Raw genomic sequence first — 56,772 nt, 5'->3', positions numbered from 1 at the left:
ACATGCGAGGCGCGCGCCCTCGACCTGCCGTTCACCGCATTCGCCGCGCAGTTGCCGAACCGCCTCGACCATCAGGAACATTCCGCGCATCCCGGGATGACACGACGCCAGCCCGCCGCCGTCGGTGTTGGTGGGCAGCGCGCCGCCCGGACGGAGCGCTCCGGAGCCGATGAACGGACCACCCTCACCCTTGGCGCAGAACCCGAGATCTTCGACGGTCAGCAGGACGGTCGAGGTGAACGAGTCGTAAAGCTGACAGACGTCGATGTCCGCCGGGGCCACCCCAGCTCGCGCGAACGCGCGCGGACCCGATTGTGCGGCAGCCGATGTCGTGAAATCGGGCCACTCGCTCATGCTCACGTGCGATGCGGCGTCTGCAGCGCCGAGTATCCAGATCGGCTCCTTCGCACAGCTTTTCGCCACCCTCTCGCTGGCGAGCACGACCGCGCCGCCGCCGTCGGTTCGCAGACATACGTGCTTCGACGTGAACGGCTCGGCGAGCATCGGCGCGGCGGCGACATCTTCGGCGGTGATCCGGTCGCGCTCGAAGGCGTTCTCGTTCATTGCCGCCCACTCGTGAGCGGCGACGGCTACCTCGGCCAGTTGCTCCTCTGTCGTCCCGTACTGGATCATGTGGCGCCTGGCCGCCATGGCGTACTTGGCGATCAGTGTGGCGCCGTAGGGCGCTTCGAACTGCATCGCGCCGCCGGTGCTCAGCGCCGCGGCCGAGGCCCGCACCCGGCGCTTGACGTCCGAGCGTGCGGTCGAACCGTAGGTCAACAGGGCCACGTCGATCTCGCCGGCCGCGATGGCCGCGGCGGCGTGCCGCCCCATGACCTCCCACGAGGATCCGCCGACGTTGGTGGCGTCGACCCAGGTCGGTCGCAGGCCCAGGTACTCGCTCACCTCGATGGGTGGCAACAGTGTCCCGTGCGCGCCGAAGCCGTCGATGTCGTCCTTCGTCAGTCCGGCACCTGCGACGGCTCGCCGCGCGGCCTGCGCCATCAGCGCCATCGCCGTCTTGTTTGGCACCCGCCCGCAATCGGACAGCGCGGCGCCGACCACCGCGACCCGGTTCTCGGACATACGTAATGGTTACCACAGGCGATAATGGCGTTAACGCCATGGTGGAATCATCGTTCTCGCTCGGTTACCGTGGGTGGGTGCCGGGACCTCTGCGAGATGCCTTGAGGGGCGACCGCCTGGTGTTGTGTCTCGCATTGCTGAATGCCCGTACGCCCGACGTGCCGGCAATTGCGGCCGCCAGCGGATACGACGCCGTCTATGTCGATCTCGAACACACCTCGTGCTCGCTCGAAACGGCGGGAATGCTCTGTGTGGCCGCTCTCGGCACCGGTATCTCCGGCCTCGTCCGAGTACCGTCGTACGATCCCACCGTGATCGCGCGCGTACTCGACGCGGGTGCGGTCGGAGTGATTGTGCCGCACGTGAACTCGGCGCGGGAAGCGCAGGCTGTCGTCGACGCGGCCCGCTTCCCGCCCGTCGGCCATCGGTCCATCTCCGGACCGAACGCGGTGAGCGGTTACGCACCTCGTCCGGCCGCCGAACTCACGGTCGAACTCGAGCGTCACACGGTGGTGGCGGTGATGATCGAAACGCCCGAGGCGGTGGCGGCATCCGACGAGATCGCGGCCGTCGAGGGGGTGGACATGGTCTTGCTGGGGCCCAGCGACCTGACGGCCGAGATGGGTATCCACGGCCAATATGAGAATGAGCATTTCCACCGTGCAGTAGACTCTGTCGCAGCGGCCTGTCGTGCACACGGCGTGGCACTGGGAGTGGCTGGGATCAAGTCTCTTGACCTGCTGGAACGCTTTGCGGGGCTGGGACTGCGATTCATCTCGGCGGGAACCGACGTCGGGATGATGACCGAGGCCGCCACCGCCCGTGCGCATGCCCTGCGGGAGCTCGAGAGGCGCGCGGCGAGCCGATAACCGAGAGCCTCGTCACGACAACAGGAGGACGGATGCCCACCGCGATCTACACCGAGCAAGTCACCGACCCCATGGCATGGACCGGCGCGGACTTCAGCAGCAAAGAGGACTTCACCTTCGACCTGTCGTCACGCAATGTCGCGGCGCTGGAATCCATTCTGGCCAAGACCGCCCACAAGGATCGCGACGACATCACGCCTGAGGATGCCCGGCATCCGGATCTCGACGAGGACCTCGCGCGGCTGTACCGGGAGCTGATGTTCGGACGGGGCCTGGCGTGCGTCCGCGGTTTCCCCGTCGAGCAGCATTCGATCGAGGACCTGGAACGCATCTACTGGGCGTTCTGCACACACCTCGGCTACCTGGTGTCGAACAACTCCTTCGGCCACCGCATGGTGCGCGTGCAGGAGGAAGTGCTGCCCAACGGCGTGCAACCGGCGCGTGGCACCAAGTCCAGGGCCGAGCTTGCGATGCACAACGATGCGGCCGACATCCTGTCGCTGCTTTGCGTGTACCCCGCGGCCGAGGGTGGTGAAAGCCAGTTCGCCAGCGGTCCGGCCGCACACAACCGGATCCTCAACGAGCGTCCCGACCTGCTCCCCGTGCTCTACCAAGGCTTCCCGCATCACCGGCGCAGCGAGCAACCCGACGATCAACCGGACGTGACCCCCTACGACGTGCCGGTCTTCTCGCAGATCGACGGTCGCATCTGCATCAACTTCACCTACAGCAGCATCTTGCCCGCCATGCACACCCTCGGCCGCGAGTTCACCCCCGAACAGAACGAGGCCATCGAGTTGTTGCGCAACATCCTGGTCGAACAGCAGGTGGAGTTCCGGTTGGAGTCCGGTGAGGCCGCCGTCGCCAACAACTTCGCGATGTGCCACTCCCGCTCGGACTTCGTCAGCAGCACCGACCCCAAGAAGGCACGCTGCTTTCTGCGGGCCTGGATGGAGGTTCCGCGCGAGGATCGCCGCCTCCCCGTCGGGCGGGAGTACTTCCACATGGAGAACAAAGACCTGCGCCTCGGTTATGACCCCGTTCCGGGACGCGACGGCACGATCGCACGCAATGACTACAAGAACGTCGACCCCGCTCTGGCCGACATGTTCAAGGCGGCTCAAGCGAAGCCAAAAATCAAGCGATGACAATCCGTCCGCGACTGGTCTACGAGAGGTGGACCGATCAGGTCGCAGGAGACATCCTGGCGGGGGCCGACATCGAGCTCGTCAAGCTCGACCTCCAAGCCTCTGATGAACAAGGCTGGGCGGCACTGCAATCCGCGCACGGATATCAGGTCGCCACCAGAACGGATGTCGCCTCGATCGACGACGGCGCGCAGTGGCTGGTCGGGCAGCCTCTGGTGGATCGCTGCCCACAGTTGCTTGCCGTGTGTTCGGCGGGGGCGGGCTACGACGTGATCGACGTCGCGGCGTGCACCCGCGCGGGGATCGCGGTGTGCAACAACTCCGGTCCCGGCGCCGAGGCGGTCGCCGAACATGCGCTCGGTCTCATGCTCGATCTGGCCAAGAAGATCACCGCCGCCGACCGGGCGCTGCGCAGCGGTCCGCTCGGCGATCGATTGGCGTTGCGGGGCACACAGTTGTTCGGAAAGACGCTCGGAGTCGTCGGATTGGGCGCCATCGGAGGACGGCTCGTTCAGTTGTGCGCTCCATTCGGAATGGAGGTCCTGGTCTTCGATCCCTACGTCGACGACGCGACCGCCCACTCGAGGGGCGCGGTTCGAGTGGACCTTTCCGAGTTGGTCGAAAGATCCGACTTCGTTCAGGTCACGTGTCCGCTGACCGCCGAGACGCGAGGGTTGCTCGGGCGAACGCAATTCGCCGCGATGAAGCCGACCGCGTACTTCATCACCACCGCACGCGGCCCGGTACACGACGAAGCGGCCCTCTATGACGCCCTCGTCGCCGGTGACATCGCCGGGGCGGGGCTCGACGTATTCCACGAGGAACCGCCGAGGCACGACAACCCGCTGCTGCGGCTCGACAACGTCGTCGCGACACCACATGTCGCGGGCATTACCGTCGAGGCGGCTCGTGATATCGCGGTCGCCACCGCCAGTCAGTGGCAGACGATCTTCTCCGGGGACATGCCACCGCGGCTACTCAACCCGGAGGTGTGGCCCCGCTATTGCGACCGGTTCGAAGAGATCCTGGGCGTCCGGCCGACCGCCCGCGACACGGCAGCTGTGGAGTGAGATGAGCAATTACGACACCGTCACGTTCGAGGTCTCCGGTCACACCGCGTGTGTGACGTTGAACCGGCCCGAGGTGCTGAACGCGATCAACGACGAGATGATCGCCGAACTCGCCGAGGTGTACGCCGAAATCGAACGTTCGCAAGACATCTGGACCGTCATCATCACCGGTGCCGGCCGTGCGCTGTGCGTTGGGGCCGACGTCAACAAGGCGGCCGACCACGACATGGAGAACGCCGCGGGCATCGACAACCAGGGCGAGCCCATTCTCAGCTCCATGCGCCAGTGGGATGCACCGCAGGAGGCGACACCCCCGTGGCTGCAGATGACCAAGCCGATCATCTGTGCCGTCAACGGGATTGCGTGCGGAGCCGGTATTGACCTCGTTACGACCGCCGACATCACGATCGCGTCCGAACGCGCGACGTTGATGGACCCGCATGTGAGCATCGGTGTGACCTCCGGGCGCGAAGGAGTCCGGCTGGCCCGGATTCTGCCGCTGCCGGTCGCCATGCGGTTGATCCTGATGGGCAAACACGAGCAACTCGACGCCCAGCGCGCCTACGACCTCGGTGTGTTCACCGAGGTGGTGGCCCATGAGACGCTCATGGAACGGGCGTGGGAGATCGCCGAGATCGTGAATTTCAATGCGCCCCTTGCGGTGCGAGGTTCCCGAATGGCCGTGCGCAAGGGCTTGACACTGCCCATATACGAAGCGGAACTGCTCGCCGAGAACTACCGCATGAAGGTGGCCCTGACCAAGGATGCGATCGAGGGCCCGCGCGCCTTCCTGGAGAAGCGCAAACCCGACTGGCAAGCGCGGTAAAGTGTTCTTTCGCGAGCAGACGTAAAACTGCCGCTTTTCGCGCGAAAATGGGCAGGTTTGCGACTGCTCGCGGAGAAAAAGCTAGGCCAGACCGAAGAAGTTCTTCGCGTTGGTGGACAACACCTTCCGCTTTGTCTCCTCGTCGAGGCCCTCGGTCGCCTTGTTGGCGACGTCCATGCTGTTGGGCCAGTTCGTGTCGTTGTGCGGGTAGTCGGTCTCGAACATCAGCTGGTCGGGTCCAACGAGATCGAGGATGCGGAACGCGACCGGGTCGCCGAAGGTGGAGAACCACACCCGGCCGGGCACCTGGGTGCTCGGCGGTTCGGTCAGCAGCGGGTGAATTCCACCCCAGGCGCGGCGGTCCTCCCAAACCTCGTCGACGCGTTGCAGGTAGTACGGGATCCACCCGGCCTGCGCCTCGGCGAATGCGAGCTTGAGTTTCGGGAACTGCCGCAGCTTGCCCGAGAACAGCCAGTCGACCAGGGCGATGGTGCAGTTGACCGCCATCAGGGCACTGGTGACGACGTGCGGTGAGTCGGGTGAGGACTTGGTCAGCGACGAACTCGAGCCGATGTGCAGCATGATGCCGACGTTGTTGCTCTCGCACGCGGCGAAGAACGGGTCCCAGTAACCGCTGTGGATGGACGGCAGGTCCAGTCGCGTGGGCAGTTCCGAGAAGCACACCGCGGGCATGCCTTTGGCCGCTACCCGTTCGACCTCCTTGACCGCGAGCTCGACGTCCCACAGTGGGATGATGCCCAGCGGGATGAGCCGGCCGTTCGAGCCGCCGCCCCACTCGTCGATCTGGAAGTCGTTGTAGGCCTGCACACAGAGCAACGCGAGCTCTTTGTCCTTGGCGTAGAGAAATCGCTGTCCGCAGAACCGGACCAGAGTGTTGGGGAAGCAGGCGGAGGCCTCGATGCCTGCGACGTCCATGTCCGCGATCCGGTCGGCGGGTCGATAGCAGCCGGGCCGCATCTCGTCGTAGGTGATCGGGTCGGTGGAGAGCTCGTCGAGTTCGTAACCGGCGGCGGCGCTGATGAGCGGAATCGGGATGATCGAATCTTCGTAGTGCCAGATGTCGGCGTCGCGACCGTCCTCATCCTCGATGAACGCGACGTCGGAGGTGACCGACGGGTCCATGCGCCCCCGATGCCGGACGATCCGCGGTCCGACGTCCCGATAACGTTCGGGCAACCGGCTGGTCCACAGGTCGGCCGGTTCCACCAGATGGTCGTCCGGCGACACGATCAGAATGTCTGCGGTCAACGCTGCACTCCTTCGGGAACGGCCTGCGGCACAATCGCGAAACTGTTGTTTCCGCAATCGAGAATCGATGTTTCCACGATAGCGTACAGCCACCCACCGGCACGAGGAGAACGCCGGGGAGCCCGACGGGGAACCGAAGTCCGCCGGGTTGGCGCCGATCCCGTCAAGGTGCGCGTGTAGGTAGGTGAGCAGAATCGAATGGGTAACGCGTATTCTCAGAGGATCATGACTGCTAAGAAGCGGAGCGCTCGCGACTCGGAAGCCGATCTCGAACTCGTCGAGGCAGAGGTCGAGATGCCGGGCAGCTGGCAGGAACGGACGATCGAGCGGCGGCTCAGTCAGGCGCGTGCCCGCGCTCTCGCACGCAGTTCGAGGTTCTTGGCCACGGCCCTCGAACTCGTCGAGGAGTCCGGTCGCGCCGACTTCACGATCCAGACCCTCATCGACCGCTCGAACCTCAGCCTGCGCGCGTTCTATCAGCACTTCGCGGGCAAGGAAGAGTTGTTGCTAGCGCTCTATGAGAACGCGACCAGTCAGTTCATCGAGGCGATCCGTCATGAGGTGGCGGCCGCGGACGGTCCGATGGAACAGCTCGAGGCGTTCTGCCGCGGATTCCTCTCGCGTGCCGAGTCGTCGGAGGCCATCGGTGGCCGAGTGATGACGATCTACAACCTGAGCCTGGAAATCGAGCGGCCCGCGGATTTCGCGAAGATCTGGGAGCCGCATCAAAAACTGCTCACCAAGATCCTCACCTCCTGCTCCCGTGCTGGGCTGGTCCGCAAGGACCTGACTCCCGACCAGCTCACGACGCTACTGAACTCGACGCTCATCGCGCTTGCCCAGATCGGCGTCTTCCACCTGGGCGTCAAGGGTGCCGAACTCACGGAGGATCAGCTGTGGGCATGGTGCCTGCAGGCGCTGACGCCGCCCGCGAACGCTCCCAAGAAGGCGCTGACGGCCAAGGCGACGCCGCGCAAGCGGGCCGCCCGCAAGCCCAAGGATCTAACGGGGTAGGCCGAGCCCCCGTTGCGCGATGATCGTGCGCTGCACCTCGCTGGTGCCCGCATAGATCGTCGTTCCGAGCGAGAAGCGCATGAGATGTTCGAAGCGTCCGCGCTCCGGCGCCGTCGGCTCGAAGTGTGACCGCATCGCGTCCGGCCCGACGAGTTCGACGATGTCCTGGCTCGCACGCACGAGCGCCTCGGTGGAGAACACTTTCGACATCGGCCCCTCGGCGACCGGTGCTTGACCGTTCTCGGCCATCCACACGCATCGCCGCTGAAGCAGCGTTGCCACTTCCAGCTCCATCGCCACCCGCGCGATCCGCCGTCGCACATCGGTTTTCGTGATCTGAAGCGAGCCGTCGCCCGCGCGTGTGGTCGAGGCCCACTGTTCGGCATGGTGCAGGAGGCGGGCGATGTGCGGTCCCCATCCGGACGCGTGCTCGTCCTGCAGCGACAGGCCCAACACCTGCCAACCGGCGTCCACCTCGCCGATGCGCCATTCGTCGCCGATGCGGACGTCGCTGTAGAAGGTGATGTTGGTTCGCTCGCCGGACAGCGTCCACACCGCTTGCGCCTCGAAGCCGTCGGAGCAGGTCGGTACGAGAAACATCGTGAGCCCCTTGTGCTTCGGCTTCTCGGGGCTGGTCCGGGCCAGCAGAAAGACGTAATCGGCGATGTGTCCGTTCGTGGTGAACATCTTGGAGCCGTTGATGACCCAGTCGTCGCCATCTCGTATCGCCCTGGTCGCCGCGGCCGCGACGTCCGAACCGCATTCCGGTTCGGTGAAACCCAGAGCGATGGTGATATCTCCGCCCAAGGCACCGGGGAGGATGCGCTTCTTCATCGCGGGTGTGCCGATCTGCCGGATGATCGACGCCACCATCCGGGTGGTCTCGGACAGGTAAACCGGCGCGTCCGTCCGCATCAGCTCCTCGTTGAGCGCCTGCTCTTCCCACGCGTTGCGGTTCTGCCCGCCGAGTTCGGTCGGCCAGCCGGGAGCGAAGTAGCCCTTTTCGACAAGCCCTTTCGCGAAATCGTTGTCGTGCGCGACACCGCTGCGGTAGATCCGTTCCTCGAAAGCCGGGCTCAGCACGCCGTCGAGATGCTCGCGCACACCGTCGCGGAAGGCTTCGGTTGCAGCGTCTGATTGAAAGTGCATGAGCGGTAACCAATCTGTCGCGAAGCCCGCGCGGCCGGCGTGGGCGATAATGTTACTCTCAAAAGTGAGAGTAACCATATTCGCATGTGAGGGAACATTAGGTGGACTTGAGTCTGTCCGACGAGCAGCGACAACTCGTCGACTCCTTCGCGGCGATGTATGCCCGCGAATCGACGTCGCAGCGTGTGCGGGCGGCCGAACCTCTGGGTTTCGACCCAAAGCTGTGGGAGGCGCTGGTCCAGACCGGCGTCATCGAGATGGCTGTCGGCGAATCCGACGGTGGCTGGGGAGCTTCCGAGCTGGAGCTGGCTCTGATCGCCGAGCAGTACGGCCGGGCGGTCGCATCTGCACCGGTCATCGAGGCGCAGATCGCGGCCCGGCTACTGGCGGCCTGCGGGCGGAAACAACTGTTGGGCTCGGCCCTGTCGGGCGACAAGCTGGTCAGCTTCACGCCGCGGGCCTTCAGCGGCGATGTGTTGACGCTCGTGCCCGGCGGCGCGGTGGTCGACGCCGTTGTCGCGTTGGCCGGCGGACGTCTCGTCGCGTCGTCTGCCACCGACCGAAAGCCCATCCAGAACCACGGGTCGCTACCGCTGGCGGATGTGAATCTGCGAAACGACGCCATCGTTCTCGCCGAAGGCGAGCGGGCCCGCCGGCTGTTCTCGGACGCGGTCGACCTGTGGCTCGCGCTCACCGCCGCGGCCCTGGTGGGCGCCGCCGCCAAGGCCGTCGAGATGGGTGTCGAATACGCCAAACAACGCCATGCGTTCGGCACGCCGATCGGCGCCTTTCAAGCCGTGTCGCACCCGCTTGCCGACAGCGCCACGGCGACCGACGGTGCGCGATTGCTGGCCCTCGAGGCGGCGTGCGCGTTCGCCGATGAACCGCGCCGCGCGACCGAGCTGGCCGCGATGGCGTTCGCGTTCGCATACGAGACCGCGCGTGATGCGACGTACCGCAGTCTGCACGTCCACGGCGGCTATGGCTTCGGTATGGAAGGCGACATCCAGCTCTACTACCGGCGGGTCCGCGGCTGGGCGATGGCGTACGGTGAGCCGGCGGTCGCGCTGGACCGCGTCGCGGACTCCCGCTACGGAGCGGTGAGCGGCTGAACCGCGTCAAGCTTCGGCGCGCACCTGGTCTTTGACCGACAACACGATCGGGGGAGCGGTCCGCCAGTTCGGCACACCCTGTTCCTCGCCGGCGGTCGCCCGCTTGTCGTCGCGCACGCCGACCCAGTGCGAATGGTTCAGCTGATGCAACGTGAAGCATGACTGTAGGGCGTTGTAGAAGCCCATGTTGTCGACCGACTGATTGACCGACTCCTTGATGAGCAGGGCCGCCATCGTCGGTACGGTGGCGATGCGCCGCGCCATTTCCAGTGTGCGCTCGGCCAATTCGTCGCGCTTGAAGATCTTGCTCACCATCCCGAGGCGGCAGGCCTCCTCGATGTCGATGGCGTCGCCGGTCAGCATCAGCTCCTTGGTGCGTCGCGGGCCGAACTCCCACGGATGACCGAAGTACTCCATGCCACACATTCCCAGGCGGGTGCCGACGACGTCGGCGAAACGCACCTCTTCGCTGCCCACGATCAGGTCACACGCCCAGATCAGCATCAGGCCCGCCGAGAACACGTCACCGTGCACCTGCGCGATCGTGATCTTGCGCAGATTTCGCCACCGCAGGTTGTTCTGGAAGAAGTAGTGCCACTCCTGCAGCATGATCTTCTCCGCACCCTCTCGGGTCCCGCCGTTGATGGCGGCCGTGGGGTGCTGCCCCGGTCCCGGCGTGAATTCGGCGCGAGCCTGCTTGGACCCGATGTCGTGGCCGGAGGAGAACATCGGTCCCTCGCCGGCGAGGATGACCACGCGGACGTTGTCGTCGGCCTCGGCGCGCCCGAACGCCTCGTCGAGTTCGACGAGCATCCCGCGGTTCTGCGCATTGCGCTGCTCCGGACGGTTCAGCGAAATCCGCACTATCTGGCCGTCGTCGAACGTGTCCCATTTCAGAAACTCGTAATCGCTCATCGTGTCCTCCGGTTCTTCCAGCATGGCAATGGTGATATCAATATTTGAGAAGCTATGTTCTCACGGGTCACAGGGACCGGTGGAGAAGGGTGACATGTCGGACTGCCAACGTAACCCGCGGGTGATCCTCTGGGGGCCAGGTCAGGTCGGTGTCGGCGCGTTGCGCGCACTGATCGCGCATCCGGGCCTGGACCTGGTCGGCGTGGTCGTACACGCCGAGGCCAAGGACGGCATGGACGCGGGCGCGCTGTGCGGCATGCCCGCGACCGGCGTCGTTGCCACCCGCGACATCGACGCCGCGCTGTCGCTGGACGCGGACGTAGTCGCCTACTTCGCGTCCGGTGACTATCGGTACGCGGAGGCCGCGGACGACATCGCTCGCTGCCTGCGGGCGGGCAAGAACGTCGTGTGCACGTCGCTCGTCCCGATGTGCTATCCGCCGGCTGCGGACCAAGAGACCGCTGAACTCATCGCCGCCGCGTGCGAGGCCGGCGGCACCAGCTTCTTCAACAGCGGCGTGGACCCGGGGTGGGCCAACGACGTGATCGCGTTGACCATGACCGGGTTCAGCAGCCGGGTCGACACGATCACCATGCAGGAGTTACTCGACTACGGCCCGATCAACCAGCCCGAGATCATGTTCGATTTCATGGGATTCGGCCACCCGCCCGACCATCCGGCGCCGTTGTTCGACACCGAGCGGCTCGCCGCGCTGTGGGCGCCCACCGTTCACCTGGTGGCCGACGGTGTCGGTCTACCGTTGGATCGCGTCGTGACAACGATCGAGAAGTGGCTGGCCACCGAGCGGTACGAAGTGGCCTCCGGCATCATCGAGCCGGGCACCATGGGCGGGATGCGGTTCAAGCTCGCGGGCATGGTCGACGGCGAGGAGCGGGTCGTGCTCGAGCACATCACGCGCATGGGCGAGGGTTCGGCGCCGGACTGGCCGCGCCACCCGTCCCCGCACGGCGGTTACCGCGTCATCGTCGACGGCCTTCCGACGTACACCGTCGACATCGAAATGCACGGGCGCGGCAACAACATGCGCGGCCTGACATACGCCACCGTGATGCGGGAACTGAACGCGATCCCGGCCGTGATGGCCGCTGCGCCGGGGGTGTTGTCGACGCTGGACCTCCCGTTGATCACCGGACCGGTTCGCGGCGGGACATGGCGGGGCGTCCTGCCCGGCACTGCATCATGAGCCGAGCAGAGGCGAACGACGTCTGGACCGTGATGCAGACGGCGTCCGCGGTGCGGCGGTATCGCGACGAACCCGTCGACGACGAGACTCTCGGGAAATGCCTGCGCGCGGCCAGTTGGGCCCCGTCGGGTGGCAACCAGCAGCCGTGGCGGTTCGTGGTCTTGCGCTCCGAGCGGGCGCGCGCGATCGTCACCGACGCCGCGCACCGGACTTGGGACGAACTGCAGCAGTTTTACGAAGTGTCGGCGCCCAAAGACGGGGCGGACGATCCGAAATCACGCGTGCTGCGGTCGATGGCCGAACACATGCGGATCGGCGGCGCCGCACCGGGTCTCATTCTGTTCTGTGTCCGTCCACAGGCCGGAGCGTCCGAGCTGCAGCAGGGCGGATCGATCTTCCCCGCGGTGCAGAATTTTCTGCTGGCGGCTCGAGCGCAGGGGCTCGGGGCGGCGATCACATTGTGGCACAGCAGTTGTGAGACGCAGTTGCGCTCACTGGTCGGCATCCCCGACGACTGGATGTTGGCGGCGCTGGTGACGGTCGGGTGGCCCGCGGGCCGACACCACACCGTTCGTCGTAAGCCGTTGCCGGAGGTCGCGGCGGTCGACCGTTGGGATCAGCCCTGGCCCTCCCACGGTCCGCGCTGATCCAGTGACGCGTCACGGTTGACGTCGAAACGCACGCTGACCTTCTGAAAGCCTTTTGCCCGTTCGGCTTTCGCTCGCCGGGTGTAGGTACGGCGGTCGGCGGGCGTCAAGTTCACGTCGTCGGTGAACGGCGTCATCAACGAACGGGGATACAGCTGGTCGACGCGTACGACGTTGACTTCCGCGCACATCACCAACGTCACCGAAATCAGATACAGGAACGCGAGCAGGCCGAGAACCAGTGCGAAGACGCTGTTGGTGGCGCTGGTCGACTTCACCACGTGGGCGACGTAGTTCGCGCCGAACCACTGCAACAGCTGCCAGATCACCGCGGCCGCGAGCGCGCCGGGCAGCACATCGCGATACGTCACCGGCCGGGCGGTGGTGACGCGGAACGCCACCAGGCAGATACCCGCGTTGATCGCGATGGTCACGATCGTGACACCCACCTTGCCGAACCACCCCAGACCGGCGGTTGCGTGGCCGACCGCCGACAACACCGTCGCGGTGATCGCCGCCGAACCGAGCACGAACAACAGCAACAGGCTTCGCAAGCGCGACCGGATCGGGTCCGGCCGATTGTTGCGGGGCACCGCCCACACCGAATCCATCGCGTTCTGCAGCGCCTGCCCGACACCGAGGCCGCCGTAAAGAGCGCCGGCGATACCGACCACGACGGCCGTAGCGCCGCCGCTGAGTTGGTCCGGCCGCTGCAGCTGGCTGCCGATCACCGGGAACTGGCTGAACGTGGACTGCAGCACCTGCTGTTGTAGGTCCGGGTGGCCGACGAGCACCACGCCCAGCGCGGTGGTCAACAACAGCAGCAGCGGGAACAGCGAAACGAACGCGTAGTAGGTGATCAGCGCGGCCAGATAGCCGCCCTGATCATCCACGTACTTGTAGATGACCGCGATGACAAAGCCGACGCGGCGGTTGCGTCGCTGCAGCCGGTCCAGCCAGCCCACCATCTGCGGACCCCCTCGGCCTGGATCCTCGCTGATCAGCTCGGCGATACCCGATTCGGCAGGAGGTCAATCCTTGCCCGCGCGCCGCGCCCGCGCCCGGCGCTTGCCCTCGTGCATCGCGGCAACCCGGGCCACGGGGATGGTTCTGCCGTGTTCGATCAGGTCGGCGGGCAGCGTCTGCGGCGCGGGCATCGCCTCCGCCCACGGGTCGCGGCCCGCCAGGGCGTCGATAGCGGTGTGCACGGTGAAATCCGCGGGCGTGATGCGGTCCAGGTCCGACCAGTCGACCGGAAACGAGACCGGGGTGCCGGGGCGTAGCCGGGGGCTGTAGGCGGCGACGACCGTCGCGCCGCCGGAACGCGTGGAGTCGATGAACACCTTGCCTTCGCGGTCATCGACGATGAAAGCCGTTGTCGCGCAGCTCGGGTCGAGCGACTCGGCTCGAGCTGCGAGCGCACGGGTGGCCGCGGCGACATCCTCGACCGGCGCGTTGTCGTCCACCGGGACGAAGACGTGCACGCCCTTGGCGCCGCTCGTCTTCACCGCTCCACTCAAGCCGCAGTCCGAAAGCGCTTGCCGGACAAGGTGTGCGGCAGCGACGACGGCCGAGAAATCGCTTTCCGCCGGTGGGTCCAGGTCGAGCACCAGATGCGTTGGGCGGTAGATGTCGTCGGCCATGCCCAGGGTTGGGTGGTATTCGACGGCACGCTGGTTGGCCAGCCATAGCAAGGTGCGCCGGTCGTCGCACAGGGCGTAGCGCACGTCGCGGTGCGACGACTCCGCCCACATCGAAACGGTTTTCACCCACTCCGGCGTGTACTTCGGCACGTTCTTCTGCATGAACGGTGCACGCCCGCGCAGCACCCGCAACACCGTCAGCGGTCGCCCCGTGAGACCGGGCAGTATCCGGTCGGACACCGCGTCGAGGTAGTCGATCAGATCGCGCTTTGTGGCACCCGCGTCCGGGGTCAGAGGCTGGTCCAGGTTGGTCAACTCGACCCCGGCGCGCTGTTCCTCGGCGCTCATCTGTTCACCATAGGCGCCGGGCCCGGTCAGATGCTGAGCCGGCGGTAGCGCTGCAGGCGCCGGATACCCGCGGCCGACACCGGACCGTGGTGTGGCGCCAGCGTGGCTTCGACGCGTGTGCGGACCTCCCCGACGTCGAGGTGCGTCCCGATCGCGACGATCACGTTCGTGGATGCCGATGACGGTGCGTTCGCGATGTGGACAGACGTGCCGACCACGTTGACAACATAGCGGCGCGTGCGCTCGCGGTATTTGATCGCGACCGCGCCCTTGAGCCGATACACACCTGCGGGCGGTTGTTCGAGCAGGTCGATCAGCGCCGCGGGATCAACGTGCCCGACGCTGGTGACGGTCACCGAATCGGCGTGGACGTGGAGATGTTCGGGTTCGTCGCCCGTATCTACCAACAGCTCCCGCAGTGACAACTGTTCACCGACCTCGGCGGACGCGGACACGTCATACAGCAGGGCCGGATCGACCCGCCCCGCCGTCGCGCCCACGATGTGGACTTCCGGATTCCGTTCGCGCACACGGCTTTCGATGCGGCCGAGTACCGTCTGGCGGTCATCCTCGGGAATCTGGTCGAGCTTGTTGACCACCACCAGCGAGGCCGCGCCGTACCGGGCGGGCGGGGTGGCATGGTCGTCGATGGTGTCGAAGTGGGTGGCGGCGTCGATGACGTCGACGACGCCGCCCGGCCGTACCCGCTCCACGCCGCTGAACCGGATGATTCGCGAGATCGCGATCGGGTCGGCCAGGCCGCTGGCCTCGATGATGATGGCATCCAGCCCGAGCTTCGGATCAGAGAGCTTGGCCAGCGCGTCGTCGAGGCCTCCGTCGTCGGGAAGGCAGCAGATGCATCCCCCGGCGATCGAGGCGGGTTCGTCGACCTGGCCGGTGACCAGCGCGGCGTCGACGTTGAGCTCGCCGAAATCGTTGATGATGACCCCGACGCGCGCACCCGGCTGGCGCAATACGTGGTTGAGCAGCGTGGTCTTACCCGCGCCGAGGTAGCCGGTCAGGGCGATGGCCGGGATCGTCGTCGCTGTCACGCGACACATGATCGCAGCGCGGTACCTGTGCGTCCGCCCACAGGGTGTTTCGGACCCCCACAGACGTGGAACCTTGACGCGTGAGAGGAGGCCCGAATGACGGACCACGATAAGGCCGGCCAGGCACGAGAAGGGCTGCTCGACTCGGTGAAGGGCAAGGCCAAAGAGATGTTCGGTGCGATCACCGGAAACGACTCGATGACTGCAGAAGGCCAGCTTCAGCAGGCCGAGGCCGAACGCCGCAAGGAAGCAAACACGGTCGAGGCGGTCGCCGACGCGCAGGCACGCGATGCGCGCAACGAGGTTGCGGAGGCCAAGCGGGAAGGTGCCAAGGAACGCGCCGAAGCGAACGCCGAGGCCGTAGCCGAGAAGGGCACGGTGGAGAGCCAGAAGGCCGCCCAGAAGCGCGCCGCCGAGGACGCCGCACACCAGCAGCTCGAGCGGGAGCGCACGCAGGCCGAACTCGAGGCGGATCGCAAGGCGCGCGAGGCGCGGGTCGAGCAGCGCGCGGAGGTGCACGACGCCGACACCCAGCTCGCAGGAGCGCTCGATGAACACCGCGAAGCGGTCGAGGAATCGGCGAGCGCGAAGGCGGAAGCCGCCCGCATCCGGCGCCAGGCCGACAACCTGAACGACAACGCCTGATCAAGGCGTAGAAGGAGCTTGACCATGAGTATCACCGCTATTCCGAAGGCGGTGCTGAGGTTTCAGTACCAGGTGGCCCGTGTGCCGCTGCAACTGATCGACGATCGATTCGTCGCACGGATGAACGACGAGGCACCCGCGCGCCTGTTCTACGAGCGTTCCCTGGGGTTGTTGGACACGGCCGTCGGCACTGCGCTCGGCGACCGCGAGCTCCAGAAGCGGGGCGCCACACTCGTCGAGCGCAGCGACGCCCTGCGCCGTGCCGCCGAGCTCGACGCGGCCGCCGACGAGAACGTCAAGCAGGCGGACCGGGAGCTGAAGGTGACGCGCGAAAAGGCGTTGCAGGACAAGCAGAAGGCATTCGAGGAGACCGAGGCCGAGGCTCGTCAGGCGCGCACCGAGGCTCAGCAGCGTAAGCGCACAGCGGTCGAGAACGCCGAGAAGAAGATCGTCGAGAGCAAGAAGCGGGCCGACGAGATCGCCGAGCAGCGCAAGAAGAACGTGGAGACCGCGAAGCGCCGCGACGAGGAGCAGATCGAGGCGGCCGAGCGTGCTGCGGCCAAGGCGGCCAGCGTCAAGATGGCCGACGCGCAGGACAAGCGCGTGGACGCCACGGTGACGCGGGCGCAGGCCGACAAGATCGAAGACCTCGCCGACGCCGAGAAGGACAAGCGCAAAACCGACGGCTAGATCCCGAGCAGCGACTCGATCCAGCCTCGCGCGAAGTACAACAGGAAGCCCGCGGCGACCACCCACAACAGTGGGCTGATCTCGCGGGCCTTTCCTGCTGCCGAGCGCAGCACCACCCACGCGATGAAGCCGACGCCGATGCCGTTGGCGATCGAGTACGAGAACGGCATCGTCGCCACCGTCAGCACCACGGGCAGCGCGACCGAGAACTCGGAGATGTCGATGTGGCGCAGGTGCGACACCATCATCGCGCCCACGATCACCAGCGCTGCGGCTGCCACCTCCGTCGGCACCACCGACGCGAGTGGCGAGATGAACATCGCCGCCAGGAACAGGACGCCGGTGACGATGTTCGCCAACCCGGTCCGAGCGCCCTCGCCGATTCCCGCGCCCGACTCCACGAACACCGTGTTCGACGATGCCGACGATGCGCCGCCGACCACGGCGCCGGCGCCTTCGACGATCAGGGCCGACCGCAGGCGCGGAAACGTGCCCTTATCGTCGGCCAGCCCGGCCTCCCGCGACAGCCCGGTGAAGGTGCCCATCGCGTCGAAGAAGTTCGCGAACACCAGCGTGAAGACGAACATGGTCGCGGCGATGATCCCGATGCGGCCGAAGCTGTCCATGCTGAACGCGCCGACGAGCGAGAGATCGGGTAGCGCGAACGGTGATCCCGACAGGGTAGGCACCGACAGGCTCCAGCCACCGGGCTTGTCGACGGCGGACCCGAGGTGCCAGATCGCCTCGATCACGACCGCGACGACGGTGCCGGTGATCAGCCCAATGAGGATGCCGCCGCGCACCTTTCGGGCCACGAGGATGCCCGTCAGCAGCAGCGTGAAGGCGAACACCACGGTGGGCACGGTGCTGATCGAACCGCTGCCGTCGCCTCCGAGGCCGACCGGCGGCGACGGTTTCCCGGTCGAACCGATGAACCCCGCGTCGACCAGGCCGATGAACAGGATGAACAACCCGATGCCTGCCGTGATCGCCAACTTCAGCTGCATCGGTACCGCGTCGAACACCAGTCGCCGCAATCCGGTCGCCGCCAGCACCACGATGATGAGGCCGTTGATTACCACCAACCCCATGGCCTCGGCCCAGGTGAGAGAGCCGACGAGCGTCGTCGCGACAAACGAGTTGATGCCGAGGCCGGCGGCGAACGCGAACGGCATACGGGCGATGAGCCCGAACATGATCGTCATCACGCCCGCTGCCAACGCGGTGACCGCTGAGACCTCGGCGAACTGCAGCCTGTTGCCGGACACATCCTCTGAGCTGGACAGGATGATCGGATTCAGCACGATGATGTAGGCCATCGCGATGAACGTGACCAGGCCGCCGCGGGCCTCAGCCGCGACCGTCGTTCCGCGCGCCGAGATCTCGAAGAAGCGGTCGAGGCGGTTCATTCCTCAGACCCTATGGGGTGTCGTCGACACGCGTCATCTCGTGCAGAGCCCGCAGAAAGGCCCGCCGGTCGCCGGGCGACAACACCGAGAGCCACCGTTCCTCGCCGCGTTGGATCTCCGCCTGCACCGAATCCTTCAGTGCGCGGCCGGCTTCGGTGATCGCGAGCAACCGGACGCGCCGGTCGGCGGGATCGGGCCGCCGTTCGATGTAGCCCTTGTCCTGCAGCTCGTCGAGCGTGGGAATGATCCGCGTCTTGTCGGCGCCGATCGCCTCCGCGAGGGCGGCCTGCGTGCGCACCGGGGACTCGTCGAGCGCCAGCAACACGCTGTACCCCCACATCGAGACGCCGTGCTCGGTCAGCACGGGAGTTTCGAGTGCGATGAGTCGACGGAGCAGCGGGGCGAGCATCGCGGCGAGGTCCTGTCGTCGCGGCTTCGGCGGCATGAAGGGATATTAAGCGTTGACCAATCATATGCGTCGGTATATCGTAAGCGTATGCATACTAATATCGATCCGCGACCGGCCCACCGGATCGCGGTCACCACCACAATGGAGATCGTCTCGGGGATCACCGCGGCCGACCTCGACCGCCCTACGCCGTGTGCGGGGTGGAACCTGGCCGATCTGTTGACGCATATGACCGTGCAGCACAAGGGATTTGCCGCTGCTGCACGGGGAGGCGGCGCCGATCTCACGGTATGGGAGCCCGCGACCGTCGCCGAGGCGGTTCGCGCGGACCCCCGCGGCGCATACACGGCGGCGGCCACCGAGGTGCTGGACGCGTTCGCCGCCGACGGCGTGCTGGAAGCGACGTTCGCGCTACCCGAGTTCGGTCCGGACGCGACCGTCCCGGGTGCGATGGCGGTCGGTTTCCATTTCGTCGATTACGTGGTGCACGGCTGGGACGTCGCCCGCAGCATCGGCCTGCCGTTCACGCTGCCCTCCGAGGTGATCGACGCCGTACTGCCACTGGCATTTGCAGTTCCCGACGGCGAATTCCGCGAGATGGACAACTCGCCGTTCGCCCGCGCGGTGGCGCAGCAGGAAGGCGCGGGCGACCTCGACCGGATACTGCGTCACCTGGGCCGATCGCCCGACTGACACCCCGCAGGCGTCACCGCGGGTCGATGAACCCCCGTAGCCTCTCGGCCGGGACGACGGACGCGCCGGCGGCTCGCACCCGTTCGGCGAGCGTTCGGTCGGAAGTCGCCACGCAAATGTCGGACGGTTGATCGTCTGCACCGATCAGGCGGACGATCTCGTCGTCGGCCGAGTTGGCCGCCGCGCGGGGCGCATACGCGACCGTGACGACGGTTGATTCGATGGGCGGCTTCGGGGGTCGTTCGAATACGACGGTGACGTCGTCACCCGCGGGGCGCCACGCCTCCAATCGCTCGACGAGCGTCACCATGGCCCCGTGGCGGTCCCGCCACCAGCCGTCGGGGCGCGAACCGATCACGTTCATCCCGTCGACGATCCAGCGAATCACGCGTCGAGAACGGGCGTCGCTATGTCCGGATCAGTAGGCGTGGCCGGTCTGCTTGGCCGTCGGATGCCGACGGCCAAGCAGGTAACCGAGCCAGCGAATGTCGAGTAGCACCTGGTCGCCTTCCGCTATGCAGTCTTCTGAGTCAGCAGCGGCAGAAGCCGGCGCCGTTTCTCGATGCTCTCCGCGAAGTGGTGAAGCGCATCAGGTAGTGACGCGGCAACCGGGACGCTCACTCCGGAGCCGCGCAGTACTCGTTGAACGTCATCACTGACGATGACGGCCCAATCCACCTCCGCTTGATAGCAGCTCTCATCGACGTCGTACATCAGCGAAATGAGTTGCTCTGCGCATGAACTCACGCCACTCAAATCGAGGACGAACGGCTTCTCGGCCAATACGAATCGGCGAGCGAAGGCGGTGATTCGTTCGATGTTCCGATCGTCGATGACGCCGTCTACCGTCACCACAGTCGCCAGTTGACGGCACACCGCATGAAGCTTGGCACCGGCGCAGTCGAATGTCGGGTTCCCGTACATCACTGCCTCCTCAGGTAGGTCAGCTTCGTCGATGACCCAAACTTAAGTGGTGAGATTAAGGCAACCGGCAACGCCGGCTAATACTTTGGTAAGAAGCACAATTTGCGTTAGGCAGCAAACCGTCAATTATCGCGCAGCCACTGGGGACCCGAATAGTTCTCCCAGGGGCTGTAATCGGCGAGCAGCTCCTCCTGTGCGGGGCGCTGGTCTTCGGGCACGTGCTGCAGGTTGATCCGGATGCGATACCAGATCGAACTGGGTCCGCGCATGCCGTCGACGAGAACGTCTGCGGGCTCCAGCTTTTCGGCCACCGACGGGTGGCGCCGTCGCCACTCGTCCAGCGCCGCCATCGCCTCGTCCTTGGTCTTGGTGCGGGCGATCTCGATCAGCGGTTTGGAGGACACGCGCCGGCCGCCGCCTCCGCCCGAACGCTTGGCTCCGCGCGGCGCCTTCTCCGCCGGGCCGAGCCGGTCGGCGAGATCGAGCAGCGCGTCGAGCGATCCCGCCGCCTCGTCGATGCCCTCCCACGGGTCACCGATTTCGGCGAACCGCTGTGGCACCGTCGCGATCGTGAAGGCCTCGGGGCGGCAATCGGGCACCTCGTCCCAGAGCAGCGGTGTCGACACCCGGGCGTCCGGTGTCGCGCGCACCGAATAAGCCGAGGCGACGGTTCGATCGAACGCGTTCTGGTTGAAATCGACGAAGACGCCTTCGCGCTCCTCCTTCCACCAGCGCGCGGTGGCGATGTCGGGGGCGCGGCGTTCGACCTCCCGGGCCACCGCCTGCGCTGCGAGGCGGACGAACTTGAACGGCCAGCGCCGCTCGATCCGGGCGTAGATGTGGAAGCCCTTCGATCCCGACGTCTTGGGCCACGCCGTCAGCCCGTGGTCCTCGAGCACCTCGCGAGCCACCATCGCGACGTCGATGATCTGCGGCCATTTCACACCCGGCAGAGGGTCGAGGTCGACGCGCAACTCGTCGGGGTGGGCCAGGTCGTCCGCGCGCACCGGGTGCGGGTTGAGATCGACACATCCGAGGTTGACCGCCCAGACGAGGCCGGCCTCGTCGCGCAGCACGGCTTCGGCCGCCGACGTCCCGGACGCGTACTTCAACTCGGCGACATCGACGAAGTCCGGTCGGTTCTTCGGCGCCCGCTTCTGGAACACCGCCTCCTCGGTGATGCCCTTGACGAACCGCTTGAGGATCATCGGCCGGTCGCGAACACCGCGCAGGGCGCCGTCGGCGACGCTGCGGTAGTACTGCATCAGGTCGGCCTTGGTGACGCCGATATCGGGGAAGACGACCTTGTCGGGGTGGCTGACGGGCACCTGGTGACCGTCGACCTCCAGATACCGGGGTACGGCCATAGCGTCATGTTAGTTTCCCGGCCGCAGTGCGACGCGGGTCACATATGGTGGGGTCATGGCCAGACTTCAGGAGCTCCCGCTGCAGGCGTTCGCCAAGGCTCAGCAACTCGTCGAACGCGGGTCGGCCGAGCTGCACTATGCCGCGAAGATGTTCGGCGCCGGTGCGTTCAAGATCGAACCACCGCAGAATGTCGCCGCGATGCTCGCCGACATTCGTCGGTGGGGCGAATTCGGGATGATCCCGGCGCTCAATGCCCGCCGCACCCCCAACGGGATGGCGATCATCGACGACTTCGGCGAAATGACCTTCAAGGAACTCGACGATGCCGCGCATTCGGTGGCCAACGGCCTGCTGGAGAAGGGCGTCAAGGGCGGCGACGGCGTCGCGATCCTGGCCCGCAACCACCGGTGGTTCCTGGTCGCGCTGTACGGCGCCGCCCGCACCGGCGCCCGCATCATCCTGCTCAACAGCGAGTTCTCGGGTCCCCAGGTCAAGGAGGTGTCCGAACGCGAAGGCGCCAAGCTGATCATCTACGACGATGAGTACTGCGAGGCCGTCTCGAAGGCCGACCCGCCGCTGGGCAAGCTGCGCGCGCTTGGTGTGAACCCCGACGCAGATCAATCGTCGGCCTCCGCCTCCGGCGACGAGCCGTCGAAGAGCACCGACGAGACGCTCGAGGACTTCGTCTCGCGTCACACCGGCAAGCCCGCGCCGAAGGCGACCAAGCACTCGTCGGTCATCATCTTGACCAGTGGCACGACGGGAACACCCAAGGGCGCCAACAGAAGTACGCCGCCGACGCTGGCCCCGATCGGTGGTGTGCTGTCGCACGTGCCGTTCAAGGGCGGGGAGGTCACCGCGCTCCCGGCGCCGATGTTCCACGCGCTGGGCTTCCTGCACGCGACGATCGCGATGATGCTGGGCACCACACTGGTGCTGCGCAGGAAGTTCAAGGCCGCCAAGGTGCTCGAGGACATCGAGAAGCACAAGGTGACCGCCATCGTGGTGGTGCCGGTGATGTTGTCGCGCATCCTCGATGCGCTCGACGGCATGGACCGCAAGCCCGACCTGTCCTCGCTGCGGATCGTCTTCGTGTCGGGTTCACAGCTGGGCGCGGAGATGGCGCAGCGTGGGCTCAAGGCGCTCGGACCGGTCATCTACAACCTGTACGGATCGACCGAGATCGCCTTCGCCACCATCGCGCGACCCCAGGATCTGGAGAAGAACCCAGCGACCGTCGGGCCGGTGGTCAAGGGTGTGAAGGTCAAGATCCTCGACGACGACGGCAACGAACTGCCGCAGGGCGAGGTCGGGCGGATATTCGTCGGCAACTTCTTCCCGTTCGAGGGCTATACCGGCGGTGGGCACAAGCAGATCGTCGACGGGCTGATGTCCTCGGGCGACGTCGGCTACTTCGATGAGAACGGCCTGCTGTACGTCAGTGGCCGCGACGACGAGATGATCGTGTCCGGCGGTGAAAACGTGTTCCCGGCCGAGGTGGAGGACCTGATCAGCGGTCATCCGGAGGTCGTGGAGGCCACCGCCGTCGGTGTCGAGGACAAGGAGTGGGGCCATCGGCTGCGGGCCTTCGTGGTCAAGGCCGACGGCGCCTCGATTGGCGAGGACGAGATCAAGCACTACGTCCGCGAGCACCTGGCCCGCTACAAGGTGCCCCGCGAGGTCGTCTTCCTCGACGAGCTGCCGCGTAACCCGACCGGAAAGATCCTGAAGCGCGAGCTGCGGGACATGGACGTCGACGGAGGCGGCGATAAGGCAGAGGCCGACGGAGGCGGCGAGAAAGCAGAAGCCGACGGAGGCGGCGAAAAAGCAGAAGCCGACGGAGGCGGCGAGGAGAAGTCGAGCGAGAAGGCGGACGCCAACCAGTCGGAATAGTCGCGCCGCCGCAGAGGTAGTAGCAGGGCGTGAACATTGATCTGACTGGAAAGACCGCGCTCGTCACCGGGTCGACCCAGGGCATCGGGCTGGCGATCGCCGAGGCCCTGGCGGGCAGTGGCGCACGCGTCGCCGTCAACGGCCGCAGCCGCGAACGTGTCGACGAGGCCGTGGCGAAGCTCGACGGCGACGTGCTCGGCGTCGCGGCCGACGTGGCCGCCGAGGAGGGCGTGGCCGAACTGCTCCAGCGGCTTCCCGACGTCGACATCCTGGTCAACAACCTGGGCATCTTCGGCGCCGTACCGGCCCGCGAGATCACCGACGAGCAGTGGCGCACCTATTTCGAGGTCAACGTGTTGGCCGCGGCCCGGCTCATCCGTGCGTATCTGGCGGCCATGACCGAGCGGGGCTGGGGGCGGGTCATCCAGATCGCCAGCGACTCCGCGCTGGTGATACCCGAGGAGATGATCCATTACGGCGTGTCCAAGACCGCGCTGTTGGCGTTGTCACGAGGCTTCGCCAAGGACGCCGCGGGATCCGGTGTCACGGTCAACTCCGTGATCGCCGGGCCGACGCACACCGCGGGTGTCGAGGACTTCGTCTACCAACTCGTCGACAAGTCGTTGCCGTGGGAGCAGGCGCAACGCGAGTTCATGCGCAAGCATCGGCCACAGTCGTTGTTGCAGCGGCTCATCGAACCGGCCGAAATCGCCAATCTGGTCGCATATCTCGCGTCACCGCTGGCATCGGCGACGACGGGAGCGGCGGTGCGTGTCGACGGCGGCTACGTCGATTCGATCGTGCCCTAGTTGTTCTGACCACAGAGGTTGGTGACGGCGTGGCGTGGTGACATGACGAAGACCTCCGAGTGAAGTGCGAGCTGTCTAAGAAACGCACTCACCACCGGAGGTCTTCGTGGTCCACCGTAATGCCTTTTTGTCCGAAGCCGGCCGCTTGAGGCTGGCGCGTTGTGTTGTCGAGGATGGCTGGCCACTGCGCCGAGCCGCGGAACGATTTCAGGTCTCCTCGACCACTGCGGCCCGCTGGGCCGGGCGCTACCGCGAGCTGGGTGCTGCGGGGATGGCCGATCGCAGCTCACGACCTCACCACAGTCCCAACCAGACACCGACACGCACCGAGCGGCGCATCATCAAAGTCCGGGTGATCCGTCGGTGGGGGCCACACCGCATCGGCTACCTGCTGGGACTGCACCCTTCGACCGTGCATCGGGTTCTCACCCGCTACGGGCTGGCCCGATTGCGCTGGTTGGATCGGTCGACCGGCCGTGTCATTCGGCGCATGGAACCCGCCCGGTGCGGCGATATGGTCCACGTCGACGTCAAGAAACTGGGCAAGATCCCCGCTGGCGGGGGCTGGCGCATGCTGGGCCATCTGGCCGGACGCTCTAATTCCCGGGCCGACAAGAGCTCCGGTGTCAAAGGCAAGAACCGCGATCCACTGCGGGGCTACCACTATCTGCATACCGCCATCGACGGGCACTCACGGCTGGCCTATAGCGAGCTGCTCACCGATGAACGCAAAGACACCGCAGCAGCATTTTGGGACCGCGCCAACGCCTGGTTCACCATATGCGGGATCACCGTTCGGAAAGTCTTGACCGACAACGGCTCCTGTTACCGGTCACGCGAATTCCGTGATGCGTTCGGAACCATCGAGCACCGCCGCACCCGTCCCTATCGACCCCAGACCAACGGCAAGGTGGAGAGGTTTCACCGCACTCTGGCCGACGAGTGGGCCTACGCCCGGCTCTACCGCAGCGATGCCGAACGCTGCGAGCAATTCCCCATCTGGCTACACACCTACAATTACCACCGCGGCCACACCGCACTCGGCGGCCAACCACCCGCCACCCGCGTACCTAACCTCTCAGGGAAGAACACCTAGTCGGCCATCGCGGCCGCGCCGGGAATGGCCAGACACACCAGCATCAGCAGGAGCAGGAACCACCCGGCGCCCTGCCACTGCACCCAGGCGCCCTCGGCCTTCCACTCTCGATAGGTCCTGACGAACGCGCCCACCCCGCCCAGGAACAGGATCGCTGGGACGGTCGAGGCGGCGACGATCGAGGTCTTCGAGACAACCGCGTAGATGACGAAGGCGAGGGCGGCGACCGCGACCACCACCGCCGCGTAGATGGCGGCGGCCCGGAAAGCTCCCGGCCGGTCCCAGCGTTTCTCGACGTCGTTGGTCATGACATCAACATTGCCCCAGGCGCGCTCGTTAAACGCTCACAAGGGGCCGTTGACGAACGCCGACAGACACCCGGGGATGTCGCGGCAGGCGATCACCGCGGTCTGATCGGGCGGACCGCCGCGGACCCTCGGCGGCCGGGGACCGAAGTTGCAGGACGTCGCCCACGGGTTTCCGGGAAGAACGCCGGGATAGCACGGCGCCGCCTGTTCTCGCGGCGCCGGAGCGTCGCCGATGACCGTCGGCGCGACGAACAGCCCCACCATCGCCGCGGCGCCAACCGAGGCGCGGGCGATTCGAATGCCGAAGCTGCTCATCACATCCGCCAACCGTTGGAACGTGACCGTGAATCAAGGCTACGCCCGTTCGGCAAGCGTGTTACGGATCGCGCGGCAATCCCAGCAGGCGCTCGGCGATGATGTTGAGCTGCACTTCGGTGGTCCCGCCGTAGATCGTGGTGGCCCGGCTGCCGAGCAGGTACTCCGCCCACCGGCCGGGCTCCTGCTTCGGATCCCCGATCGCGCCGTCGGTGCCGAACGACGACACCGCGAACTCCGCGTAGCCCTGGCCGGTCTTCATCGACAGCAGCTTGGAAATCGCCGCCGCGGGCATCGGATCACCACCGGCCAGCGTCAGCAGCGTCGAACGCATGTTGAGCACCTTGGCGGCATGGCCTTCGGCGATCAGCCTGCCCGCCGAATTCTGCTCGATCTGGTCGAACTGACCCTCCTGTAGGAACGTGATGAAGTCGGCGAGGCTGGCGAGGAACGGCGGTTCGCTGCTGCCGATTGACACACGTTCGTTGGTCAGCGTGTTCCTGCTGACCTCCCAGCCTCGGTTCACCTCGCCGAGCACCATCTCGTCGGGCACGAATACGTCGTCGATGAACACGGTGTTGAACATCGCGTTACCGGTCAGCTCGCGCAGCGGCTTGACCTCGACGCCTTCGCTGGCCATGTCCAGCAGGAAATAGGTGATGCCGTTGTGCTTGGGCGCATTGGGATCGGTGCGCGCCAGCAGCGCACCCCACTGCGAAAACTGAGCACCCGTGGTCCAGATCTTCTGCCCGGTAATCCGCCAACCGCCGTCGACCTTCGTCGCCTTCGTCGTCAGGCTGGCCAGGTCAGAACCCGCACCGGGCTCGGAAAACAGCTGGCACCAGATCATTTCGCCGCGGAACGTCGGCGGCAGGAAGCGCTGCTGCTGTACGTCCGTGCCGAACGCCACGATCGAAGGAATGATCCACGCCGCGATGCCCATCTGCGGGCGCTTGACCCGGCCCGAGTCGAACTCCTGGGCGATGATGATCTGCTCGACGGGTCCGGCCGCGCGTCCCCACGGCTTGGGCAGGTGCGGTTGCACCCAGCCCCCCTCGGCGATCGCGACGTTGCGCTCTTCACGTGAAATTGCTTTGAGCGCAGTCACTTCCGCGCGGATCTCATCGCGCAGCTTTTCGGTATCGGGATCGAGGTCGATGTTGAGCTTGCGCATCCCCGTGGTGGTCGCCACGTCGACGACCTGCTGCGGGTAGTCGGCGTGCCTGCCGAAGCCGGCCGCCAGCACCAGCGCGCGCCGGTAATAGACGTTGGTGTCATGCTCCCAGGTGAAGCCGATGCCACCGTGCACCTGGATGCAGTCCTGGGCGCAGTGTTGGGCCGCTTCGGGTGCCAAGGTGGCCGCCACAGCCGCGGCGAACTCGAAAGCGGCGTCGTCCGAGCCGGTTTCGCGGAACTCGTCGATGGCCCGGGCGGCATCCCACACGGCTGCGGTGGCGCGCTCGGTGTCGGCGATCATCGAAGCGCACTTGTGCTTGATGGCCTGGAACTGGCCGATGGGCCTGCCGAACTGTTCGCGGATCTTGGCGTATGCGGCGGCGGTGTCGGTGGCCCACCGGGCCACGCCGATGCACTCCGCGGACAGTAACGTCGAGATCAACGCGCGGGCCAGCGGGCGGCTCAGGTTGCTCAGCACCCGGTCGTCGCCCACCTCGACGGCGTTCGCGCGTACGTGCGCGACGGGCCGCAGCGGATCCAGGCTCGTGACGGGTTCGATCTCCAGCTGGTCGGCGTCGAGGACCACCCACTCTTCGCCGCTGTCGATGGCGACGGGCAGCACCAGCAGCGACGCCTGCCCGGCGACGGGCACGGCGCGCACCTCGCCGCGGATGACCAGGCCGGCCGCTTCGCCTTCACCGTGCCGGGTGGCGGTCAGGCTGGAGTCGATGGCGTAGGTCGCGATCGTCGTGCCGGAGGCCAGGTCACCCAGTTGCGGGGCGTTGGGGTCGTGGGCCGCGATCAGCGCGCTGGCGATGGCCGACGGCACGAACGGCCCTGGAACGGCGCCGTAGCCGAATTCGGCGGCGACGATGGCGAGCTCGAGGATTCCGAAACCTTGTCCACCAACGTCTTCGGACAGGTGCACACCCTGCAGGCCCTGCTCGGCCGCGCCCTTCCAGTAGGGCGGCGGGTTCGGGATCGGCGTCTCCAGGGCCTCGTGCAGCACCTCGGACGGCGCCACCCGAGCGACGAAGGACCGCACCGAGTCGGCCAGATCGTTGTGCTCAGGACTGATTGCAATGGGCATACGTGCACCTCACTGTGACGGAGTGTCCCTATTAACCGGTCGGTTGGGAGACACGATACCGTTCACGACGTTGGCCAGTTCACGGCCGTCCCACAGCCGGCGACAGTTGTCGACCGCGTGCTCCAGATACCGCCGCATGGTGTCGGCGGTGTACCAGGTGACGTGCGGGGTGAGCACCACGTTGTCGAGCGACAACAACGGGTTGTCGATCTCGACGGGTTCGGTTGCGAACACGTCGAGACCCGCGCCGGCCAACTTGTTCGAGCGCAGCGCTTCGATGAGGGCGGTCTCGTCGACGATCGCCCCGCGGCTGGTGTTGACCAGCACCGCGCCGGGATTCATGCGGTTGAGCGCCGTGCGGTCGATCATGCCGGCCGTCGCATCGGTCAGCGGGAGATGAAGCGAGACGATGTCGCTGGCGGCCAGCAGGTCGGGTAGCGCTCGCCAGCCGGGATGCCCGTCGTCGCGCGTGCTGGTGTGCAACACCTCGGCGTCCATTGCCTGCACGATGTGCTCGACCTTTTTGGCGACATTGCCGTAGCCGATCAAACCGACCGTGCAGCCGCCGATGTCGCGGACGGTCTCGCCCAGGCTCGGGTCGGAGGGCCAGCCTTGGCCCTCGCGGGTCGCACGGTCGAGTTCGGTCAGCCGGCGTAGCACGGCGAGCATCAGCAGCACGGTGCCCTCGGCGACCGATGGGGCGTTGGCCCCGGGCATGTTGGCGACCGCGATGCCCAGGTCGGTGGCGGTTGCCACGTCGATTGTGTTGACCCCGGCGCCCATCTTGTGCACCAACTGGCAGCGTCGCGCTTCGGCGAGGTCGTCACCGGAGATCGGCCGCAGCACGTGCCAGATGACGTCGGCCTCGGGGAGTTCGCGGTAGAAGGTGGCGTCATCATCCTCCGCGCAGTAGCGGATGTCGAGCCAATCAGACTGCGGCGCAACGAACTCGACCGCCTTGGGGCCGGGAGTGAGATGGGCGAGGACCCTCAGCGGCGAACGTCCGCCGGTCAGCGCCACCGCTTCGCGATCCACTTCGCGATGGTATCGGCCTGCTCGCTGCGCGCTCCGGGAGTCGTGAAGTAGTGGTCGGTGTCGATCGAACACTGCGCCTTGTCCATGCTGGCGAGCGCGTCGAAGATGTGCTGGGCGTCGGACGGGAACACACCGGTGTCCTGCTCGGCGTTGATGACCAGCGCCGGGCAGGTGATCCGGTTGAGGTGCGGTTCAGCGCGGGTCTGCGCGTGACGCAGGCTCCACATGCCGATCCAGTTGCGTAGCGTGCAGGCCGACGCGATTCCGCGCGCAGATCGGTTGGCCTGCACCGGCACTCCGGCGTAGCACATGTTCGCCGGTCGTTTAGTCGGCTCCAGGGTGGGATCCACCATGCGGGGATCCGCCCACGTCCGCAGCACCGTGAACGGACGGTCGGAGAAGCCGGCCCCGCGCACGTATTCGAGTTCGGCCTCGGCCCAATCGGTGATCGCGTGATTCCGCGCGATCTGGGCGGCGCGGTACCGCTCGACGAAGTCGGCTGAGAACGGGGGGCCGTTGCGGTCGTCGAAGATGTCGAGTTCGGGATCGCTTGCCACGGCATCGGTTTCGTCGACGACCGACGCGTCCATCCACGCGGTGAGCACGTCGGGACGACCGGGGTGCGCGGCGGTCGAGACGTAACCGTCGGCAGGTGGCAGGTCGTTGAGTCCGGCTGCGGGTCGCATGCCCTGCAGCGGCGTCACGTGCGGGTCGACGGCCTGCGCCTGGTATGCCGCCATCAGTGAACCGCCACCCGAGTTGCCCAACAACACAACGGTTTCCACCCCCGCAACCTCGCGGAGCCACCGCACGCCGACGCCGATGTCAACCAGAGCATGGTCGAGCAGGAAGCTGCTCTCGAACCCGCGGTATCTGGTGTTCCAGCCCAGAAAGCCGATTCCGCGGGTGGCCATGTAGTCGGCGAGATAGTGCTCGGAGAAGTCGATCTGGTAGTGCGTCGCGATCATCGCGACCTTCGGCTTACCGCCCACGCCTCGGTGATAGAGGCCCTGGCACGGGTGACCGCCCGCACCCGCGCGGCGGGCGGTGGGGGAGTCGAGACCGACGAATTCGCGGGTGACGCCCGGCGTTGCGGTGGTCGACGGCGTTCTGGTCATTCGCGTCCCCCGGGATCCAGCGAAAAGTCAAGGGCTACAGGCTGTTCTACGGTCTTGATGACCGGCGTGATCGACAGCGGGACGCGCGGGGCGATCGTCATAGCGGTGCCGGTCCGTTCGTCATTGCTCGTGATTGCCCCTGATGCTAAATTCGATTTGCGTTTCTGGCCAGAGATTCGCGCTAGGAGGCGCCCATGATCAGGCCCGACAATCCCAACACCGAGTTCGAGCTCGGCGGTATCAACCACGTGGCGTTGGTGTGCTCGGACATGGCGAGAACCGTCGACTTCTACAGCAACGTCCTCGGGATGCCGCTGATCAAGTCGCTCGACCTGCCGGGAGGCATGGGGCAGCACTTCTTCTTCGACGCCGGCAACGGCGACTGCGTCGCATTCTTCTGGTTCGCCGACGCGCCGGACCGGGTTCCCGGTATCTCATCGCCGGAGGCCATTCCGGGCATCGGGGACATCGTCAGTGCCGTCAGCACCATGAACCACCTGGCTTTCCACGTGCCCGCCGAAAAGTTCGACGAGTACCGGCAACGGCTCAAGGCCAAGGGTGTGCGGGTCGGGCCGGTGCTCAACCACGACGACAGTGAGGGTCAGGTTTCTCCGACCGTGCACCCCGGTGTGTATGTCAGGTCGTTCTACTTCCTGGACCCCGACGGCATCACGCTCGAATTCGCGTGCTGGACCAAGGAGTTCACCGAGCATGACGCCAACGCGACACCCAAGACGGAGGAGGACAGGCGTCCGAGGGTGACCGCCTGACGGATCAGTCGTCCGTGGGCGCGCCCGAGACCGCGTCGATGTTCGCCGCAAGCCGGTCGACGAGTTGGTCGGCGTCGAGGTCGAGGTGCCCCGCCAGCCAGGCGCTGATGGTCTGACCGACCCCGCCCACGGCGAAATGCGCCGTCGCCTCGTCGAGTTCGTTGTCATGCGGGACGACGGAGTCCGCGTGTTGCAACAACAACTTCGCGAACAGCGCCGTCGAATCCGCGCGCTTGCGCACGATCACCGTGTTCGACAGTGCGACGCTGAACACCAGTCGTCCCACGCGCTGATCTGCGGCGATGGTGCGCACGATGTTCGCCATCGCCGCACGGGAGCCCTCACGGAGCGGCGCGGCGGCGACCGCAGCCTGCGTGGTCGCCGCGATGTCGGCGATCACCCAGTCGTAGACCGCTGCGGTGAACTCGTCCTTGTCGCTGAACGTCTCGTAGAAGTACCGGACACCCAGCCCGGCCTGCGCGCAGATGGCCCGCACCGTCAACTCGGCGGGGTCCCCACCGGCGCCGAGCAGTTCGAGGCCGGCCTCGAGCAGGCTCTGCCTGCGCTGCGCGAGGCGTTGAGCCGCGTCGACGCCGCGGTAGGGGCGGACCTGTGCCATGGCCGCCATCTTGACACTCGGTACCGACCCGGGGCAATATCAGGAAACAAGCGTTCTCACATTTGCGATAGGGGTTCCCCGATGGTCACCCAGCCGATCGACCACGTCGGACGACCGGTCAACGACGCGCCTCTGCCGGGTCAGAAGCTGCTCCGCGACGTATCGCCGGAGGACGCGATGCTCGGTATCGGGCTGTTGTCCGGACCCGCCAACGTGATCATGGAACTCGCGCGGCCGGGAGTCGGGTATGGCGTCAAGGACAGCCGCGTCGAAAGTGGCCGTGCCGACCGGCATCCCATCAAGCGGGCGCGGACGACGTTCACCTACCTCGCGGTCGCGCTGGCCGGCACCGACGTACAGAAGGCGACGTATCGGCGCGCGGTCAACCGGTCGCATCGCGAGGTGTACTCGCTGCCGGACAGCCCGGTCGAGTACAACGCGTTCGACAAGGACTTACAGCTGTGGGTGGCCGCCTGCCTGTACAAGGGTTTCGTCGACGTGTACCGGGTCTTCGTCGGCGAGATGGATGACGCGTCCGCCGATCGCCACTACCGCGACGGCGCGGCGTTGGGCACAACGCTGCAGGTGCCCGCGGAGATGTGGCCCGCCGACCGCAAGGCCTTCGACGAGTACTGGCAGCAGTCGCTCGACAAGGTCCACATCGACGACGCGGTGCGCGAATACCTGTGGCCGATCGCGGCGGGTCGCATCGGTAACCTCAAGCTTCCGGCATGGCTGCAGAAGCGCACCGATGCCGTCAACCTCTTCATCACGACCGGCTTTCTGCCGCAACGGTTCCGCGATGAGATGGGCCTACCGTGGGACGCGGCCAAGCAGCGGCGGTTCAACCGCGTCATGCGCCTGCTCGGGCGCATCAACAACGTGATGCCGCGATTCGTCCGCCAGTTCCCGTTCAACGTGCTGCTCAAGGATCTGGACTGGCGTGTGCGCACGGGGCGCCCGCTGGTGTAGTCAGTCCGGCTGCTCAGCCCGCTGTCAGATTCGCAGCGTACAAAGAGGTACATGCGTACCGATAACGACACCTGGGACATCACCACAAGCGTCGGCTCGACCGCGTTGTTCGTCGCCGCCGCCCGCGCGCTCGAAGCGCAGAAGCAAGACCCCCTCGTCGTCGATTCGTACGCAGAGACCTTCTGTCGCGCCGTGGGTGGCGAGTGGGCGGATCTGCTCGACGGGGAAGCGCCCGACCATCCTCTGCGCACCGACGACTTCGGTGCGCATTTCGTGGACTTCCAGGCCGTCCGCACCAAGTACTTCGACGACTACTTCCGTGCCGCCGCAGACGCCGGAGTGCGGCAGATCGTGATGCTCGCCGCTGGACTGGACTCGCGTCCGTACCGCCTCGACTGGCCCGACCGCACCGTGGTGTTCGAGTTGGACCAGCCGCGGGTGCTCGACTTCAAACGACATGCCCTCGACGGCCACACTCCGCGGGCCGAGCGCCGCGAGGTCTCGGTCGACCTTCGCAACGACTGGCCGCGGGCGCTGCGCGACAACGGATTCGATCCGCACGAGCCGTCGGCCTGGATCGCCGAGGGCCTGCTGATCTACCTGCCTGCCGTTGCCCAACGCGAGCTGTTCACCGGGATCGCCTCGCTGGCCGCCCCGGGTAGCCACGCGGCCGTCGAGGAGGCGGCGCCCATGGATGCGGCGGCCTTCGAGGCGAAGAGGCAAGAGGAGCGGTCCGTCGGTGACGAGGACAAGTTCTTCAGCTTGGTCTACAACGAGCAGCACCAGCCCGCCGCTCAGTGGTTCGGCGCCCGCGGTTGGCGCGCCGAGGCCACCCCACTCGTGGACTACCTGCGCGAGAACGGCCGACCGGTGCCCGAGGAGGGTTCGGAGGCGGCAACGATGACCGGCACGATAAGCCTGGTGAGCGCCGTCAAATCGTGAGCCCCCCGCTCACTGGCTGAGACGCCGAGGTGCGTCTGTACAAGTTAGCTTAGTCAATGCTAACTTCGCCCCGTAAAGTTAGCCTGCCATAACTACGGGGAGATCACGGCGCGTGCCGCTACAAACGGATTTTGCTGCGACTTCGCGCGTCGACCACGACGTGGTAAGTCGGTTCGCCACGTGTTGCCGCGCCCTCGGGCTGTCGGTGCACGACCGTCGACGCCCACCTGACCAGGCCGCTGCCCGGTCAGGATTCACCGAACTCACCCGCATCGCCCGCGACCAGTGCGATGCGTGGACGGGACTCGCCGCGTCCGGCGACACCAGCGCCAGGGTCCTCGAGGCTGTCTGGCAGACCGTCGCCACCGCCGGTGTCCTGCAGCGCCACGTACAACTTGCCGACGGCGACCTCGCCTTCACCTACGACACCGGCCTGTACCTGAAGTTCTCGGCGTCCACACCGGACGACTTCCAACTGGCCTACGCCGTCACGCTGTGCGACGCCGGTGACTACGTGGGCGCTGACGAACTCGTCGAACCGCTGATCACCCGGCGCCCCAGCTGGCTGGACGCCCGATGGGTGCGCATCGCGATGTATTACCGCGCCGAGCGTTGGTCCGATGTGGTCCGCCTGATCACGCCGATCGTCAACGACGAGCGCCTCGACGCGACCTACGCCCATGCGGCACGCGTCGCGCTCGGCACGTCGCTCGCACGCCTCGGTATGTATGCACCCGCACTGTCGTACCTCGAAGATCCGTCCGGCCCAGTCGATGTCGCGACGGTCGACGGCACGCTGGTCAAGGCGCTGTGCCTGCGCGCACAGGGCGAGGAGCTCGACGCCGGCGACGTGCTCGCCGAGCTCTACGCGGCCAACCCGGAGAACGAGCAGGTCGAGGTCGCGCTGTCGGACACCTCCTACGGCATCGTGCCGACCACGGCCGCGCGCATCGAGGGCCGCTCCGATCCGTGGGATCCCGCCACCGAGCCGAGTGAGGCGGACTTCGTCGACCCGGGCGCCAAGGAGCGCAAAGCCCACCTGCTGATCGAAGCCGAGGCCGAGCTCGCCGAGTTCATCGGCCTCGAAGAGGTCAAGTATCAGGTCGCGCGGCTGAAGAGTTCCGTCGCGATGGCGATCCGTCGCCAGGAGCGCGGCCTGACCGTCGCGCAGCGCACCAACCATCTGGTGTTCGCGGGCCCACCCGGTACCGGCAAGACCACGATCGCGCGCGTCGTCGCCAAGATCTATTGCGGCCTGGGCATTCTCAAGAAGGAGACGGTCCGCGAGGTGCACCGTGCCGATCTGATCGGCCAGCACATCGGCGAGACCGAGGCCAAGACCAACGCGATCATCGACAGCGCGCTCGACGGCGTGCTGTTTCTCGACGAGGCGTATGCACTGGTGTCGACCGGCGCCAAGAACGACTTCGGCTTGGTCGCGATCGACACGCTGCTGGCGCGCATGGAGAACGACCGCGAACGACTGGTGGTCATCGTCGCCGGTTATCGCAAGGATCTCGACGCATTCCTCGACACCAACGAGGGCCTGAGGTCGCGGTTCACCCGCAGCATCGAGTTCCCCTCGTACACACCACATGAACTGGTCGAGATCGCGGTGCGGATGGCCGAGAAGCGGGACAGCGTCTTCGAACCGGCGGCACTGGCCCACATGGAGTCGCTGTTCGGGCAGCTGGCCGCGGCGACGACGCCGGACGCCGCGGGCGTGGAGAGGCGCAACCTCGACATCGCCGGTAACGGCCGGTTTGTCCGCAACCTGGTCGAGCGTTCCGAGGAGGAGCGCGAGTACCGACTCGATCACTCCGAATCCCACGACTTCACAGATGACGAGCTGATGACCATAACCGATGAAGACGTCACCAAGTCCGCCATTCCGCTGCTGCGTGGCCTCGGCCTGACGGTGCCCGAATGAGCACTGAAGATCACGACCGCCGCGCGTTCACGTCCCGAACACCGGCCAACGAGAACCCCGACCGGGTCGTGTACCGTCGCGGCTTCGTCACTAGGCACCAGGTCACCGGATGGCGATTCATCATGCGGCGCATCGCATCCGGGGTCGCCCTGCACGACACCCGCATGCTCGTCGACCCGTTGCGCACGCAGACTCGTTCGGTGCTCGTCGGCGCGCTGGTACTGATCACCGTCGTCGCAGGATGTTTCGTGTTTTCGCTGATTCGCCCCGGCGGGGTCGCGGGCAACGACGCGATACTCGCCGATCGCACCACATCGGCGCTCTACGTACGCCTCGGTGAGCAGCTGCACCCGGTGCTGAACCTGACGTCCGCGCGCCTGATCGCCGGCCGCCCCGACAACCCGTCGCAGGTGAAGACCAGCGAGATCGACCAGTTCCCGCGTGGCAACCTGATCGGCATCCCGGGTGCGCCCGAGCGCATGGTGCAGAACACCACCCGCGACGCCGATTGGACGGTGTGCGACGGAGTTTCGGGGCCGGCGGCCGGCGTCACGATGATCGCGGGCCCGTTGAGCGACGGCGGTGAACGCGCCGCGCCGCTGGCCGATGACAAGGCGATCCTGGTCTCGAACCCGGCCGGACCCAACGCGGGCACCTGGCTGCTGTGGAACGGCCACCGCAGTCCGATCGACATGAACGACCGTGCGGTCACCAGTGCGCTGGGTCTGGGCACCGGAGGTGCCGATGCGCGCCCGATCGCGGCGGGCTTGTTCAACGCGGTCCCAGAAGCTCCCGCGCTGAGTCCGCCTGCCGTTCCCGGTGCCGGCGAGCCGCCGCGATACCCGCTGCCGGTGCAGGCACCGGTCGGCGCGGTGGTCGCATCCTTCGCCACCGACAACACCCTGCGTCACTACGCGGTTCTCAACGAAGGGCTGCAACCGATTTCGCCCGTCGTCGCCGCGATCATGCGCAACACGAACTCGTACGGGCTCGAGCAACCGCCGCGGCTGGGCGCCGACGACATCGCGCGTCTGCCGGTCGCCAACGCCATCGACGTCGACGCCTATCCCGCACAACCGGTTTCGCTTGTCGATGCCACCGACGCGCCGTTGACATGTGCCGAGTGGAAGCGGCCCGCGGACGCCACCAGCGCGACCCTGTACCTGCGCACCGGTGTCACGCTGCCCGTGTCTGATCAGCTGCGCCCCGTGCAGCTCGTCGGGGCGGGCTCGGGGACCACCGCGAACAATGTGGTGCTGGCCCCCGGCCGCGGCTACCTGGTCCAGACGGTCGGGCAGGACGGCGGAGGTGTGTCGACGTCACCCGCCGGCGGAGCGTCCTTCTGGCTCAGCGACGTCGGGGTACGCTACGGCCTCGACACCGACGGTGACGAGAACGCCATCACCGCCCTCGGGCTGAACCCGCCCGCCCTGCCCATCCCGTGGTCGATGCTGAGCCAGTTCGCTCCCGGCCCGACGCTGTCGCGCAGCGACGCATTGCTGGCCCATGACGCCCTGGCCGCCGACCCACGCCCCGCTGTTGTGAGGGAGACGCCGTAATGAGCCGGCTCATATTCGAGGCGCGACGCCGCATCCCGGTGCCGACGACGCGCAAAGGCACCATCGCGATCGAACCGCCGCCGGAACTGCCGCGGGTGATCCCGCCGTCGCTGCTGCGGCGCGTGCTGCCGTTCCTGATCGTCATCCTGATCGTCGGCATGATCGTGGCCTTGGTGGCCACGGGTATGCGACTGATCTCGCCGACGACGCTGTTCTTCCCCTTCGTCCTGCTGCTGGCCGCGACCGCGCTCTACCGCGGCACCGACAACAAGATGCGCACCGAGGAAGTCGACGCCGAACGTGCCGACTACCTGCGTTACCTGTCGGTGGTCCGCGACAACGTGCGCGCGCACGCCGCCGAGCAGCGCGCGGCGATGGAGTGGTCGCATCCGGATCCGACGCTGCTCATCGACGTGCCGGGGACCCGCCGACAGTGGGAGCGCGACCCGCACGACCCCGACTTCCTGGTGGTGCGCATCGGACTGCACGACGCACCGCTGAACGCGTCGCTTCGGGTGAAGGACAGCGCGGACGAGGTCGATCTCGAGCCGGTGTCGCACAGCGCATTACGTGCGCTGCTCGATGTGCAGCGGACGGTGCGCGACGTGCCGGCCGGCATCGATGTCGGCAAGGTCTCGCGCATCACCGTGCTCGGCGAACCCGACGAGGTCCGTGGGGCGCTTCGCGCATGGATCGCCCAGACCGTCACCTGGCACGACCCCGCTGTGCTCGGCGTCGCGTTGTTGTCATCGGACATCGAGAGTGACGACTGGTCGTGGCTGAAGTGGCTGCCGCACAACGACATCCCGGGTGCCGTCGACGGTGCCGGCCCTGCCCGGTACCTCGCGTCGGACATCGGCGAACTGCGCGCGCAACTTGCCCCCGCGCTGGACGACCGGCCGTCGTTCGGCAGTGACGACGACGCCGAGAGCAAGCACCTGCTCATCGTCGTCGACGACCCCGACGTGGACACCACGACACTCGTCCCGCGGGGCGGATTGGCCGGTGTGACGCTGGTGCAGCGCATCGCCGAGCCGCCGCACCGCGAGCAGTATCCCGATCCGGAGCGACCGATCCTGCAGTTCAGCGGCGGAAGGTTGCAGCGCTGGCAGACCGGCGGGTGGCAGCCCTATGTCGACGCCGCCGATCGGCTAGACGCCGCGACCGCGCGCCACATCGCGCGTCGGTTGTCGAAGTGGGACTCCAACCCGAGCCACGCACGCACGGGCAGCACCGGTGTCGCCACCTTTTCCACGCTGCTCGGCATTCCGGACGCCGCGGCGCTGGACGTGGCGAGTTTGTGGGCCCCGCGGGCACGCGAGGACGAACTGCGGGTGCCCATCGGCGTGACCGCCACCGGGGAGCCGCTGATCTTCGACCTCAAAGACGAGGCCGAGGGCGGTATGGGCCCGCACGGCTTGATGATCGGTATGACCGGCTCCGGTAAGTCGCAGACGTTGATGGCGATCCTGTTGTCGCTGCTGACGACTCACTCCGCCGATCGGTTGATCGTGATCTATGCGGACTTCAAGGGTGAGGCCGGGGCGGATATCTTCCGGGACTTCCCGCAGGTGGTCGCGGTCATCTCGAACATGGCCGAGAAGCGCTCGCTCGCCGACCGGTTCGCCGATACGCTGCGCGGTGAGGTGGCCCGGCGTGAGCAGTTGCTCATGGAGGCCGGCCGCCGGGTGCAGGGCAGCGCGTTCAATTCGGTGCTCGAGTACGAAGCGGCGATCGCGGCGGGCCACGACCTGCCGCCGCTCCCCACGCTGCTCGTCGTCGCCGACGAGTTCTCGCTGATGTTGTCCGACCATCCCGAGTACGCCGAACTGTTCGATTACGTTGCGCGGAAGGGACGTTCGTTCCGTATCCACATCTTGTTCGCCTCACAGACGCTGGACGTGGGCCGGATCAAGGACATCGACAAGAACACGTCCTACCGCATCGGGCTCAAGGTGGCCAGCCCGGCCATCAGCCGCCAGATCATCGGTGTCGAGGACGCGTTCCACATCGAGGCCGGTCCGGAGCACAAGGGGGAGGGATTTCTCGTGCCGGCGCCCGGCGCGATGCCGGTGAAGTTCCGCAGCACGTATGTCGACGGCATCTACGACCCGCCCCGGGCAGAGAGATCAGTTGTGGTGCAGTCGGTTCCGCTGCCTCAGCCGTTCACCGCGGGCCATGTCGAGGCGCCCGCGGAGACGATCGTCGTGTCGGATCCCGCCGCCCACGAGGAGCGCGCGCCGCGCAAGCTCATCGCCACCATCGGCGATCAGCTCGCTCACTACGGCCCGAAGGCGCCGCCGCTGTGGCTTGCCCCGCTCGACGAGCCGATCCCACTCGACGATCTGCTCGCCCGCGCCGACGTGACCGAGCGTCAATGGCGTTGGCCGCTCGGCGAGATCGACCGTCCGTTCGCGATGCGCCGTGACCCGCTGATCTTCGACGCCAGGTCCGCGGGGTCCAACCTGCTGATCCACGGTGGGCCCAAGTCGGGTAAGACCACGGCGTTGCAGACCTTCATCCTGTCCGCGGCGGCCCTACACTCACCGCGCGACGTCACGTTCTACTGTCTGGACTACGGCGGCGGTCAGCTGCGGCCGCTCGAAGATCTGGCCCATGTCGGCAGCGTCGCCTCGCCATTGGAGCCCGAGCGCATCCGGCGTACGTTCGGCGAGCTCGAGCAGCTGCTGCGTACGCGCCAGGCGCGGGGCCACTCCGGCAACGGCCAGCGCGACGAGTACGGCGAAGTGTTCCTGGTCATCGACAACCTCTATGCGTTCAGCCGGGACAACACCGACACCTTCAACACCCGTAACCCGTTGCTGTCGAAGGTGACCGAGCTGGTGAACACGGGGATGTCCTACGGCATCCACGTCGTCATCACGACGCCGAACTGGCTCGAGGTGCCGTTGGCCATGCGTGACGGTCTCGGCCAACGCCTCGAACTGAAGCTGTCCGACGCCCGAGACAGCAACGTCCGGGTCACCGGGGCCCTGCGCCGGCCGGCCGAGGCGGTGCCCGTCGATCAGCCGGGCCGCGGTCTGACCATGGCCGCCGAGCACTTCCTGTTCGCCGAGCCGTCGCTGCGTGACATCGCGGTGATCAACGACCGCCATCGCGGCGTCAGCGCGCCGCCGGTGCGGTTGCTTCCGCACGAGCTCGCGCCGAGCGCCGTCGCCCCGCTGTATCCAGCGCCGGAACGGGTGGTCATCGGCCAGCGCGAGGAGGATCTCGCGACGGTGTCCATGGCCTTCGATCAGAACCCGCTGCTGATGGTGTTCGGTGACGCCAAATCCGGCAAGACGACGTTGCTGCGCCACATGATCCGCACCATCCGGGAGAATTCCACGTCCGATCGCGTCGCGTTCACCGTGATCGACCGGCGCCTGCACCTCGTAGACGAGCCGTTGTTCCCGGACAACGAATACACCCCGAACATCGACCGGATCACCCCGGCGATGCTCGGGCTGACCGCCCTGCTGGAGAAGCGCCGCCCGCCGGCGGATATGTCTGCGCAGGAACTGACCAGGTGGAACTACCGGTCCGGCGACGACACGCATACCCACTACCTGATCATCGACGACGTCGACCAGATCCCGGACGCGCCCGCGATCAGCGGACCGTTCGCCGGACAGCGACCGTGGACCGGCATCATCGGATTGCTGTCTCAGGCAAGCGAACTGGGACTGCGTGTCATCGTGACAGCGCGGGCCACCGGCTCCGCACACGCCCTGATGACCGCGCCCTTGCTACGTCGGCTCAACGAGTTGCAGGCCACGATCCTCATGCTGTCGGGCAACCCGCAGGACAGCGGCAAGATCCGGGGGCACCGGTTCCGCCGCCTGCCCGCGGGCCGAGCGATGCTGCTCGACGACGGTGACGGGCCGACGTTCCTGCAACTGGTCAATCCGTTCGCGGATGCGGTGGCCGAACGTTCGAGCAACAACGGAAACAGTGGAAGGGAGTACAACTGATGACTCTTCGCGTCGTTCCCGAAGGTCTCGCCGCAGCAGCCTCGGCCGTCGAGGCATTGACGGCCCGGTTGGCAGCCGCTCACGCCGCAGCGGCGCCCGCGGTGACCGCTGTGATCCCGCCGGCCGTCGATGCGGTGTCGATACAGACCGCCCTGGGCCTGAGTGCCCATGGAGCGCAGCACAACACCGTTGCGGCCCACGGCGTCGAGGAGCTCGGCCGCTCCGGTCTCGGGGTCGGCCAGTCCGGGACGAGTTATGCCACGGGCGACGCGGCGGCCGCGGCGAGCTATCTGGTCGCCGGTAGCTGATCGTGACGGCTCCCATCTGGATGGCGCTTCCGCCGGAGGTGCACTCGACCATGCTGAGCAGCGGGCCCGGACCGGGTTCGCTGTTGGCTGCGGCTGGTGCGTGGCAGTCGCTGGCGGCCGAATACTCATCTGCTGCAGCGGAGTTGACCGCCGTGCTGGGTGCGGTCCAGGGCGGTGCATGGGAGGGGCCGAGCGCCACACAGTACGCGGCAGCTCACACGCCGTACCTCGCGTGGTTGGCACAGGCCAGCGCGAACAGTGCGGCTGCGGCGGCGCAGCACACCACGGCCGCGGCGGCGTACACCACGGCGCTGGCGACCATGCCGACGATGGCGGAACTCGCGCTCAACAAGTCCACCCACGCGGTGCTGCTCGCCACGAACTTCCTCGGTATCAACACGATTCCGATCGCGTTGAACGAGGCCGACTACGTGCGGATGTGGATCCAGGCGGCAACGACGATGAGCACGTACCAGGCGGTGTCGGGTGCCGCGGTGGCGGCGGCACCGACCACGCCGCCCGCACCGCTCCTGCTCGCTCCCGGCGTGGGTGAGGCAGGTTCGGCCGCAGCCGACATGCAGCAGGCGGCGGCGATGGCGACTGCCGCCGACTCCGGTGGTGCGCGAAACATCGCGGACTCCATTGCGGATCTGTTGCGGGACATCATGAGGTTCTTCGAGGACTTCTTCGAGTCGATCCTGAACTTCGCACGCCAGTTCTTCGGCAACGTCCTCGACGCGCTGAGCGACTTCATGAACAGTTTCTTCGGGTGGCTGTTCAATCCATCGTCGGGACTGGTGCTGTTTTTCGTTCTGTACCAGGCGATCACTCAGCCGCTCGGATGGACGACGTGGTCTTTGATCTTCAGCGCTCCGATCTGGTTGCCGCTGCTGATCGGCCTGATCGTCCAGTCGCAGACCCCGCCACCGCTTCCGGCCGCCGCACCCGAGCCCGCACCTGCTCCCGCACCGGCGCCCGTCCGGCCGGTCGCGGAGCCGCGCGCGGAATCGCTTCCGCCGGTTGCCACCGTGGCGCCGACGGTCCCCACCGCTCCGGCCGCTCCCGCCGCGTCGGTGAGTGCGGGCGCGGCACCTGCGGGTGCGCCCCCGGCGCCTGGTGTAGGCGCGGCCGTGCCGTACGCGGTGGCCGGACCGGAGCCCGAAGGCGGTATCTCTCCGACGTTCCGCGAGGGAACGGGGTTGACGGCACCCGCATCGGACATTGCTGCGTCGGCCGCCGCCGCAGCTGCGGCGTCGTCGTTGGCCAAGCGCAAGGCCCGGCGTAAGCGCCCGCAGCCGGTGCACCAGCGGCAATACGCCGACGCCTACATGGATTACGAACCCGACGAACCGGAAGACGCGGCCCCGCCACGCGAACGCGTTCGGCGCCCGCGCGTGGCCGCGTCGGAGAAGGGCGCCGGCGCAGTGGGATTCACCGGTGCGGCGACCAAGTCGGACGCCGAGCAGGCAAGCGGGCTCACTGAGCTCGCCGGCGACTCGTTCGGCGGCGGCCCCACCGAACCCATGCTGCCCAGCGACTGGGACCACAAGGGGGGAGAGAACGACTGAACCGAGCTGACCGAAACCGATTCCGCCGAACCACAATCCGAAAGGAACATCCATGAGCCTCCTGGACGCTCACATCCCCCAACTCGTGTCATCCGAGGCAGCGTTCTCGGCGAAGGCTGCACTGATGCGCAGCACCATGGCGCAGGCCGAGCAGGCAGCGCAGTCGGCGCAGGCCTTCCACATGGGCGAGTCGTCGGCCGCGTTCCAGGCCGCACACGCCCGCTTCCTCGAGGTCTCTGCGAAGGTCAACGCGCTCCTGGACATCGCTCAGGTCAACCTCGGCGACGCTGCGGGCACCTACGTGTCGCAGGACGCGGCTGCGGCCAGCACCTACACCGGTATCTGATCGTCGAACCGACCTAGAGGGAGAACCTGATGTCTCAGATCATGTACAACTACCCGGCGATGCTGGCCCATGCGGGCGAGATGGCCGGTTACGCGGGTGCCATGCACGCGGTCGGCGCCGATATCGCCAGCGAGCAGGCGGCACTGGCCGGGGCCTGGCAGGGCGACACCGGAACCACTTACCAGGCGTGGCAGGCCCAGTGGAACCTCGCGCTCGAGGAACTCGTGCGCGCTTACCGCGCAATGGCCGCCACCCACGAGCAGAACACCATGACGATGAGCGCCCGGGACCAGGCCGAAGGCGCCAAATGGGGTGGCTGACCAACGGTGGCAGTTAACGCAGTCGAGCTGACCGCGGAGCAGGCCTGGTTCGTCGCCGACGCTTCGGGGGCAGGTAACTATCCCTGGGTGTTGGCCATCACCCCGCCCTACAGCGAGCACGCCGAACGGGCGGCATTCGAGTCCAGGCTGTCGGCCGAACTGGTCGATCTGAAGGTGATGACGGCCGACGGCACCGTTGAACCTCGTGTGCGGCAGTGGGTGACGACGACGTGCCGGGCTCGGCGGTGGCTCGAACTCCGATTCGTCCGCGGCTCGGGAACCATGCTGCGCGGACACGTCGCGCGACGCGATGACCACACCGTCGTTGCGCTGCGCGGCGGTGGCCTCGTCACGCTGTCCGCGTTGCAGGTGGACCACCCGCAGGCGCTGGTTCCCATCCTGACCGCCGGGCTGTCGGGTCGCCCGCCTGCCAGGTTCGACGAGTTCGCGGTCCCCGCGCGGATCGGGGCGCGCGCGGACGAAAAGCTGCGCAACGGCGCGACGCTGGACGACGTGATCGAGTTCCTCGGCGTCCCGCCGAGCGCACGCGCCGTCGTCGAAGCCGCCTACGCGACGGACCGCAGCTATGTCGAGATCGTGGCCGGCGACCATTGGGACGGCCATCGCGTCAGCACCGACGTCGGCGTCAGCGTCGTCGACACCCGGGAGGGCAGGGTCCTCGTCCACCCGTCGAAGGCATTCGACGGCGAATGGATCTCGACCTTCACGCCCGGCACGCCGATGGCGATCGCCACCGCGGTCGAACGGCTGACCTCAACGCTGCCCGACGGGGCGTGGTTCCCCGACCTGAAACTGACCCGAGACTTCGACTCCAACCAGAGAACGGAACACCAATGGCAGACAGTTTGAGCGGCGCTACAGCGTCTTTGGCGGACCCGGCTCCGTCGCGGTCGATGCCGATCGTCCGCGTCGCGGTGCTCGCCGCGGGTGAGGCGGGCGGCCGCGTCACCGACATGGCGTTGCCCACCGAACTCCCCCTGCGCGAGATCCTGCCCGCCGTGCGGAAGATGGCAATGCCGGCCGACGAAGAGTACGGAGACGCGTCACCGGTCGTGTTGTCGCTGGCCCCGATCGGCGGCGCACCGTTCAGCCTCGACGCGACGCTGGAAACCGTCGGCGTCGTGGACGGCGATCTGCTCGCGCTGCAACCGCTTCCGGCCGGGCCCGCTGCGCCGCGAATCGTCGAGGACATCGGCGATGCCGCGGTGATCTTTTCGGCGGCCCGTGAGAAGCCCTGGGGTGCGGCGCATATCGCCCGCGGCGCTGCGGCGGCCGTGAGCTCGATCATCGTGATCGCCACTGTCTTCGCCGCGGTACACAGCGAGATCGTCGGCGGGTTCGCCGGACTCGCTCTGGCCAGTGGCACGGCCCTGGTCACGGTCCTGGCCGCAATGCTCTCGTGGGGTCGCTCGCCCCGGCTGGGCACTGCGCTGGCCGTCACGGCGCTGGCGCCAATCGCCGTGGCTCTCGCGCTCGGGGTGCCCGGTGAGTTCGGATCGTCGCATGTGCTGCTCGCTGCCGCCGGCGTGACGGCCTGGTCGATCGTGAGCATCGTCGTCGCACAGCGGGCGATCGCGGTGTTCACCACTGCCACCGTCGTCGGCGGCGGAGCGTTGATCACCGCGGGCGCCGCCACGATCTGGCACCTGAATCACATCGTCGTCGGATCGATCCTGGTGGTGTCGGCGCTGGTGGTCACGGTCCAGGCCGCGCAACTGTCCGCGTTGTGGGCCCGGCTGCCGATGCCGGTGATCCCCGCCCCCGGCGACCCGACGCCCGCGCCGCACCCGCTGAAGGTGCTCGCCGACCTGCCCCGGCGTGTCCGGATCAGCGACTCACACCAGACGGGCTTCATCGCGGGTGGCGTGCTGCTGTTCACCGCCGGGGCGGTGACCCTGGCTGCGCCACAGGATGTTTCGCCGTGGACGTGGTATGTCGTGGCTGCGGTGGCACTTGGTGCGGTGCTGCGGGCAAGGGTGTGGGATTCCGCGCCGTGCAAGGCGTGGTTGTTGAGTCAGCCGTTCCTGCTTGCGGTCTCGTTCCTGGTCGTGTTCGCCGTCGACGACCGCCTCGCCGCGGCCTGGTGGGCGCTCGCCGCGCTCGGTGGACTGACGGTGGTGTGGGTGATCGTGGCGATGTTCCCGAAGGTCGGCTCGTCCGAGACCTACTCGCTGCCGATGCGCCGCCTGGTCGGATTCCTGGCATCCGGAGTCGATGCGTCGCTGATTCCGGTCTTGGCGTATCTCGTCGGGTTGTTCGCCTGGGTGCTGAACCGATGAGGCATCGGTGATGCGCGATCGAGGGCGCTCTGCGCTCGCGGCCACGGCGGCGATGGCCGTCGTGATCGCGAGTTCGCCCGTTGCTCAGGCGATCGCACCGCCACAGGTCGATCCCGCGGTGCGGCCGCCGTCGGGCGCCGCCGGACCCGTCCAGCCGCAGTCACAGCGGGGACCGTGCGTCAGCGCCGGGGTGCTGCCCGGTAGCGACCCGGGTGCGGCCAGTCCGAATCATTCGCTGCTCAACCTCGACGGAGCGTGGAAGTACAGCCGCGGCGACGGACAACTCGTCGCGGTCATCGATACCGGCGTGTGGCCCGGGCCCCGGTTGCCGAACGTCGAACCCGGCGGGGACTTCGTCGAATCCACCGACGGACTGAGTGACTGTGACGGTCACGGAACGTTGGTGGCCGGGCTGATCGCGGGTCAGCCGGGCGACGACGGGTTCTCCGGCGTCGCGCCCGGCGCGCGTGTGCTCGCGATCCGGTCGACCTCGTCGCGGTTCTCTCCGCGCGAGATCGGCGAGAATCCGGCGACCGCGCGCGTCGCCCTCGACGTCGCGACCTTGGCCCGGGCGGTCGTTCGCGCGGCGGATCTTGGCGCGAGGGTCATCAACATCTCGGCCGTCACCTGTATTCCCGCCACAGAGAACGTCGACCAGTCAGAACTCGGTGCGGCCCTGCGGTATGCGGCCGTCGAAAAGGACGCCGTGATCGTCGCCGCCGCGGGCAACAACAAAGCGGGGTTGAACCCGGGGTCGGCGTGTCCGTCGAATCCGCTGTCGAATCCCGGTCGACCCGAGGATCCCCGCAATTGGGGCGGCGTCACCTCGGTGTCGATACCGTCGTCCTGGCAGCCCTACGTGCTCTCGGTGGGATCACTCGACACATCCGGGCGGCCATCGGACTTCACCATGGCAGGTCCGTGGGTGGGCATCGTCGCGCCGGGGCAGGACATCGCTTCGGTGAGCAACGGCGACGGCGGCGGTCTCGCGAACGCACTGCCCGATGACCGCGGACGGTTGTACCCCCTGAACGGTTCGAGCTTCGCGGCGGCGTATGTGTCGGGCGTTGCGGCCCTGGTGCGCAGCCGCTTTCCCGACCTGACCGCCGAGCAGGTCAGGGACCGTCTCACGGCCGGCGCGCAGGGCGCGGCGCGGGCGCCGTCGAACCTGACCGGTGCGGGACTCGTCGATCCCGTCGCCGCATTGACATGGGATGTGACGGCGGCGGTCGCCGGTCCCGGCGAACCGAAGCCCCAGCCGGTCGCCGCGCCGCCGCGGCCTGATGCCCCCGATGCGACACCGAAGGTGGTCGCCTTCGCGGGCGCCGGCGTGCTCGCCTTGATCGCGGCCGTCACGGCTGCGGTCGCCGTTCATCGGCGAAGAAGCCCAGACAACCAAGCGGAGGCATCGTGACCGTTCGAATTGCGTTGGCGTCGTTGGCCATCGTCCTGGCGGCGATGGCGTACCCATGGGGATCGACCACGGACTGGTGGATCTTCGGCATCGCTGTGGCCGTGGTGGTCGTGGTGTTCGCCTGGTGGCGCGGCCAGTTCCTGACGAACATGGTCGCGCGCCGCTTCGCGGTGTTTCGGCGTAACCACTCGAAACCGAAAGCGCAGAACCCGAACCAGGTCACCGTGGTGGTGCGGGTCGCCGATCCGGCGAGCCCCGGTGTGCCGCTGCCCCTGGTGTCCGGATATGTCGAGCGGTTCGGCGTCCGCAGCGAAAAGGTCCGCGTCACGACCCACAACCGTGACGGTGCCCGCGCCACGTGGATCAGCCTGACTCTCGATGCCACCGCCAATCTCGTGGCACTGCAGGCCCGTTCGCCCGAGTTGCCGCTGCGCGAGACCGCTGAGATCGCCGCCCGGCGGATCGCCGACCAACTTCGCGAGGCCGGCCTCGATGCTGTACTGGTCGAGGATGCCGACGCGCCGCTGATCGGCAATACCCGCGAGAAGTGGCGCGGAGTCAAAGACGAAGCCGGATTCGTATCGGCTTACGGGATTCCGGTCGACGACCGCTTGGGTGAGCGCCTCGAGGAGGTGTGGTCGGAACCGACCGAGACGTGGACGGCCGTCGAGTTCAGCGGTTCGGCCGCGCGACCGGCTGTGGCGGCGGTGTGTGCGTTCCGCACTCCCGAGGTGGTGCGCGGCGTGCCGGTGTCCGGCCTGACGGCCCATCGGGGCGTGCAGAAGCCGTTGCTGACCGCTTTGGACCCCAAAACCGTTGGCCAGTTGGGTGTTCCGGTTCGGGGCGTCGCTCCCAATCGGCTGGCGCGGATCGACTGGCCGGCCGGAGCGCAGGCCGAACTCAGTCGAACATGAAGCCGCGCATGAAGCGGGTCATCCGACGCAGGTAGTCCGGCTGGCTGACATGCAGGATGTGGTTGCCCGGGAACCAGTGGAACGCACAGCGGTCCCAGTGCTCCCACAGCATCTCGGCCTGCTCCGGCGGCGCCAACCGGTCACCGAGACCAGTGATGATCAACCTGCGGTCCTTGGGCACCAGCGGCGCGTAGTTCAGCGGTGACGAGAACATCGTTGCCGCGCCGGTGAGTTCGGCATCGGTTCCCGTCAACAGGTTTCGCAGCCCGACCACCTTGTTGGCGGGGAACCATTCGTCCACGGTCTGATCGGGTGCGACCACGGGGACGTTGGGAATGACGGCCTGGATGCGGTCGTCGACGGCCGCGATCACCGCGGACGTGTATCCACCCAGCGACATCCCGGTCAGGGCGATGCGGTCGACTCCGGTGAACTCGAGATAGTCGAGGACCGAGCGGAAATCGTGTACGGCCTGTGCCATCGCCTCGGCGAAGCCGGAGAAGCCGTTGGCGAAGAACCCGTAGCCACTGAAGGGTGAGCCCTTTTCGGCGCGGGGACCGTGAAAGGGCATGGTGTACAGCAGGACGTCGTATCCCGAACGGAAGAACCACGGCAGCGAGAAGAACAGGCCGTTGAACAGATACGGCGAGCCCATGAAGCCGTGGATCAGGCACAGCGTCGGATGCGGTCCGTCGTCATGGCGCCAGTGTTGGGCGTGCACGACGTTGTTACGTTCGAAGCCGCGGCACTGTTCGCGCAGCGCGGGATTGACCGCCTCGAAGCTGCTGTCGAAACGAATGTTCTGGACGCGGCCCTTGGCGATCCACTCTGCCAGCGGGTTCGCCGTCCTCGATGCCACGCGGGGCGGGGACGAAGGTGCTGGGAACGAACGGACGGGATCCCTTGCCGCGGCCAGTTCGGCGTAGAACTGCAACTGTTCGCGTTCGGCGCGTGACTGTGACCGGCGCAACCCGCCGACCAGGGTCGGCAGCATCGTGGTCGCGAGTAGCGACGCGATCGCGGTCCGCAGCGCGATATCGGCGACGGCCGACGAGTCGACGATGAACCGTTGGCGCAGCGTGAGGTCGGCGCGCCGCGGCAGACCCCGGGAGGCATCCGCACCCGGAACATCGGGAACGGGGATGGGTGGATCGATCGGGTTGGCGTCCGATTGGCTCACGTCCGCATGGTATCCCGATCGGGCGATGTCAAACTGTCATCATGTGGAACCCCGAGGCGTATCTGTCCTTCGCCGACCAGCGCGGGCGTCCATTCTTCGAGCTGCTGTCGCGGGTTCGCGCCGAGGCGCCGCGACGGGTTGCGGATCTGGGTTGCGGGCCGGGAAATCTCACCGCCACACTGGCGCAGCGCTGGCCGCAGGCGGACATCGAGGCGTTGGACAGCTCCCCGGAGATGGTGCGGGCGGCGCGGGAGCGGGGTATCGACGCGAACGTCGGCGACGTCGCCGACTGGACACCGAAACCCGGCACCGAGGTGGTGATCAGCAACGCCACCCTGCAGTGGGTGCCCGACCATCCGCGACTTCTCGTCCGGTGGGCCGGCCAGCTGGTATCCGAATCATGGATCGCGATGCAGGTGCCGGGCAATTTCGACGCGCCCTCGCATCTCGCGGTGCGCGAGCTCGTTCGTCGCGGCGAGTGGTCAGAGCGGTTGCGGGACTTCCCGTTTCGGGAGGCACCGGTCGAGGATCCCGTCGGGTACGCCGATCTGCTGGCCGATGCCGGGTGCGCGGTCGACGCGTGGGAGACCACCTATGTGCACGTGTTGACCGGCGAGAACCCGGTGTTGGAATGGATCACCGGCACCGCACTTCGCCCCGTGCGCAGCAGGCTGTCCGATCCCGAGTGGGAGCAGTTCCGCGCCGAATTGATTCCCATGCTGGATTCCGCGTATCCCAGGCGGTCGGACGGAACCACGTTCTTCCCGTTCCGGCGGATTTTCGTGGTGGCTCAGGTCGGGTGAGGGCCGCGCCTGGCGTTGAGAAGATCGATCACCTGCTTGACCAGGTCGTCGATGTCCGCGCCGGTGGTGTCGAGCACCAGATCCGGGCTTTCCGGGGGCTCGTACGGGGCGTCGACGCCCGTGAAGCCCTTCAGTTCTCCCGCGCGCGCCCGCGCGTAGAGGCCCTTGGGATCTCGTCGTTCGCACTCGTCGACCGGGGTGGCGACGTGCACTTCGATGAAGGGGAGTTGCGCCGCATCGTTGAGAGCGCGGGCGGTCTCCCGGTCGGACTTCAGCGGTGAGACCAACGACGCCAACGCCACCACACCGGCGTCGGCGAACAGTCGGGTGAGATGGCCGACCCGGCGGATGTTCTCCGCGCGGTCACCGGCCGAGAACCCCAGATCGTCGGACAACCCGTGCCGGATGTTGTCACCGTCGAGAAGATAGGCCACATCACCGGATTCGACGAGCGCGCGTTCGACCGCCACTGCGATCGTCGACTTGCCCGATGCGGGCAGGCCGGTGAACCAGATGGTGGCACCGCGTTGTCCGGTGGCCGACCACCGGAAGTCCCGGTCAAGGGACGAGGGGTGCCAGCGGATGTCGTTGCGCGTCTGTTCTCCCGGTTTGACCTCACGCGGCTCCATGATCGTGCCCGCGCCGACGGTGTCGTTGGTGGCCTCGTCGATCAGGATGAACGCGCCGCTGTCCCGGTTCTCGGTGTAGGGGTCGGCTATCACCACCGAGCTTGTGCGTAGAGTGATTTCGCCGATGTCGTTGAGCACCAGCTCAACCGGGTTGTCCAGCTCGTCGAGCGTCTCCGTATCGAGGCGGCTGTGCAGTGCCTGCACGGTGGCGCGAACCGTCTTCGCTCCCTGTTTGAGCGCCAGTCGATCGCCCGCACGCAACGGGCCTTCCCGGAACCAGCACACCGTGGCGTCGAGTTCGCGGGCGAGCACGGGGAGGACGGCGTCGTCGGAGCCGCTGACCAGAACGTCGCCACGACCGACGTCGATGTCGTCGGCCAACTCCACGGAAACCGACAGCGGCGCAACAGCGACGGAGCGTTCGTCGTCGAGCGTGTCGACCAGCGTCACCGTGGAGCGGGTGCCGGATGGAAGGCTGACCACCGGGTCGCCGACCTTGAGCGTCCCGCCGGAGAGCCGTCCGGTGTAGCGGCGCCGCTGCTCGGCGGTGGGGCGTGACACCCACTGCACCGGAAGCCTCAACTTGGTGGATTCCGCCTGCGGCGCAGTGAGCTCGATGCTCTCGAGATACTCCAGCAGCGTCGGCCCACCGTACCAGGGGGTGTTCTGCGACCGGTGGACGACGTTGTCACCGAGCTTGGCCGCGATCGGGATCACCGTGATGTCGATGTTGCCGAGGCGGGCGGCGACCTGCTGCAGCTCCTTGTGCACCTCGGTGAACCGGGTCTCGTCGAAGTCGACGAGGTCGATCTTGTTGACGGTCGCGACGAAGTGTTTGATGCCCAACAATCTGGCGATGCGCGCGTGCCGGTTGGTCTGGCGCAGCACACCGGCGCGCGCGTCGACGAGTAGGACCGCAGCATGAGCATTGGACGCGCCGGTGAACATGTTGCGGGTGTAGCGCTCGTGGCCCGGCGTGTCGGCGAGGATGTAGCTGCGTGTGTCCGTCGAGAAGAACCGGTAAGCCACGTCGATCGTGATGCCCTGCTCACGTTCTGCGCGCAGGCCGTCGGAGAGAGCCGCCAGATCGGCGATGCCCTCCTCGTCGGTGACGGCCTCGAGGTGATCCGTTGGGAGGCTGTCGGTGTCGTGTAGGAGGCGCCCGATCAGCGTGCTCTTGCCGTCGTCGACGGATCCGGCTGTGGTGATGCGGAGAAGTTGACGGGTCATCAGAAGTATCCCTCGCGCTTGCGGTCTTCCATGGCGGCGACCGAGGTGCGGTCGTCGGCTCGCGTCTCACCGCGTTCCGACACTGTGGCAGCGGAGATCTCGGTGATCACACGCTCGATGTCGACGGCTCGCGAGCGGACCGCACCGGTGATTGTCAGGTCGCCGACGGTCCGGTAACGCACCCACTCGACCGAGGACGCCTCGCCCTCGGCGGGTTTGGCGGCCCCCTACACCGCGAGAAGGATGCCGTCGCGTTCGAACACCTCGCGTTCGTGGGCGAAGTAAATCGACGGCAGTTCCAGGTTCTCGAGTTCGATGTAGCGCCACACGTCGAGCTCGGTCCAGTTGCTCAGTGGAAACACGCGGACCTGTTCGCCCTTCCTGATGCGGCCGTTGTACAACGACCATGGCTCCGGCCGCTGGGCCCGGGGATCCCACTGGCCGAACTCGTCGCGGAAGGACAGGATGCGTTCTTTGGCGCGGGCGCGCTCCTCGTCGCGGCGGGCACCGCCGAACGCCGCGTCGAATCCGCCCGCCTCGAGTGCGTCGAGCAGCGTGCGGGTCTGCTGGCGATTGCGCGAGGCGCCGGGTCCGGGATCGGGGACTCGACCCTTGTCGATCGACTCCTGCACCGAAGCCACGATCAACCGGTGCCCTTGGCCTTCGACGCGGCGGTCGCGGAACTCGATGACCTCTGGGAAATTGTGTCCTGTGTCGACGTGCATGACCGGGAACGGCAGCGGCGACGGGCGAAAAGCCTTCTCGGCGAGGCGAAGCAACACGATCGAGTCCTTGCCCGCGGAGAACAGCAGCACCGGGCGCTCCAATTCGGCGACCACCTCGCGGATGATGTGCACCGCCTCGGCCTCCAACAGCCGGAGCTCGTCGACGTGCAGGGTGTCGACCGTCATGTGGGAAGTCCCTCCTGCTCCGCGTCCGCCCTGTAGCGGTCGACCCATTCATCGGAGCGCTGATCGGCCTGCCGCTCGAGTACCGGATCCGGCGCAAGCCGCCGGTCCTGTCCGAGCGCTTCGAGGACGTCGCCGACGATCTGGGAAAGGTTGCGCCACAACACCGGATACGGCACCTCCAGTGGAGCCACCCCTTCTTCGGCGAACCAGTTGCGCCAACCCTCTTCCTGGGCCCGCAGCATCGTCACGACGTGGGCGATGGCACCGGCGTGGTATTCCGCGCGGGCATCGCGTGTCGGATCTGGCCGCCCGCGCCATACCCGCGTCTGCACCGCCCGCCAGAACGAAACAGCCTGCGACACAACATCAGGGCGGTAGACGTGGATGAAGAACGGGTCGCTGCCGATGACATCCCGGATGGCCGACAACAGGCCGGTACCGGATCGCTCGGGCAGCCCGCTGGCCCGGTCGAGCAGCAGCGGCGTCTGGTTCCACATCAGCTTGCCGCCCCAGATGCCGTTGGGGGTGCGGCCCACCGTGCGGATGTAGTCGCGCCAGATCTCCGGTGGAGCGAGGTCGGGTTTGCCCTCGTCGAGCGGGTCCAGGAGACGCAGGATCGATTCGTCGGTCACGCCCTCGAACCACTGCCGCGGCTGTGGCGACTGACTGGTGCTGGGCAGGTACTGAAAGAACTCGCCGGGTTCACCGGCGACACCCGTCGCGCGCAGTGATTCCACGAGCAGCGTGCTGCCGCTGCGCTGAGAGGCCAGGACGAGATAGGCCGTCGGGGCTGACATGCGCGCAGCTTACCCACACGGCAATAATCCGACACCACATGCGGTTTCGCTCACGATGAGCGTAATTATTGGCCGTTGCCGTCGTCCTCGATGCCGCGTTCGGTCGCGATCGCGGAGCGGCTCGGTAGGGGTCCTTGGATACGCAAATAAGTTTGGGTGTAGCGCTCCGAGATTCGGGTGCCCGCGAACTCCGACGGGATCACGTCGTTGGTCTTGACGCGCCAGTCGTTGAGGAGCAGCGCCAACTCATTGGCGATCGCTTCCGCCTCGTCGGGCCCAGCCGGGCCGAGCAGGTTGGTCGACTCGGTCGGGTCGTCGCGCAGGTCGTACAGCTCCCGTTGCGGTCGTTCGGCCCGCACAAGAGGAGCCACGATTCGGCCGGGCGCGCTGTCGGCGATGTCCCACGGCAGGTCCAGCAGCGGCCGCGGGGCGTAGTTCTCGATGTAGCTGTACTCCTTGGTGCGGATCGCCCGGATCGGGTCGAAGGAGTCGTGGTAGGTCTTCGTGGTGTACACCTCGGTGCGAACCGGCGGCCCGGGGTCGGCTAGCAGAGCGACCTTGTGCGAGAGCCCTTCGACGTCCGGGGGCACTTCCAGGCCGAGGAGTTCGAGCAGTGTCGGAAGCAGGTCGACGCCGCTGAACAACTCGTCGTAGACCTTCGGTGCGATGTCGGTGTCGCGCGGCGGGCGCACGATCATGGCGATGCCCGTACCCGCGTCGTACAACGTCGATTTGGCGCGGGGCAGAGCCGGGCCGTGGTCGGTCATGAACACCACCCAGGTGGTGCGGTCCAGGCCCGTCGCCGACAGAGTGTCGAGAAGCCTGCCGACGGCGGCGTCGGCCACTGAGATAGACCCGTAGAACTCGGCGAGATCCTCACGGACTTCCGCTGTGTCGGGCAGATAGTCGGGGACGGCGACGCCGGTCGCGTCGGCCGGCTCGTATCTGTCGCGGGGATACGGTCGATGCGTCTCGAAGAAGCCCGCGGTCAACAGGAATGGCTTCTCGGGCGTGTTCGTCAGCCACTTCGCCGATTGTTCGACGACGTACTCGCAGTAGGAGTTCGAAACGTCGAATTCGTCGAAGCCGAGCTTCGCCGGGTACGAGGTCTCGTGTTGCATACCGAACAGTGCTGTGTGCCAACCGGATTCGGACAGAATCTGCGGCAGTGTGCGGACACCGGAGCGGTACTCCCACCCGTGGTGGGCCAACCCCACCAATCCGTTGCTCTGGGGGTATCGGCCCGTGAACAGTGAGCCCCGCGACGGTGAGCAGAGTGGCGCGGTCGCGTGGGCGCGGGTGAAGAGGATGCTCTCGGCGGCGAAGGCGTCGAGGCGGGGACTCGACACGTCGTCGTGACCGTACGCGCCGAGATAGCGCCCGAGGTCGTGCCAGTGCACGATCAGCACGTTGTCTCGCCGCGCGTCTGTCACTGCGGATCCTTTCGTCGTCGTCGACGTTCCCACTTCATCCTGCGAAGCGTGGACGGGCAACCCTTTGACTCACGGCCTTGACCTCAGGTCTGCCGTGACCTCACGCTCGGTACCGGTGTCCACGGCAGGTTATCCCCAGGTTTTGGCTGACGGTGGTCGGTGTTGTCCCCAAGTTCGGGTTCATCCACAGATGCGGTTATGACCTTGGTGGGGCGATCCGAGGCCGAATAGGTTCGTTCGTATGTTCGATGAGTTGGTGGCGGCACAGGCATTTGAGGTTGGCGGCTTGGGTGGGCCCGGCGGGGTAGGCGATGGTGTGGTCGATGTCGCAGGCGGTGGCCGGGACGTCGCAGCCGGGGAATCGACACGTCAGGTCGCGGCAGCGCACGAACCACGCCAGGCTCGCCGAGGGGGTGTGGCGCGGTTCGGGCCCGGCATCACCGGGATGAATCACCGGCTGGAGCTTGGCGCTGCGGGCCAGGGTGGCGGCCAGCAGCGGCGCCGGCACCAGCCCCTTACCCATCAGGTAGCCCGGATCGGTCACCGCCGGGCCCGGCGAGTCGGCGGTGGAGTCGGTGCCCGCCGGACCGGTGGAGTCGGTCGCGGGGTCGGTTGGCTCCTTTTGCGGGGCGTGGCCGTGCAGGGCGGCGGGGGTGTCATCAGACAAGGTGTCGTGGCGGGCGATGACGTGGATGACCACCGCGCTGGGGGTGGCGGCGGCGGCCTCACAGTCGGGACGCCCGCAGGCGCATTGCAGTCGCTGGGCGCCGTGGCCCAGGGCGCCCAGGGCGTCGGCGCGGCGTTGCTCGGCGGTGCGCGGGTCGTGCTCGCACACCGCGGCGGCCATCGCATCGAGGCGGGCATCGAGGGCGGCGGCGTCGGCGGCGAACAACCAGCCCTCGATCTTGGCGGTGCCCGATCCGTCGGGCGGATCGTGGATCACCACCTCGCGGCCCAGCGCGGCGTTTTCGGTGCGCCGCACCGCGGCCGGGTCGTAGCGGTCCACGCAGGCGTCGATGGCGGCATCGAGCTTGATCGCCGACAGGGTGCCCCAGCGGGTCAGCTCGCCGGCCAACTCGGCGTCGATTTTGCCCAACGCCGCGGTGTCGCGCACCAGCCGGGTGCGATGAGCCACGGTGGCCACCATGCGGTAGGAGATCGCGCCGGAGGCGAACACCGTGGCCACCGCGGGCAGGCGCTGGCGCAGCTCATCGGCGATCGCCAGTTGGTGAGAAGCCACCCCCAGCGACACCCCCTGGGCGGCGGCGACCTCGGCGGCCGCGATCGCCCAGTTGTCGATGCACCACTGTTCGCGATCGACCGCCCCGGCCTGGCGGATCAACCCCTCCAGCACGTCGGCAGCAGCGGCCAGCCGGCGCGCACACGCAGCGTTTTCCACCCGCGCCCACGCCCCGATCGCCCCCGCACCCCGCGACCGACCGGCCACCGCCACCAACTCATCGAACATACGAACGAACCTATTCGGCCTCGGATCGCCCCACCAAGGTCATAACCGCATCTGT

Annotated in this window: 51 protein-coding genes and 2 pseudogenes (1 of these 53 only partly in view); 29 read left to right on the top strand and 24 right to left on the bottom strand. The window is 67.1% G+C overall.

The window, feature by feature from the left end; translation table 11 throughout:
• Positions 1–1,086, bottom strand: partial view of an acetyl-CoA acetyltransferase gene (locus A5698_RS06930; protein WP_068294818.1) — the 5' portion only. Its footprint begins 60 nt before the window's first position; only the first 1,086 of its 1,146 coding nucleotides appear in the window; it begins with the start codon at positions 1,084–1,086; its stop codon lies off the left edge, out of view.
• A gap of 38 nt (positions 1,087–1,124) precedes the next feature.
• Between A5698_RS06930 and A5698_RS06925 the strand changes: the two genes are divergently transcribed.
• Genes A5698_RS06925 through A5698_RS06910 form a run of 4 tightly spaced genes read left to right on the top strand, consistent with a single transcriptional unit; the run spans position 1,125 to position 4,999 of the window.
• The gene (locus A5698_RS06925; RefSeq protein WP_502686656.1) at positions 1,125–1,955 is read left to right on the top strand and encodes an HpcH/HpaI aldolase family protein; all 831 of its coding nucleotides are present in this window, start codon (positions 1,125–1,127) and stop codon (positions 1,953–1,955) included.
• Positions 1,956–1,987: 32 nt separating this feature from the next.
• Positions 1,988–3,103, top strand: coding sequence for a TauD/TfdA family dioxygenase (locus tag A5698_RS06920; protein ID WP_067082531.1), 1,116 nt, complete (start codon positions 1,988–1,990; stop codon positions 3,101–3,103).
• On the top strand, positions 3,100–4,173 hold the full coding sequence (locus tag A5698_RS06915; protein WP_068294816.1) for a hydroxyacid dehydrogenase: 1,074 nt from the start codon (positions 3,100–3,102) through the stop codon (positions 4,171–4,173). Before A5698_RS06920 ends, A5698_RS06915 begins: the two co-directional genes overlap by 4 nt.
• A gap of 1 nt (position 4,174) precedes the next feature.
• A complete protein-coding gene (locus A5698_RS06910; protein WP_068294813.1) occupies positions 4,175–4,999 on the top strand; it encodes an enoyl-CoA hydratase/isomerase family protein in 825 nt (274 codons plus the stop codon).
• Between the two features lie 81 nt (positions 5,000–5,080).
• On the opposite strand, the gene A5698_RS06905 is transcribed toward A5698_RS06910, so the two are convergent.
• Entirely contained in the window at positions 5,081–6,268 is a 1,188-nt protein-coding gene (locus tag A5698_RS06905; RefSeq protein ID WP_068294809.1) for an amidohydrolase family protein, read from the bottom strand.
• Between the two features lie 225 nt (positions 6,269–6,493).
• Here A5698_RS06905 and A5698_RS06900 point away from each other — a divergent pair, with 225 nt between their 5' ends.
• Positions 6,494–7,282, top strand: coding sequence for a TetR/AcrR family transcriptional regulator (locus A5698_RS06900; RefSeq protein WP_068294807.1), 789 nt, complete (start codon positions 6,494–6,496; stop codon positions 7,280–7,282).
• Here A5698_RS06900 and A5698_RS06895 read toward each other — a convergent pair.
• Positions 7,271–8,431 (bottom strand): acyl-CoA dehydrogenase family protein, encoded by a 1,161-nt coding sequence (locus tag A5698_RS06895; RefSeq protein WP_068294804.1) that lies wholly within the window; start codon positions 8,429–8,431, stop codon positions 7,271–7,273. The two genes, A5698_RS06900 and A5698_RS06895, sit on opposite strands and share 12 nt — an antisense overlap.
• 101 nt (positions 8,432–8,532) lie before the next feature.
• Between A5698_RS06895 and A5698_RS06890 the strand changes: the two genes are divergently transcribed.
• Complete coding sequence (locus A5698_RS06890; protein ID WP_068294801.1) at positions 8,533–9,543, top strand: acyl-CoA dehydrogenase family protein; 1,011 nt, start codon at positions 8,533–8,535, stop codon at positions 9,541–9,543.
• 6 nt (positions 9,544–9,549) lie between these two features.
• Here the strand turns inward: A5698_RS06890 and A5698_RS06885 are convergent, their stop codons facing one another.
• Complete coding sequence (locus A5698_RS06885; protein ID WP_068294906.1) at positions 9,550–10,458, bottom strand: enoyl-CoA hydratase; 909 nt, start codon at positions 10,456–10,458, stop codon at positions 9,550–9,552.
• Positions 10,459–10,579: 121 nt separating this feature from the next.
• Between A5698_RS06885 and A5698_RS06880 the strand changes: the two genes are divergently transcribed.
• Together A5698_RS06880 and A5698_RS06875 are read left to right on the top strand one after the other, a co-directional pair.
• Positions 10,580–11,662: an NAD(P)H-dependent amine dehydrogenase family protein gene (locus tag A5698_RS06880; RefSeq protein WP_068294902.1), complete on the top strand. Its 1,083-nt coding sequence runs from the start codon at positions 10,580–10,582 to the stop codon at positions 11,660–11,662.
• Between the two features lie 32 nt (positions 11,663–11,694).
• Positions 11,695–12,309 (top strand): nitroreductase family protein, encoded by a 615-nt coding sequence (locus A5698_RS06875; protein WP_068294904.1) that lies wholly within the window; start codon positions 11,695–11,697, stop codon positions 12,307–12,309.
• On the opposite strand, the gene A5698_RS06870 is transcribed toward A5698_RS06875, so the two are convergent.
• The 3 genes from A5698_RS06870 to A5698_RS06860 all read right to left on the bottom strand — a co-directional run bounded on the left by A5698_RS06870 (position 12,279) and on the right by A5698_RS06860 (position 15,361).
• Positions 12,279–13,277: a YihY/virulence factor BrkB family protein gene (locus A5698_RS06870; protein ID WP_068294797.1), complete on the bottom strand. Its 999-nt coding sequence runs from the start codon at positions 13,275–13,277 to the stop codon at positions 12,279–12,281. The genes A5698_RS06875 and A5698_RS06870 overlap by 31 nt on opposite strands.
• A gap of 63 nt (positions 13,278–13,340) precedes the next feature.
• Positions 13,341–14,300, bottom strand: coding sequence for a non-homologous end-joining DNA ligase (gene ligD / locus A5698_RS06865; protein WP_068294794.1), 960 nt, complete (start codon positions 14,298–14,300; stop codon positions 13,341–13,343).
• A gap of 26 nt (positions 14,301–14,326) precedes the next feature.
• Positions 14,327–15,361: a CobW family GTP-binding protein gene (locus A5698_RS06860; protein WP_068294790.1), complete on the bottom strand. Its 1,035-nt coding sequence runs from the start codon at positions 15,359–15,361 to the stop codon at positions 14,327–14,329.
• An 87-nt stretch (positions 15,362–15,448) separates the two neighbouring features.
• On the opposite strand from A5698_RS06860, the gene A5698_RS06855 reads away from it, so the two are divergent.
• Positions 15,449–15,997, top strand: coding sequence for a CsbD family protein (locus A5698_RS06855; protein ID WP_067082559.1), 549 nt, complete (start codon positions 15,449–15,451; stop codon positions 15,995–15,997).
• Positions 15,998–16,021: 24 nt separating this feature from the next.
• Entirely contained in the window at positions 16,022–16,687 is a 666-nt protein-coding gene (locus A5698_RS06850; RefSeq protein WP_068294787.1) for an IF2 family translation initiation factor, read from the top strand.
• Here the strand turns inward: A5698_RS06850 and A5698_RS06845 are convergent.
• Together A5698_RS06845 and A5698_RS06840 are read right to left on the bottom strand one after the other, a co-directional pair.
• Complete coding sequence (locus A5698_RS06845) at positions 16,684–18,096, bottom strand: NCS2 family permease (RefSeq protein WP_068294784.1); 1,413 nt, start codon at positions 18,094–18,096, stop codon at positions 16,684–16,686. The two genes, A5698_RS06850 and A5698_RS06845, sit on opposite strands and share 4 nt — an antisense overlap.
• Before the next feature lie 10 nt (positions 18,097–18,106).
• Positions 18,107–18,541, bottom strand: a complete 435-nt coding sequence (locus A5698_RS06840) for a MarR family winged helix-turn-helix transcriptional regulator (RefSeq protein WP_067082568.1) — start codon at positions 18,539–18,541, stop codon at positions 18,107–18,109.
• A gap of 51 nt (positions 18,542–18,592) precedes the next feature.
• Between A5698_RS06840 and A5698_RS06835 the strand changes: the two genes are divergently transcribed.
• Positions 18,593–19,198: a TIGR03086 family metal-binding protein gene (locus A5698_RS06835; protein ID WP_068294781.1), complete on the top strand. Its 606-nt coding sequence runs from the start codon at positions 18,593–18,595 to the stop codon at positions 19,196–19,198.
• A gap of 13 nt (positions 19,199–19,211) precedes the next feature.
• Here the strand turns inward: A5698_RS06835 and A5698_RS06830 are convergent, their stop codons facing one another.
• From A5698_RS06830 to A5698_RS06820, 3 genes are all read right to left on the bottom strand, one after another.
• Positions 19,212–19,583: an NYN domain-containing protein gene (locus A5698_RS06830; protein ID WP_068294899.1), complete on the bottom strand. Its 372-nt coding sequence runs from the start codon at positions 19,581–19,583 to the stop codon at positions 19,212–19,214.
• A 128-nt stretch (positions 19,584–19,711) separates the two neighbouring features.
• A complete protein-coding gene (locus A5698_RS06825; protein WP_067082622.1) occupies positions 19,712–20,122 on the bottom strand; it encodes an STAS domain-containing protein in 411 nt (136 codons plus the stop codon).
• A gap of 122 nt (positions 20,123–20,244) precedes the next feature.
• Positions 20,245–21,489 carry a DNA polymerase domain-containing protein gene (locus A5698_RS06820; RefSeq protein ID WP_068294778.1) on the bottom strand — a complete coding sequence of 415 codons (1,245 nt, stop codon included), beginning with the start codon at positions 21,487–21,489 and terminating at the stop codon, positions 20,245–20,247.
• Positions 21,490–21,544: 55 nt separating this feature from the next.
• On the opposite strand from A5698_RS06820, the pseudogene fadD2 reads away from it, so the two are divergent.
• From fadD2 to A5698_RS06805, 3 genes and pseudogenes are all read left to right on the top strand, one after another.
• Positions 21,545–23,239 (top strand): annotated as a pseudogene (gene fadD2 / locus A5698_RS06815) (long-chain-fatty-acid--CoA ligase FadD2); the annotation flags it as partial.
• Positions 23,240–23,412: 173 nt separating this feature from the next.
• Positions 23,413–24,192, top strand: a complete 780-nt coding sequence (locus A5698_RS06810) for an SDR family NAD(P)-dependent oxidoreductase (protein ID WP_068294776.1) — start codon at positions 23,413–23,415, stop codon at positions 24,190–24,192.
• 106 nt (positions 24,193–24,298) lie between these two features.
• Positions 24,299–25,288, top strand: a complete 990-nt coding sequence (locus A5698_RS06805) for an IS481 family transposase (RefSeq protein ID WP_068294773.1) — start codon at positions 24,299–24,301, stop codon at positions 25,286–25,288.
• On the opposite strand, the gene A5698_RS06800 is transcribed toward A5698_RS06805, so the two are convergent.
• The 5 genes from A5698_RS06800 to A5698_RS06780 form a co-directional block, all read right to left on the bottom strand.
• Complete coding sequence (locus tag A5698_RS06800) at positions 25,285–25,596, bottom strand: hypothetical protein (RefSeq protein WP_068294770.1); 312 nt, start codon at positions 25,594–25,596, stop codon at positions 25,285–25,287. The genes A5698_RS06805 and A5698_RS06800 overlap by 4 nt on opposite strands.
• 36 nt (positions 25,597–25,632) lie before the next feature.
• Positions 25,633–25,911 (bottom strand): hypothetical protein, encoded by a 279-nt coding sequence (locus A5698_RS06795; RefSeq protein WP_067082590.1) that lies wholly within the window; start codon positions 25,909–25,911, stop codon positions 25,633–25,635.
• Positions 25,912–25,972: 61 nt separating this feature from the next.
• On the bottom strand, positions 25,973–28,177 hold the full coding sequence (locus A5698_RS06790) for an acyl-CoA dehydrogenase family protein (protein WP_068294767.1): 2,205 nt from the start codon (positions 28,175–28,177) through the stop codon (positions 25,973–25,975).
• A 9-nt stretch (positions 28,178–28,186) separates the two neighbouring features.
• Positions 28,187–29,212, bottom strand: a complete 1,026-nt coding sequence (locus A5698_RS06785) for a 2-hydroxyacid dehydrogenase (protein ID WP_231967318.1) — start codon at positions 29,210–29,212, stop codon at positions 28,187–28,189.
• The gene (locus A5698_RS06780; protein WP_068294764.1) at positions 29,188–30,330 is read right to left on the bottom strand and encodes an alpha/beta hydrolase; all 1,143 of its coding nucleotides are present in this window, start codon (positions 30,328–30,330) and stop codon (positions 29,188–29,190) included. Before A5698_RS06780 ends, A5698_RS06785 begins: the two co-directional genes overlap by 25 nt.
• A 194-nt stretch (positions 30,331–30,524) precedes the next feature.
• Between A5698_RS06780 and A5698_RS06775 the strand changes: the two genes are divergently transcribed.
• Positions 30,525–31,100: a VOC family protein gene (locus A5698_RS06775; RefSeq protein WP_068294761.1), complete on the top strand. Its 576-nt coding sequence runs from the start codon at positions 30,525–30,527 to the stop codon at positions 31,098–31,100.
• A gap of 4 nt (positions 31,101–31,104) precedes the next feature.
• On the opposite strand, the gene A5698_RS06770 is transcribed toward A5698_RS06775, so the two are convergent.
• The gene (locus A5698_RS06770) at positions 31,105–31,719 is read right to left on the bottom strand and encodes a TetR/AcrR family transcriptional regulator (protein WP_068294894.1); all 615 of its coding nucleotides are present in this window, start codon (positions 31,717–31,719) and stop codon (positions 31,105–31,107) included.
• A gap of 81 nt (positions 31,720–31,800) precedes the next feature.
• Between A5698_RS06770 and A5698_RS06765 the strand changes: the two genes are divergently transcribed.
• The 13 genes from A5698_RS06765 (at position 31,801) to eccE (ending at position 48,266) form a co-directional block, all read left to right on the top strand.
• The gene (locus tag A5698_RS06765) at positions 31,801–32,691 is read left to right on the top strand and encodes an oxygenase MpaB family protein (protein ID WP_068294757.1); all 891 of its coding nucleotides are present in this window, start codon (positions 31,801–31,803) and stop codon (positions 32,689–32,691) included.
• Between the two features lie 51 nt (positions 32,692–32,742).
• Positions 32,743–33,633 carry a class I SAM-dependent methyltransferase gene (locus A5698_RS06760; RefSeq protein WP_068294754.1) on the top strand — a complete coding sequence of 297 codons (891 nt, stop codon included), beginning with the start codon at positions 32,743–32,745 and terminating at the stop codon, positions 33,631–33,633.
• A 112-nt stretch (positions 33,634–33,745) separates the two neighbouring features.
• Complete coding sequence (gene eccA / locus A5698_RS06755; RefSeq protein ID WP_286144361.1) at positions 33,746–35,563, top strand: type VII secretion AAA-ATPase EccA; 1,818 nt, start codon at positions 33,746–33,748, stop codon at positions 35,561–35,563.
• Entirely contained in the window at positions 35,560–37,122 is a 1,563-nt protein-coding gene (gene eccB / locus A5698_RS06750; RefSeq protein ID WP_068294748.1) for a type VII secretion protein EccB, read from the top strand. Before eccA ends, eccB begins: the two co-directional genes overlap by 4 nt.
• Positions 37,122–41,096, top strand: coding sequence for a type VII secretion protein EccCa (gene eccCa, locus A5698_RS06745; protein ID WP_068294746.1), 3,975 nt, complete (start codon positions 37,122–37,124; stop codon positions 41,094–41,096). The genes eccB and eccCa overlap by 1 nt, the downstream gene beginning before the upstream one ends.
• Positions 41,096–41,404, top strand: a complete 309-nt coding sequence (locus A5698_RS06740; RefSeq protein ID WP_068294743.1) for a PE family protein — start codon at positions 41,096–41,098, stop codon at positions 41,402–41,404. Before eccCa ends, A5698_RS06740 begins: the two co-directional genes overlap by 1 nt.
• A 2-nt stretch (positions 41,405–41,406) precedes the next feature.
• The gene (locus A5698_RS06735; protein WP_156670635.1) at positions 41,407–42,972 is read left to right on the top strand and encodes a PPE family protein; all 1,566 of its coding nucleotides are present in this window, start codon (positions 41,407–41,409) and stop codon (positions 42,970–42,972) included.
• Between the two features lie 52 nt (positions 42,973–43,024).
• Positions 43,025–43,318, top strand: coding sequence for a type VII secretion system protein EsxG (gene esxG / locus A5698_RS06730; RefSeq protein WP_067086999.1), 294 nt, complete (start codon positions 43,025–43,027; stop codon positions 43,316–43,318).
• Between the two features lie 29 nt (positions 43,319–43,347).
• A complete protein-coding gene (locus A5698_RS06725; RefSeq protein ID WP_067087002.1) occupies positions 43,348–43,638 on the top strand; it encodes a WXG100 family type VII secretion target in 291 nt (96 codons plus the stop codon).
• 6 nt (positions 43,639–43,644) lie between these two features.
• On the top strand, positions 43,645–44,508 hold the full coding sequence (locus tag A5698_RS06720; RefSeq protein ID WP_068294741.1) for an ESX secretion-associated protein EspG: 864 nt from the start codon (positions 43,645–43,647) through the stop codon (positions 44,506–44,508).
• A 44-nt stretch (positions 44,509–44,552) separates the two neighbouring features.
• Positions 44,553–45,938 (top strand): type VII secretion integral membrane protein EccD, encoded by a 1,386-nt coding sequence (gene eccD / locus A5698_RS06715; protein WP_068294738.1) that lies wholly within the window; start codon positions 44,553–44,555, stop codon positions 45,936–45,938.
• A 10-nt stretch (positions 45,939–45,948) separates the two neighbouring features.
• Positions 45,949–47,352, top strand: coding sequence for a type VII secretion-associated serine protease mycosin (gene mycP / locus A5698_RS06710; RefSeq protein WP_068294734.1), 1,404 nt, complete (start codon positions 45,949–45,951; stop codon positions 47,350–47,352).
• A complete protein-coding gene (gene eccE, locus A5698_RS06705; RefSeq protein WP_068294731.1) occupies positions 47,349–48,266 on the top strand; it encodes a type VII secretion protein EccE in 918 nt (305 codons plus the stop codon). Before mycP ends, eccE begins: the two co-directional genes overlap by 4 nt.
• Here the strand turns inward: eccE and A5698_RS28475 are convergent.
• Complete coding sequence (locus tag A5698_RS28475) at positions 48,253–49,446, bottom strand: alpha/beta hydrolase family protein (protein WP_068294728.1); 1,194 nt, start codon at positions 49,444–49,446, stop codon at positions 48,253–48,255. The two genes, eccE and A5698_RS28475, sit on opposite strands and share 14 nt — an antisense overlap.
• Positions 49,447–49,487: 41 nt before the next feature.
• Between A5698_RS28475 and A5698_RS06695 the strand changes: the two genes are divergently transcribed.
• Positions 49,488–50,249 carry a trans-aconitate 2-methyltransferase gene (locus A5698_RS06695; protein WP_068294725.1) on the top strand — a complete coding sequence of 254 codons (762 nt, stop codon included), beginning with the start codon at positions 49,488–49,490 and terminating at the stop codon, positions 50,247–50,249.
• Here the strand turns inward: A5698_RS06695 and cysC are convergent.
• The 5 genes and pseudogenes from cysC to A5698_RS06670 all read right to left on the bottom strand — a co-directional run bounded on the left by cysC (position 50,237) and on the right by A5698_RS06670 (position 56,717).
• Complete coding sequence (cysC, locus tag A5698_RS06690) at positions 50,237–52,108, bottom strand: adenylyl-sulfate kinase (protein WP_068294722.1); 1,872 nt, start codon at positions 52,106–52,108, stop codon at positions 50,237–50,239. The two genes, A5698_RS06695 and cysC, sit on opposite strands and share 13 nt — an antisense overlap.
• Positions 52,108–53,019, bottom strand: a pseudogene (gene cysD, locus A5698_RS06685) (sulfate adenylyltransferase subunit CysD). Before cysD ends, cysC begins: the two are co-directional and overlap by 1 nt.
• On the bottom strand, positions 53,016–53,816 hold the full coding sequence (stf0, locus tag A5698_RS06680; protein WP_068294719.1) for a trehalose 2-sulfotransferase: 801 nt from the start codon (positions 53,814–53,816) through the stop codon (positions 53,016–53,018). The pseudogene cysD and the gene stf0 overlap by 4 nt, the downstream one beginning before the upstream one ends.
• Positions 53,817–53,881: 65 nt before the next feature.
• Complete coding sequence (locus A5698_RS06675; RefSeq protein WP_068294716.1) at positions 53,882–55,249, bottom strand: sulfatase family protein; 1,368 nt, start codon at positions 55,247–55,249, stop codon at positions 53,882–53,884.
• A 196-nt stretch (positions 55,250–55,445) separates the two neighbouring features.
• Positions 55,446–56,717: an HNH endonuclease signature motif containing protein gene (locus tag A5698_RS06670; protein WP_068294713.1), complete on the bottom strand. Its 1,272-nt coding sequence runs from the start codon at positions 56,715–56,717 to the stop codon at positions 55,446–55,448.
• Positions 56,718–56,772: the final 55 nt, after the last annotated feature.

It is taken from the genome of Mycobacterium sp. E136, from assembly GCF_001666865.1.
Lineage (GTDB): Bacteria > Actinomycetota > Actinomycetes > Mycobacteriales > Mycobacteriaceae > Mycobacterium.
This window is presented reverse-complemented; position numbering and strand designations above follow the sequence as displayed.

Excerpts from the sequence above, each read along its gene's own strand:
- A5698_RS06925 (WP_502686656.1), top strand. The coding sequence starts at position 1,125 with ATGGTGGAATCATCGTTCTCGCTCGGTTACCGTGGGTGGGTGCCGGGA.
- A5698_RS06920 (WP_067082531.1), top strand. The coding sequence starts at position 1,988 with ATGCCCACCGCGATCTACACCGAGCAAGTCACCGACCCCATGGCATGG.
- A5698_RS06915 (WP_068294816.1), top strand. The coding sequence starts at position 3,100 with ATGACAATCCGTCCGCGACTGGTCTACGAGAGGTGGACCGATCAGGTC.
- A5698_RS06910 (WP_068294813.1), top strand. The coding sequence starts at position 4,175 with ATGAGCAATTACGACACCGTCACGTTCGAGGTCTCCGGTCACACCGCG.
- A5698_RS06900 (WP_068294807.1), top strand. The coding sequence starts at position 6,494 with ATGACTGCTAAGAAGCGGAGCGCTCGCGACTCGGAAGCCGATCTCGAA.
- A5698_RS06895 (WP_068294804.1), bottom strand. The coding sequence starts at position 8,431 with ATGCACTTTCAATCAGACGCTGCAACCGAAGCCTTCCGCGACGGTGTG.
- A5698_RS06885 (WP_068294906.1), bottom strand. The coding sequence starts at position 10,458 with ATGAGCGATTACGAGTTTCTGAAATGGGACACGTTCGACGACGGCCAG.
- A5698_RS06875 (WP_068294904.1), top strand. The coding sequence starts at position 11,695 with ATGCAGACGGCGTCCGCGGTGCGGCGGTATCGCGACGAACCCGTCGAC.
- A5698_RS06870 (WP_068294797.1), bottom strand. The coding sequence starts at position 13,277 with ATGGTGGGCTGGCTGGACCGGCTGCAGCGACGCAACCGCCGCGTCGGC.
- ligD (WP_068294794.1), bottom strand. The coding sequence starts at position 14,300 with ATGAGCGCCGAGGAACAGCGCGCCGGGGTCGAGTTGACCAACCTGGAC.
- A5698_RS06860 (WP_068294790.1), bottom strand. The coding sequence starts at position 15,361 with ATGTGTCGCGTGACAGCGACGACGATCCCGGCCATCGCCCTGACCGGC.
- A5698_RS06855 (WP_067082559.1), top strand. The coding sequence starts at position 15,449 with ATGACGGACCACGATAAGGCCGGCCAGGCACGAGAAGGGCTGCTCGAC.
- A5698_RS06850 (WP_068294787.1), top strand. The coding sequence starts at position 16,022 with ATGAGTATCACCGCTATTCCGAAGGCGGTGCTGAGGTTTCAGTACCAG.
- A5698_RS06845 (WP_068294784.1), bottom strand. The coding sequence starts at position 18,096 with ATGAACCGCCTCGACCGCTTCTTCGAGATCTCGGCGCGCGGAACGACG.
- A5698_RS06840 (WP_067082568.1), bottom strand. The coding sequence starts at position 18,541 with ATGCCGCCGAAGCCGCGACGACAGGACCTCGCCGCGATGCTCGCCCCG.
- A5698_RS06835 (WP_068294781.1), top strand. The coding sequence starts at position 18,593 with ATGCATACTAATATCGATCCGCGACCGGCCCACCGGATCGCGGTCACC.
- A5698_RS06825 (WP_067082622.1), bottom strand. The coding sequence starts at position 20,122 with ATGTACGGGAACCCGACATTCGACTGCGCCGGTGCCAAGCTTCATGCG.
- A5698_RS06820 (WP_068294778.1), bottom strand. The coding sequence starts at position 21,489 with ATGGCCGTACCCCGGTATCTGGAGGTCGACGGTCACCAGGTGCCCGTC.
- A5698_RS06800 (WP_068294770.1), bottom strand. The coding sequence starts at position 25,596 with ATGACCAACGACGTCGAGAAACGCTGGGACCGGCCGGGAGCTTTCCGG.
- A5698_RS06795 (WP_067082590.1), bottom strand. The coding sequence starts at position 25,911 with ATGAGCAGCTTCGGCATTCGAATCGCCCGCGCCTCGGTTGGCGCCGCG.
- A5698_RS06790 (WP_068294767.1), bottom strand. The coding sequence starts at position 28,177 with ATGCCCATTGCAATCAGTCCTGAGCACAACGATCTGGCCGACTCGGTG.
- A5698_RS06780 (WP_068294764.1), bottom strand. The coding sequence starts at position 30,330 with ATGACCAGAACGCCGTCGACCACCGCAACGCCGGGCGTCACCCGCGAA.
- A5698_RS06775 (WP_068294761.1), top strand. The coding sequence starts at position 30,525 with ATGATCAGGCCCGACAATCCCAACACCGAGTTCGAGCTCGGCGGTATC.
- A5698_RS06770 (WP_068294894.1), bottom strand. The coding sequence starts at position 31,719 with ATGGCACAGGTCCGCCCCTACCGCGGCGTCGACGCGGCTCAACGCCTC.
- A5698_RS06765 (WP_068294757.1), top strand. The coding sequence starts at position 31,801 with ATGGTCACCCAGCCGATCGACCACGTCGGACGACCGGTCAACGACGCG.
- A5698_RS06760 (WP_068294754.1), top strand. The coding sequence starts at position 32,743 with ATGCGTACCGATAACGACACCTGGGACATCACCACAAGCGTCGGCTCG.
- eccB (WP_068294748.1), top strand. The coding sequence starts at position 35,560 with ATGAGCACTGAAGATCACGACCGCCGCGCGTTCACGTCCCGAACACCG.
- eccCa (WP_068294746.1), top strand. The coding sequence starts at position 37,122 with ATGAGCCGGCTCATATTCGAGGCGCGACGCCGCATCCCGGTGCCGACG.
- A5698_RS06740 (WP_068294743.1), top strand. The coding sequence starts at position 41,096 with ATGACTCTTCGCGTCGTTCCCGAAGGTCTCGCCGCAGCAGCCTCGGCC.
- esxG (WP_067086999.1), top strand. The coding sequence starts at position 43,025 with ATGAGCCTCCTGGACGCTCACATCCCCCAACTCGTGTCATCCGAGGCA.
- A5698_RS06725 (WP_067087002.1), top strand. The coding sequence starts at position 43,348 with ATGTCTCAGATCATGTACAACTACCCGGCGATGCTGGCCCATGCGGGC.
- eccD (WP_068294738.1), top strand. The coding sequence starts at position 44,553 with ATGCCGATCGTCCGCGTCGCGGTGCTCGCCGCGGGTGAGGCGGGCGGC.
- mycP (WP_068294734.1), top strand. The coding sequence starts at position 45,949 with ATGCGCGATCGAGGGCGCTCTGCGCTCGCGGCCACGGCGGCGATGGCC.
- A5698_RS06695 (WP_068294725.1), top strand. The coding sequence starts at position 49,488 with ATGTGGAACCCCGAGGCGTATCTGTCCTTCGCCGACCAGCGCGGGCGT.
- cysC (WP_068294722.1), bottom strand. The coding sequence starts at position 52,108 with ATGACCCGTCAACTTCTCCGCATCACCACAGCCGGATCCGTCGACGAC.
- stf0 (WP_068294719.1), bottom strand. The coding sequence starts at position 53,816 with ATGTCAGCCCCGACGGCCTATCTCGTCCTGGCCTCTCAGCGCAGCGGC.
- A5698_RS06670 (WP_068294713.1), bottom strand. The coding sequence starts at position 56,717 with ATGTTCGATGAGTTGGTGGCGGTGGCCGGTCGGTCGCGGGGTGCGGGG.